This window comes from Bartonella sp. AC535YNZD (assembly GCF_042196625.1).
Classification (GTDB): domain Bacteria; phylum Pseudomonadota; class Alphaproteobacteria; order Rhizobiales; family Rhizobiaceae; genus Bartonella.
On record NZ_JBHIQP010000001.1, the window covers coordinates 1 to 57,671 of the forward strand.

Here is a 57,671-nt window from a genome sequence, read left to right on the forward strand (position 1 = left end):
TAAAACCTCAAAATTTATAGTGTCATCAAATATTATGCTTATCTCTAGATAAATACTGTGCATCTGTAAAAAAATATCCACCCTCATTTTAATAAATAAGGGTGGATATTTTGTTCTGTTTTCGTTGTTCGTATTATTTTATTTTCAGAGTAATTGCACCACCTATTCCCCAATGACCACCAGCACTCGTGGCAGAGAGATTAGAGCGGATTTTCCCGTTTTCAGATGTATAACCAGCACCAAGAGCAAATGCGGATTGTCCACGCCATGCGCCGCTACCAAATGAGACACTCAAAGATCCTGGCTCGTCGAAGTAACGTAGGTTGGATACTGCTAGACCAACGGCAGCTGCTTGCCTTGCCTCTTTGCGTACGCTCTTAATATCATAACTTAAAATATTAAACTTCATATCTGTATATTGGTTAGCCCGATCAACAGCACTATCAATAGCATCAATCCTGATATTATTTATCCGTTGATCTGTGTAGTGCTTCGATTCATCGAGAACAATTTTCATCTGTTCTTGGGTATAGTCATGGAGCTGACCGCCATTAACAGCTTCTTTCGAACCTTGTTCAATGCGACCATTGGCAACATTATCAATCATAACAGGTTCACTTTCATTCCCACCTTGTAGAGTGATCTTATTGGCCTTTTTACCATCAGCATCTTTATCATAGTTAACTGCCCCATCAGCAAGATTATTAACCGTGTTCTCAATATTATCAACTCTGTCTTCAATATTGAAAACCGTTTCACCAATATTCGTAACCGTAGTGGAAATATTGTCGACTCTGTTTTCAATATGTTTAATATCTTTTTCAACGCCAGTGATACGTTCGTTGGTCTCCCAAAGCTGTCCACCATTGACTGCATCTTTTGAACCTTCTGCAATTTTACCATCTGCTACATTGATAATCTTACTTGGTTGACCATCATGGCTAGCGTCATAAGCTTTTTTCTGCTCATTCCAATTTAAACCATTGGACGAGACATTGTTTTCAACATTTTGAATGCGGTCGTTTATCTTAGACATACTCTCACTTACGCCGTCAAAAGCACTGACAACGTCATGATAATCCTTCTTTTCACTAGAGCTCCCGTCAACCTTGAATTGTGCTATCTTGAAAGTAGGAGCAGTCCATTCTCCATTATTATAGCCAGCGCCACCACCAAAATACGCAGCCAATTGGTTGCTCATAAGATAAAGTTGCGAACCATTTACTGCATCGGTTGAATCTTCAGTAATATCTCCATTGGCAAGAAATTTAATTTTGCTATTGGCTTTTCCCTCTCCATGCTGTGCCACAAATGCCTGCTCATCATTACTCCACAATAGAGAATCTTTAGAAACACCCTCTATTTTCTGAGTAAATTCATTGGCTACATGTGTTAAGCGGCTATTCACATTGTTGATATTGTCATCAAGCCCTATCAAAGCGTCACCAACATTATTATGGTCTTTAGATACTGCTACGCCATCTTCAGAAATGCGCGATAAATGATAGAGCGGACCGAATAAAATACCGTCGCTAAATTCTGCATTCCCACCCAAAATGTTTGCTACATCTCGAGATATTTTTTCAATCTGCCTACCATTGATCGCATCATGCGAATCTTCAGCAATTTTTCCATCTTTAACATTATGGAGGGAAACTGGTGCTGTAGTCTTATCACCACCCAAAGTTATGCTATTATAATTAACGGTATCGTTTTCTTTATCATAAAGAACTGCAGCAGCACTTGTAAGCTTAATATCATTAGAAATCTTCTCTATACTTTTATCAAGCTGAGCTTTGTTAACAGCTTCATTACCATTCACAGCTGTCTTTACGCCAGAAATTATCCTATCGTTGCCTGCATTATTTGCAACATTAATTTCTGTACCCCCCGTTGTCACACCAACGGTAATAGTACCTGCATCTCCTTCCTGCTTAACAAGGCTGTTTTTTGTCGCATTCGTAATCTGATTTTGGATATTCGTGATAGAAGTATCAACAGCATTAAAAGCAGAACCAACATCATTATGAGAATTACCCTGAATTGTGTAAGTTGGTGCTTTACCATTAGATACATCTGCACCACCACCAAAATATTGTGATATATTTTGACTTACACCTGCAACGTCGCGATTAACCTGCTCCAACTGAGCAAAATTCACTGCATCATCAGGTTCTTCCCCAGCTGCCACTCCTGTAATCTGCTTATTGCCAGCATCAATGCCATCCACAGTTATTTTAGCCCCATCAGCAAACAAAATGCCATCATCACTGATAGAGCTTCTCCCAGCGGTAACTCGTTCCACTGTAATATTATTAGCTAGATCAAATGTTACATTATTGTTTTCCTCACCTTTTGTAATCTTAAGATTGTCACTTGCAGCCGACAAATCTACAGTATCTTGTACACCAACAGCTTTAGCATTTTTACCCCCAACAGATAGTGTCCAACCTTGGTCTACGTATTTTTGCAATGATTTTAACTGTGCAACATTAACGGCATCAGTGTCGCCACTACCAGCTGCCACTCCTACAATCTGGCGCGTTTTTTCTGATTTAGCATCACCAACACTTACTGCACCTAGTGTACTCGCCCATATCATGTCGTCAGAATCTGAAGGGCCTTTAGTTAAAGAATTATAACCGATAGCGCCCGCAGCAACATCAGCCACAGACTCGCTCCCAAGAGCAACGCCTAAATTTATCGTCGTTTTTGAATAAGCACCAAAAGCTATAGATTCCTCACTGTCCGCCTTAGCACGATGTCCAATAGCAATTGATTCTTCGCCCGTCGCTATTGTACGGCCCTCAGTAGGAATCGGCTTACTACCACTTCTACCTTCACCACCTATTGCGATACTTTTTTTACCTACAGCGTACGCCAAATGACCTACAGCAACAGTAAAGCTATTATCCACCTGCGCGCCATAACCAACAGCAACCGAATCTGGAGCGTTTACTATTATCTTGGCACCAAGAGCAACAATATCACTCTTTCCATGGAGTTTTTCAGCCTTTGTTATATCATTACCAAATATGACATTAGTACCCTCTACGTCACGTTGCAGTCCGGTATCACGCTGCATTCTAGTCATAGAGTCATTACGCAAAGGATTCAATGCATCAATAATCGCTGTATTCTCACCATTCTGTACACTGATAATCGATTTTTTATATTGCCAGCCTGCATCTAATGTCCTTTCAGATGAATTTTTACCATCTGCCCTCAAAACATTCACAATAGGATCATCATTACTTATAGCAGAAAGGGTTTTGGTTAAAAAATTTACATAGTTATCGGAAGCGTTAACTTTTGGCATCATTGCTACATTCAATGCTGTTAAATAATTTTCCTTATCACCATCATAGTAATCATACGCAGAGATAATGCTTTGCGGATAAACCACGGCAGCATTCTTCACATTTTCAAGAGATGCTTTTGTTAAATCGAAATTTGCTGAAAAAACAGGAGCAGCATTCGATAAAAACAAGGCAACCGCAGTTCCCAACGAAGCTACTTTAAACAATGATGATCGACGATGTGAGCGAGAAAAACTCAAATCACGCAGATTTTGTGTAGTATATAATTTTTTCATAATACCCCCCTTCATAATAATAGATTAAAAACACAAAAAAGGTATGATCTAGAGCTCTAAAGCTTTCCTATTTCCCTTGCGTGTTCCTACTTTTACAGCGTGTTTTAGGACATCAATAAAATTAAGACGTAAGCTTTTGTTTCTGCAGCGACTTTAAAGAGTAATTAGGGGTAGGTTCATGAAAGTCAATTTAAGGAAGGTAAAAAAATACTTAATATTAGAATAGCTTTCGTTTTTTCTATCAAAGGTTGTGTATCGTTTTTTAGCTTTGATCTCTTTGAAAGAGATATAATTTTTGTGCCTATTGATCATCCGCTTAGGCATCAGTTTATTTTTCGTGAATAAGATTTTTTTATTTCATTAGAGGATTTATGAAAGCTTTTTACTAAAATGCACCATTTATATTCTTACTAATGGTAATGTATCTCGTTGCTGTATCCTGTTTTACAAAAATACTCACTGCTACTTGTTCTTTTATTCCCTTCAGTTGTGAAAAATTCACTGCATCAGTATTGCTAGTTCCTTCTACAACATTTTTTACTTGCCGCATTAATATTACCGGTGGTTATTTGCAGGCCATCAGTAATTACTAAGCCTGTTGCATCGACTTTTGTTTTCTCTCCTAATGTTATGCTTTTCAATGATATATCATTAGCCAAACCAAATATGAGCTTATTTTCATCGTCCTCATCTCTTTTAACCGTGAAGTTACTTCCTCCAGATGAAAAATTTATTGTACTATCTAGCACCCATATCTTTAGCTTCCTCACCAGAAATAGACAGTTTCCAACCTTTTTTCTTACGACTTCTTCTAAATCCTGCAATTGTCTAAGGTTCATTGCATCGGCAGGTTTGCTACCAGCTGCTACACCTATAATTTTTCGCGTTATGTTCTTACTAGGAACACCAATACTTATTGCAACTTTCATACTTTTCCATTGAGATTCAGTGTTTTTAGCCGGTCCTTGCAGAAGAGACGTATACCCAAAAACGCCATCAGCCCTACCGGACACAGAGTTGTCTCCAATAGCCCCCATCAACCGTCACTTTAGAATAGGAATCTAAAGCGATACTTCCAACCCCATTTGCTTTTGAATAGAAACCCATAGAAATAGCTTCTTGAGCAAATGCATATACACGGGTGACCAAGTGAAATCGAACCATATTCTAAAGTTTTAGAAAAAGTTCCCACTACTGTTGAATAATCACTCTTCGCAAGTTGTATAATCATTTTCCCCGTATTCGCTCTTCTTATTATATTCACCACCTATTGCGATCTGCTTTTCTCTAAAGCGTGAGCCATATTGCATACAGCAACGCTCCATTCTTTTTCCGTTTGCGCTCCACTATCTAAAGCAATACTTATGTTTGGAGTACGTTGCATATCTGTAGATCGTTTCATTATAAAGCATACGTTTAAAACTATACGAAAAAAAAGCTAAAACTGTCTCATTTTATAAAGGGTATATTCGTATTTACATTGCGTGAAGCATTTTAACAAATAAAAATAATAGCAATCAATTTTTTGAATCTTTACCACTAAGGTCTTTTATTCTCAACAAAAGTTGTCATAGGCTTTTTATATTCGGATTTTATATAATTACGGGTGTTTTATACATTTAGAATAGCTTTAGAGAGCTCTGGAAAAAAGTAAAAAAATTGCCCTTTTCTTAAATAAGAAAAAGGCAAATCAATTTTATGGATTTAGTCGTTTATTAGTTGAGTATCACATTAACTCCTGCACTTATACCCCAGTGACCTCCAGAAGTGGTAATTGACAAGTTGGAACCAATATAACCGTTCTCTGAAGTATAACCTGTACCAAAAGCAAAAGCAGATTGACTACGCCATAAACCACTACCAAATGCGATAGTTAATTTTCCAGGGATATCACTATAGCGTAAACTAGATACCGCTAAACCAACAGCTGCTGCCTGTCTTGCCTCTTTTCGAACATCCTCAACAACATAACTTAATGTCGAAACCTTCATATCCGTATATGAATTAGCCCCACTAACGCCATCTTTTACAAGATGAGAAATTTGCTCATCCGTATACTTATTGGCACTTTCAAGCACAAAATCCATCTTATCTTTTAATTGACCGCCATTAACCGCTTCTTTCGAATCTTTTTTAATCTTTCCATCGGCTACATTGTCTATTAATACTGGAGAACTGTCATCTACACCAACTAATGTAACTTTATTGGTCTTTTTGCCCGTTTTTTTATCTTTATCATATTGTACAGATCCCTCCGTAACTTTATTTTCAATATCCTTGACCTGATCTGTAATCATCTGCTGAGTTTCCCAAAGCTGTCCTCCATTCACTGCTTCTTTTGAATCTCTGTCTACCTTACCATTCGCTACATTGATAATCTTACTTGGACTCTTAACACCCTGAGAATCAACATGAGATGCATCATAGCTTCCTTTTTCTTTATTCCAATTCAGACTATTCGAAGAGGTATCCTTTTCAACTTCTTTTATACGATCGTTGATATTGCTCATGCTGTCATTAACAACATCAAATGCTTCAGAGACACTATTACGCTCCTCTTTATCACCTTTCGTACCATCCTTATTAAAGACCTGAACGTAGAATTTTGGTCCTTGCCAGTTTCCTTCCTTATCATAACCAGATCCTCCACCAAAATATGAGGCAAATGTCTGTTGAAGAGTATAAATCTGACCACCATTAATCGCATCCGTAGAATCTTCTGATATCTTTCCTTTCGCAAGGAACGTGATCTTGCTGTTTTTCTTTTTACCTTCTTCTTCATGCTGTGCTACAAACGCACCTGCATCATCACTCCACAACAACGCATTTTGCTCAATGTTGTCTGAAATCTCATTATGAAGATTCTTGAAAACCTTATTTACACCGGAAAACGCGGCTGCAATGCTATCATAATCTTCCTCTACAAAGCTTCCATCTTCTTGAAAAGTCATTATCTTGAAACCTGGAAGAACCCAGCCATCACCATCATACTTAGCATCACCACCAAAATACTTTGCTAGCGACTGATTCAGATCATAAATCTGCCCGCCATTAACCGCATCACTCGAGCCTGATACTATAGAGCCAGCAGCAAGTGATGTGATCTTGCTTGCTTTTCTGTCATCACCTTCCCCATGCAGAGCGACAAAAGCTTTTTCACCATCGCTCCAAGATAAAGAATCTTGTGCAACTCCCTCTGAGATCTCCTTAATGCGAGCGTTAACATTTTTGATATTCTCATCAAGCCCTTTAAAAGCAGAACCAACATCGCTATGCGGTTTATCTGTTACAACACCTTTTTCATCAATATTCGATAATTTATACTCTGGTACTTTAAAGTTTTTTCCATCAAAGGATACATTTCCACCTAAAATTTTTGATAAATTCTCAGTGATTGTATGAATCTGACTACCATTAACAGCATCTGTCGAACTTGTGCTAAGATCACCAGATGTAACACCCGTTACCTTTTTATTTCCAGCATCAATACCACCGGTGGTTATTTTCGGACCATCAGTAATTACTAAGCCTGTGGCATCGAAGGTATTTTTACCTATCTTTACGCTCTCCAGTGCAATATCCTTAGCTAAATCAAATTTTATATTATTGTCATTTCCGCCCTTTGTAATATTTAGGTTGCTACTTCCAGCAGAAAAATCTACTCCGCTATTCATGAGAACAGTGGTAGCATTTTTATCTCCAACAGAGAGTTTCCAACCGTTTTGTCTTACAACTTTTTCTAAGTCCTGCAACTGTCTAAGGTTCACTGCATCGGTAATATTAGAACCAGCAGCTACGCCTGTAATTTGTCTGGTTATACCCTTACTATAATCACCAACACTAACTGAGCCCCGCGTACTTTTCCATTGCGCCTCGATGTTTGTTGCAGGCCCCTGTAACAAAGAAGTGTAGCCAAACTCACCAGCAGCCCTATCGGATATAGAATCGCTTCCTAGAGCAACACCTCCCGCAACCGTCACATTAGATCTAGCGCCTATAGCAACTCCCTGCGGCGCCCGCTCCTTTGCGTATGCATTGTATCCCATAGCAATCGCTTCATTTGCATAACTATGTGCTTTACTACCGAAGGCTATTGAAAAATCACCAAATGAAACTGTTCTCTCTTTTTCATCAGAACTATCGGTTAGAGAAGAGCCGATTGCAATGCTATTTTTAGTATTTCTACTACTACCAGCTAAAGCAGTTAAGCCGATAGCAATCCCTTGGTCAGCCTTCGTCTGCGCTACCTGCCCGAAAACAATAGCATCATGCGCTTCTCCCTGAGCTCGTTCACCATAAACAAGAGGATTACCCAAATCCTGCTTGCTAGTTATCTGATCTCCCTTTACAACTCTTGGAGTTAAATCTGCTCTTGTTATTTTTTTACTTCCAGCATTCATATCAATTGAACGTATCGAATCGCTGGCTTCTGGCAAAACATTCACTATAGGACTATAATCACTTACACCAGTAAGAGTTTTAGTTAAAAAATTTGCATAGTCTTCAGAATTATTCAAACCAGCAACAGAGAGAATGCTTTGTAGATAAGACACGCCGGCACTTTTTACACCTTCAAGAAACGTGTTTCTAAAATCAGGATTTGCTGAAAAAACAGGTGTAACATTCGATAAGAATGTAGCCGCTGTAGCCAACGAAAGAACTTTAACAAAAGAAAAACGAGAAAATTTTAAATCGCTCCCTGCTAATTTTGTATATAATTTTTTCATAGTGAACTCCCCAATGAAAGAAATAACTATAAACACAAAAAAGACACATTTAAACGCTATACAGTCTTTTAAAGTTGTTTTTTCTAAACGTATTCAAAAAATTTAGTACCTGACTGAAAAGATAAAGAAGTTGTTTTTTAAGATTAATACGTTTTGCTCTTTTACATTTTCTAAGAAAGTAAATTTTTGGTGACTGGTTTTTTAACCTTTAAACTTATTGGTTGTTTTTTGCAAGGGGTAGAGTAATTTAGCGTATTGTTTTATAACTTCTTCCAGTAAAGTTGGAATACATTTGAATGTATAATTTTATCTTAGTAGAAAACTTTTTAATAGATTTGTAGAGAGCAAAAGTTTTTTATCTGTAGAGTGCTACAGATTTTTTAGATTTAAAAATTAAAAAAGAAAATAATGAACTTATAATTTATGAAAGAACTCATTATCTTATTTTGAAATAAGAAGTTCATTTTGTTGAAAGTGTATAGGTTTTTTTCTGTTTTTTAAACCTGTATTTATTATTATAGCGCTTATCAATTTGTATACATGTATTTTTACATACGTAACAACAATTCACCCCTGCCTCATGAGACAGGGGTGAAAAGGAATTTTTATATATTTTGTTTATTATCAATTCAATGTCATATTGAATCCCGCACCTACACCCCAGTGACCTCCAGAAGTTGTTGCGGATATGTTAGAACGGTATTTTCCATTTTCCGAGGTGTAACCTGCACCAAAGGCAAATGCAGACTGACTACGCCATAAACCAGTACCAAATCCAACGCTTAATTTTCCAGGTGTATCATTGTAGCGCAAGTTAGAAACCGCTAGCCCAATAGCCGCTGCTTGTCTAGCCTCTTTTTTCACATTCTCAATGCTGTAGTTTAAAACGTCAAACCTCATATCTGTATATTGTTTAGCCCGATCAACAGCATCATCAATCGCATCAATCTTAATATTATTAACCCGTTGATCTGTATACTGCTTGGATTGATCAAGAATAATCTTCATCTGTTCTTGAGTATAATCATGGAGTTGACCACCATTTACAGCCTCTTTCGAACCTTTTTCAATTTTACCATCAGAGACATTATCAATCAGAACAGGTTCACTGGCATCCCCCCCCGCTAATGTGATTTTATTGGTTTTTTTGCCGTTTTCATCTCTATCATAACGAACAGCATCCTCTTCAATGTTGTCAACTCTATTATTGATGTTATCAACTTTGGCATCAATATTGATAACTGTATCACCAATATCAGCAATCGTATTGGAAATGTTATCAACTCTGTTGGTAAGATGCTGAACATCTTTTTCAACACCAGTGATACGTTCATTGGTTTCCCAAAGTTGTCCACCATTAACCGCATCTTTCGAACCTTTTTCAACTTTACCATCGGCTACATTGATAATCTTACTTGGTTGACCATCATGGTTAGCGTCATAGGCTCCTTTCTCCTTATTCCAGTGTAGAACATCTGAATCAACCTTGTTGATGACATCATTAATACGGTTATTTATGTTTACCATACCGCCATTAACACCACCAATCGCCTCAGCAACATTATGGTGCTCTTTCTCAACAGTTGTACCATCAGCATTGACTTGAACAATCTTAAAAGTAGGATCTGTCCATTTGCCATTCTCATATTTGGCACCGCCACCAAAATAATTAGCAAGCTTGTTGCTCATGAGATAAAGCTGGTTCCCTGTAATGGCATCCGTTGAACCTTCGGCAATCTCACCATCCAAAAGATATTTCAATTTGCTCTTTGTTTTCTGCCCATCTTTTTCATGACGTGCAACAAATGCTTCTTCATCATCATCCCACAGTAAAGCATCTTTAGAGAAATCTTCAATTTTCTGATTAAACTCATTGGATACATTCGTTAAGCGTTGATTCACATCTTGAACATTTTTATCAAGACCTGTTAAAGCATCACCAACATTGTAAAAATTAGCCTTCCCTACTTCACCACCTACAATAGCGGATAAAGTATATTTCAGCCCTTCAAAAGCACCGTTAATAAACTTTGCACCACCGCCAAAAAACTTTGCAATATCTGCTGATATTTTATTAATCTGACTACCATTGATTGCATCGTTGGAATTTTCAGAAATGCTACCATTTTTCACGTTACGAAGAGCAACTGGTCCGTTGTTCTTATCGCCGCCCAAAGTTACACTACCGTAATTAACACTATTATCGTCATTCTTATCATAAAGAACCGCAGTAGCAGTTACTGTCTCAATATCTTTCGTAATATCCTTTATGCTTTTATCCAGTTGGTCTTTGTTAACAGCTTCATCGCCCTTCTCTGCTGCCTTAACACCAGAAATAGAACGCGCTACACCAGCATATCCCGCAATATTGATCTCAGTACCAGCTGTATCCTTACCAATAGTAATAACACCTGATGCACCTCCATCTTGCTTAACAAGACTATTTTTTACCACATCAGAAATCTTATCATCAATCTTATGGATAGAAATATTCACACCCGTAAACGCATCTGTAACATTATCATATGCCGTTCCATCAATAAGGAAAGCTGGTTTTATACCTTCAAGTACATCTGTACTACCACCAAAATATTTCGATGTATTTTGAGCAACTGTTTTGAGATCATTGTTAACAGTAGTAATATTCTTATTCGTAGCAAAAAGCTGTGAACCATTTACTGCTTCTTTTGATGCTTGAGAGATTTCTCCATCTTTTATACCAGAAAGTGTTCTTTCTTGCTTATCTTTATTTACAAGGCTGATTTCAGTACCACCGGTTGCTTTACCCACAGTAATAAGACCATCTTCTCCCTCCTGTTTTACAAGGCTATTTTCTGTTACATTATTAATCTGATTATAGATATCCGTAATAGAATTATCGACACCTTCAAAAGCATCAGCGACATTATGATGCTTTTTCTCAACAATAGTGCCATCCTCATTACGCTGAGAAACTTTGAAAGTAGGATCGCTCCACTCTCCATTCTCATAGCGAGCACCACCGCCAAAATAATTTGCAATCTTATCGCCCATCTTATAAAGTTGAGAACCATTTATTGCATCTGTTGAATCTCCTGAAATATCGCCATTCGCAAGGAACTTAATCTTACTATCTATCTTCTGTCCATCTTTTTCATGAAGTGCAACAAATGCACTCTCAGAACTGCTCCACAATAAAGCATCTTTAGAGAGACCCTGAATTTCCTCAGTAAAATTATTGACTACATGTGTTAAACGACTATTCACATTTTTGACATTCGCATCAAGCCCTGTCAAAGCATCACCAACATTTTCAAAGGTTTTCTGTTCTACGCTACCATCTGCAGAAACGGTAGATAGATTATATCTAGGGCCTACAAAAGCACCATCCTGAAATGCTGCATCCCCACCAAAGAATTTTGCAACATCTCCAGATATCTTTGTGACCTGACTACCATTTATCGCTTCTGTTGAATCTTCTGAAATCTTTCCATTTTTCACACCTGCAATGGTTCGCTCTCCCTCAGTACCTGTAATATCAATTTTCGTACCGCCTTTTTCTTTACCAATGGTAATAAGCTTCTGATCTTCTTTCCATTTAACAAGACTGCTTTCTGTTACATTATTAATCTGACTATAAATATCTGTGATAGAAGTATCAACAGCAGCGAAAGCATCCGTTACATTGTCGTGTTTTGTCTTCTGAACAGTAAATGTTGGTTTGATACCATTAAGTATATCTGTCTCCTCACCACCAAAAAAATCCACTATATTAGTAATATAACTAAACAGTTGATGGCCATTTATTGCTTCTGTTGAATCGGAACTGACTTTTCCAACTGCAACGCCAGAAATAATTCGATCTCTGCCTTCAGAGTTCGCAATATTGATTTCGATACCTTCTTTTTCAGCACCAATGGTAATATTTTTTTTACTTTTACTCCATTTAACAAGACTATTGCCTTCTATCTCAAACTTCATTTTATATAATTGTGAAAGATTAACAGCATCATGCTCATTGCTACCATCTGCGACTCCTGTAATTTTTGTATTGGCGGCATGAATACCACCCTTGGTCATGTTTGGACCATCCTTGATCATGAAACCGGCATTACTCATTCTGCTATCCCCTGTTTCTACACGACCAACTTTAATATATTCGCTTAAATCAAACTTTACTTTATTGTTATCACCTCTGGTAATTTTTATATTTGTGTTCTCACTCTCATTATTATCATCGTCTTTATGCTTAACTGCAACAAACTTTACTGTACTTCCTGCTTCAACATCTGTAGCTTCTCCGTCTTCAACAGAAAGCTTCCAACCCGTTTTAATTCCCGCTGTAACATCTTTCAGCTGCTTAAAATTCACAGCATCAGTATCATCAGTTCCGTTAGCAACTTTTGTGATTTTTTTATTGTAAGCATCAATACCATCAACAGTTATGCTTGGTCCTCCATCAACAAACTTGAAGCCATCGTTGCTCATAATGCTGTTGCCTGTCGTAACACTCGTGAGCTTAATCTGATCATTCAAAGAAAATGTGACTTTGTTATTATCTTTTACAATTTTGATATTTTTGCTTCCATCATCACTCGCACCCGCAACAAGATCTACTGTACTCCCAGCTTTAACATCTGTAGCATTGCTACCATCAACAGAAAGTTTCCAGCCATTTTCTGCAAGTGTTTTTACATCTTTCAGCTGTTTATAATTCACCGCATCTGTATCTTTTTCCCCCTTAGTTACTCCTGTAATTTTTTTATCACCAGCATTAATACCATTTAAAGTTATGCTTGGTCCATTACCATCAATAAACGTAAAGCCATCGTTGTTCATAATGCTGTTGCCTGTCGTAACACTCGTCAACTTAAGAGTATCACTCAAAGAAAATGTAACTTTATTACTGTCTTTTGCAATTTTTATATTTTTGCTTCCGTCCTCACCCACAGCCGCAACAAGATCTACTGTACTCCCAGCTTTAACATCTGTAGAATTGTTCCCATCAACAGAAAGTTTCCAGCCTCCTGCCTCTGATATCATTCCTTCTATTTTTTTAAGCTGTGAAAAATTGACAGCATCGGTATCTTCTTCCCCTGCCGCTACCCCTTTAATCGTTTTATTACCAGCATGAATGCCTTGAACAGTTATGCTCGGTCCATTACCCTCAGTAAAACCAAAGCCAACAGCACTCATAACGCTTTCTCCTGCTGTGACAGTCATTACCTGAATATCATCAGCTAGATCAAACGTGACATTGTGATCACTATCTTTTTCGATCTTGATATTTTTTGTGCCGTCATTGTCAGCTGACTGAAAATTTACTGTACCATTTGGACCAATAGCCGTAGCATCTCCACCGTTAACAGCAAGCTGCCAACTTGTTTTGGTTGCCTCTTGTACAGCTTTCAGCTGTTTATAATTTACAGCATCAGTATCTTTTTCCCCATCTGCTACGTTTGTGATCTTTTGCTTGGCTGCATCAATACCATTCGCAGTTATGCTTGGTCCTCCATTAACAAACTTAAAGCCCTCATCACTCATAGTACTGTTGCCTGTCGTGACAGTCGTTAGCTTAATCTGATCATTTAAAGAAAATGTAACTTTATTGTCGTTATCTTTTTTAATCGTGATATTTTTACTGTTTATCCCCCTAGTCTCACCAGCAATAAGATCTACTGTACTACCAGCTTTAACATCTGTAGAATCGTTACCATCAACAGAAAGTTTCCAGCCTTTTTCTGCAACTGTTTTTACCTCTTTCAGCTGTTTATAATTGACAGCATCGGTGTCTTCTTCACCATCTGCCACATTTGTAATCTGTTTATCGCCAGCATCAATACCATCTAGAATCATTTTTGGCCCATTTTCAATAATAAAGCCATCATCACTCATAGAGCTTTGTCCTGTAGTGACTTTTGTCAATTTAAGAGTATCACTCAAAGTAAATTCAATTTTATGCTTATTATCTACAGTGTTTCTTTCAATCTTTAAGTTATCTTTTCCTACTTTTGTATCTTTCACTGAAAAATCTATTGTACTACCTGGATTCACGTCTGTAGGATTTGCATCATTAGCAGAAAGTTTCCAAGCTCCTGAAACTAAATCTTTCATGGCTTTTAGTTGCGCCACGTTTACCGCATCAGTATCTTCACTTCCAGCTGCAACCCCTGTAATTTGTCGTGTTAGCGTACCATTACCACGTCCACCAACTTCACCAACGCTAAAAGCTCCTGTTGTGCTTTTCCATGCTATACCAGTTTTTGTTGTCCCTTTATCCGTTGCAGGATCATAACCAGCAACATTCTTGTTTCTATCAGAGATAGATCCTCCACCTACAGCAACACCATCCTTAACAAGCACCTGTGAATTTACACCAATGGCAACCGAATCTTCTGTTTCAGCATAAGCTTGCGTACCTATAGCTATCGCATTTTCAGCATTCGCGATTACTTTTCTGTTAGGATTATTTTCTTCAGTTCTGTCAGAGCGCCTGCCCCCTATTGCAATAGCACCTGACCCCAAAGCTTCAGCATCTGTACCTATAGCAATCGCATAATTACTTTCTGCCTTTACCTTTGTACCTAAAGCAACACTATTTGTACCTAATGCAGTTGCAAGCCCTCCAATAGCAACTGAAGATTTCCCCGATGCCTCTGAACCAACACCCATAGCAACACTTGCTATACCTCCTGCAAGTGCGGAAACACCAAAGGCTTGTGCACCCCCTGCCTTTGCTGTCGCGCCTGCACCAAATACGGTTGAATAATTACCCGTTGCAGAAGAGCCACATCCAGTAGCAAAAGAATAAATACCAAAAGCCTCAGGCTTAGCGTCAACAATACCACCAGTCGGTGCCCCCATATAACCACCTAAAATTCTACCATTACGGCTAACCGTGTATCCATCACCCGCCCAAATAAGCTGTTCAGTGGTCGTACCATAAGGTTCACGACCTCCAAAAACTTTCTCACCAACAAATCTGTCATATTGTTGCTCTGCAGTTATTCGTCTATCATCGATAATTGTCTGCTGTTGCTTACCGCCACGACCAATAACATTATCTGCACCACAGAAATCATCATCACCCGCAAAAACAATACTCCCATGACTACCATATGGATACAAGACATCACCACCATTTGTGCTTTGAACCGTTTGTCCTGTTATCGCAAGGTTCGCTGCGAAAACGGGAGAAACACTCGATAAGAGTGTCGCCATTACCGTACTAAGAGAGACAACTTTAATTAAATTTGGTGTGGAACATTTTTTCTTCATAAGAACCTCCTCCAACAGAGTTCAACATCATTACAACGCGCGGAAACACTCATGGCAAAACCCTCAGTTTGCGCACTTCAAAAACCAATAAATCAAGACAAAACCCTCCCCCTACGATACCGCTATTTTTACGGCATCGCCCTAAAATCTTTGCAACAACATCGAATCTAGAAAAGTCCCCAACCCTTTTAGCTAGAGGGATTCAAGCTAAAAAATAAATAAAAACACAAAACTTTGAAAATATACCGTTCTCTCCATTCAAAAATACTGCGATTTATCTCTTAACAAAAATAGTTTCACTAAAGAGCAATTCTATTTTTCAAATAAAGCGCATTAAAAGAATGGCAAGAGTGTAAAAATAATTTTTTATAAATTTATAAAAATACTTCTCAATAAAATAGCTGTTCTTATAAGCACAAATTTATGATTTTTTAACTTATAGCATAATGTAATAATGACAATTATCATGATAACATCACTCTTTGCTGCGAAGTAATCTGTTTCAATATATGATGCACACCTTTGAAAGAGTTTTTTTATATCACTACTCGTCATTTTTTATCTGTATTAGAGCAATGTATTGATTTATAATGATAATTTATTATTATTCAGGTTGAATAAAAGACTCAAAAATTGTGAGATTTTTACATTCCAAACTTGGTTATATAGTAAAAATCAAAAAAGCTCCATTTTTTAAAAGAGCTGTTCGTTCATATCTTATGAAATTTCTAGAGGTGTTTTTTCAGCTTCGATTTTACGTCTTAAATGTAATTTTAAAAGCGGCAAAGTGGCTTCGATTTCTTCTATATCATTGAGGTTTTGAATAAGCTCTTGCAATCTTCCATAAAGCTCTGCTGCTAATTCCGCAACATCTTCAGGAGAAAGTGTTATTTTTGCATCATGATAGGTCGTATAAACTAAATGTCCAAGCTTTTTCATCAGCCCAGCAGGAATCGCCTGCGGTTTAAAACCAGCTGCTTTCGCCTTTGCCATATCTGAAAACATATCACCATTGCCTGTTACTAGCCAATCTAATGAAACACCACAAATTTCTTGATATTTGGAGAGCGCAGAAGCTGTAGGCTCACTTATACCAGTTTCATAAGTTCCTATAGAGCCAGCAGTGATACCAAGATGTTCAGCAAACTGCTTACGCTCTGTAAAACCAAGAGCGTGACGCACTTCACGAAAACGTTTTGCCAACTCAGTTTTAGGTTTTGCTTCCGGACGAGCCAAAAAAACACTCCAAAACCAATATAATTGTTGACTAAATAATTATATTTATCGTTACTGCCCCTTAAGAAGAGCAGTTATCACATACATAACCCCACAAAAACGGATGTTACAGTATCCATTTAAGCAGGAGCGAAAATTATGACAATTACAAAAAATGCAATCGCCGTGGTATTTTTCTGAGCTGCGCCCCTGTAATATAACCTTGGAAAAACTCAAGCCTATCAGAGGCTATTTTCCAGAGTCAAAAACATTTGGACACAGGCCAATGAAAAAACTAAATGCGCCAATGCCAACTCTATCAGTTTGCATGCCAAGCCAATTCTTGCCAACTGCTTTCTCAAAAGTTGCAGTCATATTCTTTCAAAAGCAAAAAGCCTAATACGATTCTCTTCATTTCATGCTGTGCAATATACCACTGAAATTTTATTACAAAAATATGCTAATGCATTTCCCATAGGTTTTATAAGGTAAAAAGTTTATCAATGTCTAAAAATCAATATAAAATAGGCAAAATAATTGGTATTCTACAAAAAATGAGATTATCACTCGTTATTAAAAAGTTAGACGTTTACAAACCCTGTTTGCTTATTTTATATATTAATGGCACTGATTTAGCTGTAACTGGCAATAGAGATTTCAGGTTTTTTGGTTTATCGTCAGAATACTCTTCCTCTACGCATATTAAAAGCCTTTTGGCAATGTATTTTAAATGCTATAAATTCTATAGTAAACACATTGCCATCCATATTTACAATTGGGCGCTTCAAAATCTTGGAGTAATAAAATCTTTAATAGGCTTTGATTTAAAAGCGCGTATTTTGCAGAAAATTGACAAAACCATGAGGTTCGTATACATGGCAATTTTAAGTGATGATAGTGGGGTGATACTTAAAAAAGCTGCATGGAAACCCGCAACGTTGAGGAATTAAGCATGACCTCTTTATGCGATAAAGAATTATCTGATACACTGGTTGGTCTTTATGACGACTATCAACGCGGTTTCGACATTGGAGAAGAGCTTAAACTGTGCGTGGATTTAGCATTATCTCTTGAATTGGAACTCAGTATTCACCGTTTAAGTGAAACAGATGCTGTTTTAAAAAAAGAGATTGTGCAAACCTTGCATCGTCGTAGAAACACCCATTCCAATGAAGATGAAATTGATACAATTTTTCATATGGATTTTGAAAAACAAAAATAATGCAATACTCTCCTCGTATGATAAGATATTACCTCATCGCTTTACTTTCTGCTACGCTTAGACAAAAAACTTTCAAGAAGATTTAAAGTGTTACGTTTTCGTCTTCTTAACAGCACTGAGGTGAATTAAAGAAACGCATCAATTCTTTTGGATCATTATCAAAAAGTGAAGGGTATTCTCTAGCATACATCAATTTATGCTTTATTTATTAAGCACCAACTTTCCATTTGCTCACCACCCCTTTAAAAACAAAATGTGAAATGTGCTGCAGCGTAAATATTTATAAAATAGCGTATTTTACCACACTTAAAGCCAATTTATTGTTTTTCATGTTTATAAAACAGTACAATGAGAATTCCAACAAACGCAACAATGCTTTGAAAAAAATATATCGATTGAGGTGATATGCTACTGTTATCGCTTGCCATAATGAGATAGAATCCGAGGATCAAGCATCCAGAGATACCATTAAAACTTGCCTGCAATCTTCCTTGGTATTCAGGATCACAAGAGAGTTGTGATAAAGAAATCGAAAGAGCCCAACTCGAAAGTCCAAATCCAATCATAAAGTAAACAGGAAAAACAACAAAATTGTGTGTATTAACAGATAAAATAGCGAGGCCAATAGCCATAAAAGCTAATAAAATGGCTAATGTTTTCCTTATCGATAAAACTTTACAAAGAAGTGGTGAAAAAAACGCACCTGTCAATACGCCCATAGAATAAAGCACCTCAAATATTGCAAAGGTCCTGTTATCAGCATGTAAAACCTCTTGTATATAAGGAACGAGAATAACAGGAATGGTCATCAAAAGAGTCATAATAATCATCTGGCTTATATAAGGTACAAAAAGAGCCGGATTCTGTTTAAAATAATGAAGGGATGCTGTATAATTTTCCCACCAATTTTGCTGGTTTTGTTTTTTAGATCTTCGGTTTTTAGGTACCTTCATTACAAAATTAAATAAACCAGCAATGATAAAGAATATACCACCTATTAGAAGAGTTCCTTTTGTTCCTGCATAGGATAGTATAAATCCACTTAAGCCCATACCTACGATAGTGCCAAGTTCATAAACCATATCGATGGTTGCATTTGCATTGATGAGCTGTTCCTTCAGCACAATACTTTGAATTAGAGAAATAGCTGATGGCATATAAAAAGGGATAAAAATACCCAAAAGAGCAGATAAGACCATCAATTCAATTTTTATACCAAAATGCCAAAGCATTACCCAGCTTACGATTACCAAACCTCTCACAAGATTTGAAATAATAATCTGCGTTTTACGGTTATATTTATCTGCCAATATGCCAAAAATAGGCGCAAAAATAATGCCAGGCGTCCAAAGAAAAAGCATCATCAACGCTACACCACGGATTGAGCCCGTCTGATTGTAAGCGAGCCACGACAATGTAATATAATTTAGTCCACTTCCAAATGTAGCAAATAAGCCACTCAAAGTAAAATAGAGAAAAGTTCTATTTTCAAATAAAGCAATGCGTTCCTTCAAATTTGAAGTGAACATAAATTATCCTCTAAAATGAATCCCAGTCGATATGCATGATACATCCTGTTTAAAAACAGGCATTCTTACAATTTTCATTTTAGATCATTAAATTTAAGAAAGCAAAATTTCTTTTTTGAGGCTTTTACAATCTTTGTGCTGTTGTATGATTAATTCTTCTATGAAAACAGAACATTTATGGACAAAAACAAATTTAATATTTTATGTGCGTTTTATTCAGAAGCTACACCTTTATACATATGTGAAACAATTTTACGGTATGGAAGCTGCACTCACATCATTGCCCTTATTATTCCGTGCATTAAAATATGCTCGAGTATACTCCTCCATGTCGTTCTTCTATCATCACACTTTGGCTCTAAAAGAATAAACACACTATTATCCTCACGATAAATATTGATAACTTTTCTATTCCTCTTCTCTAAATCTTTTAAAACAAGCCCATTACAGTTAGCTTTCCAAATAAATTTTTTCAATAAAAGAGAGTTTTTCTTCGTATTTTAAGTTTAAACCATCCCTTTTCTGCAACCGTTCCAGTATAGTAATGGGCGGTAAATGAAGATAAAATGTAATATGAGGTCTTAGAATAGATTGATTTAATTTAAAGGCACTTTCAACAGAAAGCTCTCGAGCATAAAAATAAGCAAGACTAGAATAAACATATCGATCCTAATTAATAAATTTTACGATGACGTTAAGGAAGGTTCAATAATTTCAAGCGTATGTTTGCGTCTATCTGTCGCTGATAAGAGTGCTAAAAGCAACGGATCAATTGCTTTTCCATTATCTAAGTAATCTCTAATTTCTGGATTATTTCTATACCAATAACTGGGTTGAAAAGTTTGTATTATATGTTTTTCTGTTGAGTAATGGCGAGAAATTTCTTTGAAGACCACATGGAATTATAAACTTTTTTATCAAAATACATTTTGTCTATATACTTTCCATAAGTTAAATTGTTTTATGTCTGAAATCTCTTAATGTTTAATAAGGTGTTTTTTTTACTCGTCTCTAAACAGAAAAACACAATACTCCCGCATTTTGTATAACTTATTAACTTTATGATAAATGGCGGTATATCGACTTAGTTTTAAGATAAGGTTATATTTTAGACAACTTAAAATGAGATTAAGTATTTGTAAAAAATATATTTTTTGATCACACTCCATAACCTGCCATTTTTTAACGAATTCTAGTAGAGTTTCCGAGGATTACTCCTATAGCGTCGTGTAAGTGTAGAGAAATGAGTTCGATCTCAGTATTTATTGTCCCTAAGAGCTGGTAGTAGATTCCGCTACATAGGAATCTAATGAAATCAACTCTATCTTTTCTCAAACCACTTCCCTCGCTATAAGCATTTGATATCCGATTCCGTTAAAAAGCAGCAGAGCAATTCTTGGAAAACATCGCTGAGATATTGAAATATGCCTAGCAAAAGCTTTTGAATCAAATGTTTCGCTATATTCATAAACTGAAACTAAGAATATTATAATAAGCCCTCAAACAACGACGACGCCAAAATCAGCCGTAATAAAGCCTCCTAAAACTGAACCAATAATACCTTCTCTCTATAAAAAGACTACTATGTAAAGGTTTTAATACAATACCTTAGCGCTAATGCCATAAATGTTTCTGATAGATAACGAAGTTTATTGTCACAACAACATCTAACAACGGTCAATAGAAAAACCTCAACCTTGAGTATAAACAAAATCAACTTGAAAGTGCAAAATATATCTCTAGGACATAGTCCCTTATTGGCAAGCCCCCTGCCAAGAAACACAGTAAAAATACCAGCCTCCATCCTACTCATTCTCCTGAAAATAAGCTATCTCTACCATAAACATCAGCGTTCAATTTTTCCTACCGAAAAAACTTGACATGCACAGCAATACATGTACACGTTTATAGCTTTTGAACATGTATGCTGATTTATAATACTGTGTGTTTTGAAGAGATTCTGAAATGGGGGGGATAATGTGCACAAACAACTGATGTTTCGGTTTTATGGGCTTGTTGTCCTGCTGTATCTTTCTGATATGGTTTTATTTTTAAGTAATCTTTGGAATGCTTATCGCATAACATCCTCATCGGTTTTCCTAGGCGTAACCATGGCTTTAGGCACCCTTATGCCCTATCTTTTGAAAAAAAGCGGACTTGTGCACATTAAAGCCTCACTGCGGTTGATCGATTTATACAAAAGGCGGATCATTATCTATAGCCTTCTTTTATTGATTGCTCTTTTCCATTACGCTGATTCCCCCTTTGGTTTTATCGCTGTCTCTATCTCTATCGGCTATCTCTCTTTGATTACCTTAAGCACACTCGAGACTTATAATACTAAACTAGCACTTAGTGGTTATATTAGCGCCCAAAAGGCTTCCCGAATTATGCAAACAGTGGTGCAAATTGGCGCTTTTTTGGGAGCAGCACTAAGTGGTTATCTCTTAGAAGCGACCAGCCCTCGAGGGGCAGCGGCTGAAATCGGTTATAATGGTTTGATTGTGACACTTTGTGTGTTTGACATCATTATAAGCCTTATAGCCGGATATATTATATTTTGCGATGAATACAACGCTACAGATACCACAGCACTTGCAACAGGTAAGAAGCCAGCACCTACACCGCAAGCGGATGGACTCTCCCGTGAGCTTAAACTTTTATGCGTCTGCATAGGACTTATTGGCTTTCATATTTGCGCTTATAATACGCTGGCAACCATTCTTTTTCAGAGTGTGAAAAATTTTGGCTCTGAATACTATGGGCTTTGCAGTGCGGTTGCGGGCATGGGCGCTTTTTTGGCTGCTTTTATCAAAATCCCTCGTTTTGAATTTATTCTCCCAGCCCTTATGTTGAGCGTAGCTGATCTTATTTTTAGCACCACACAATCGCCCTATTTAGCTGTGGCCTTTTGCTTTTTTATTGGTTTTTCAATGAATACCATGCGAATTAATGCCCGCAAACATACGATTGAAGCCACCAAAACAGAGGCTCAAGCAGAGCTGGTGGGAAGCTATAGCGGCATGCTTTATACTCTCTCCCAGTCGGCAGGTTATGTTATCCTTGGTCTTCTTACAAGCTCTGCCCTTATGGGTCCTCAAGCAGCTGTTTATCTTCTGCCCCTTATAGGATTGATAATCTTTATTTATGTTCTTTTCCTTTTATCACAGCGGAACAAAGTATGAGAAAACCTATTCTTATTGTCGACCCTTTCTCCACAGGTGCCCTCTATGGCCCTGCTTTGCAAAAATTAGGCTATGCTTGTTATGGTGTTGTCTCTCAAGCAGCATCTTTTTCACACTTTATGCTTTCTTATCAGGGAAAGGGCATGGCAGAAACGAAGCTTCATAGTGTAGATGAGATAAAGAAACGCTTTCCTATCGGCACGATAGAGGCTGTAATAGCGGGTGCCGAAAGAGGTATCTATTGTGCAGAGCAATTGGCGGCTTATTATGGTTGTCTTGGGAATAACCCCTTGACTACCGATTGGCGACGGAAAAAAGCAGCGATGCAAAAACGCCTTTGTGAAAATGGTTTATCTTACATCCGATCAAAGATTCTTACAAAAAACGATTGTACTTTCGATGGTTTTGAAAGCCACAGCGGCTATGTGGTAAAGCCAAATGATTCTGCAGGGAGTGATGGTGTTTTATTTTTCTCTAATCTTGAGGAAGTAGTAATGTGGACCTCTGAAATAGACTGGAAGAAAAAAAATATTTTTGGCGCACCTAACGAGGCCTATTTGCTCCAAGAAAGATTGGAGGGAGAAGAATACATCGTCGATGCCGTTGTAAAGGGAGAGGCTATAAAAATATGTAGTTTGTCACGATATAAAAAAGGTATTCATAATGGAAGTACTTTTGTTTATGAAACACTTGATGTGCTTGATTCTCAAGATCCCTCTTATGCCCCTCTTATCTCTTATGCAAAACAATGCATTCGCGCGCTGGGGATTGAATATGGACCTGCGCATATGGAAATCATGCAAACAGCTCGTGGTCCAGTGATGATCGAAGTAGGAGCCCGCCTCCACGGAGGAATTGCACCCACCTTGTTCGCGCATTGCTATGAAGATGAGTTTACTTGAAAGCTCCGTTAACCTTATTGCAGGCGTGTTTTCGCAAACACCAAGTCGCTTTAAGAAAAAAGGGCGTATTATCTTCCTTATCAACGAGATCGACGGTCATATTATAAAAGATGTTAACGTATGGCGGCAAAAGCTTTATTCCTGGGAAAATGTGGTTCATTTTATGCTCTTTTTTAAAGAAAACGAGCCCCTCCCCCTAACCATCGATTTAAATACCTGCCCAGCTATTATAGCAATTTGGGGACACAGTGATGATGAATTATCAGCTTTGGAGAGGATCATTCGTAGCAATTTCTATAAAATACAGCAATGGGGAGGAAAACATGGATTCAGAAGCGCAAATAATTGAAAATATAGACAAATATTAAAAATGGAAGCAAGTCATTTTTAAAGAATTCAATGCAACCATGAATAACACAATTAGGCCTTTTCTGCCTATTTGGTGTAAATGGATACTCAAAAAATATGCTTAGATTTGGGTTCTACAACAAGCTAACCTCAAAAAATATGATGGAAGACCTGATAACTTATTGCGATAATTATAAAAGTTTTGGAAAGAACACATCTTTTATTGCATTCGAGGAGCCAGCCCCATACAAAGTATCGAAGTTTATAGAGAAAAATTCTGATCTATGCTTAAAAATTTGCGAGATTTTGACAACCGAGAATGACCTAAGTATATACAAAAAATATGTACAATCGTCTATGGGAGTTCTGCTTTCATAGCGAACCTATATTCATAGTTTGCAATACCCCGTCTTATATAAACAGAATTAAGTAAGTTCTATATTTATGTTAACTTTCCAGCTTAAGTGTTTTTTCTGATCTTCTCTCTACAGAACAAAATGCTTTCTCGTTATAGGAAAAAAGCTTGAACCTTTTGATATTATCACAAAATCTCCTTTTTTAGGAAAATATGGCGAACCCCAAAATAGAGAATGGACGCAATATTTTCTGCAAAACAACACTATTGAATCCCTACCTTACTCATATCATTTAATGAAACACGATAATGACTAAGTTTTCTAAAATTAAATTAAATAAAAATATTTATGATATATTAAAAATTATGCTGCCAAAACAAGGCTCTATAAAGATACAAAGGGATTTTCCAAAAAAATACGCGATTGACATATTCACAAGGTCGATGAAATTCTCTTGAATTATAGAGGGAGATATATGATTGTTTTTCTAATTGTGACAGCACACAAATTTCGTGATTTATTTTGCCCATTAGAAAATATTGGTTAGTTGAGTAAGTTTTAAAATACATAGCATTCCGTATAATGTAGTGTGTATGTATAAAACTTCTCAGGATGATCGTGTTAATAGCAATGTTTAAGGGGGCTTTTTTTGGAAAGATTTTACAGCAATTACGAGTATCTCTAGAATGAAAAGCGCTGATTTTTAGAACAGAGAGAAACATTGATTATAACAGTTTATTAGGCTAAACGCAGAATATTTATCCTAATGATTGATGGTTAATTGTAACGGAATAGTTTTTTGATAATCATAAAGAAAAAGGTATAGAGCGTGTTTCTTTTAGTTAAGGAAGAGTATTGCTCATTTTTCTTTCTAAAAGTAAGCAAATTCAAAGATAATTTTTTGTTCTTGTAGTGGTGAGAAAATAATTGTTGAATTCAGTGAAGGGAAGATTCCTATAGATTGTTACAAAGTTTAATAAAAGTTGGAATACTTAAAAATTCTCAGTTCCTATAATGATTTAAGAATACCAGATTAGGATACGGAGAATTCAAGAGCTCAAAACTTTGTGATAATATTGGTTTAGAATTACATCTTGTTCATTCAGACGAGATGAGCTCGTTATTATATGTCACAGAAACATAGAGGTGGAGAATTTTAAAAAAGCTTATTCAGAATCTGACTTAAAGGTTATTGGAACTTTAACAGTAAGATTGGTTTTGTCTCATGTTGCTCAAAAATTAGCAACCAATCTTGTTGTGACTAGACTAAATTTGGAAGATCTGCTCACTGAACATTTTTATAATATTATGAAATGATAAAATATTAATATTTCTTCTTGTACCGTACATGAAGCCGGTGCTATTTGTATTTATTATCCGTTGCACCATTGTCCGAAATATATTTTAAGTGGTTGTCACTTGAAATATGCCTTGGAAAATTATTTGGCAAGAGAGCGTACCTATATGTATTGGAAAGTAATTTCCTATTATTTGTCTCAATCTATGCGTACAACGTTACCAAGTATAGAATTCATGCTGACAGATGACTTGCGAAAAATAAGTGTCTATAACGCATTTAGACTAAAATTTTACGAAAAACTGGAATTTAGTCCCGAACCATATTCGATAATGGAGAAAATCGTAAAATGGCTTGAGTCTCTATTTAAGAGGGAAGAGGCTATTGCGTAATTCTGTTTTTCTTATGATTGTGATTGGTTGTTTGACGAGTTTTTGTGCTAGTGGTGTATTATCTATTGGCCTTTCTTTGTTACAATTCCAAGATACAACGGGAAAAGCGTCTGCTACTTTAAATGTCGTTAATTTAATCGCAATTGGAATTGCTGGTTTATGTTTGGGAAATGTGTTGGCGCACTATCAAGGCTTTATAATTGGGTTTTATAGTCAAATTATTTGCGCTTGTTTATTGTCTTTCTTATTATTTATGAACAATCCGGTACTTATTTTATTTGTATTTTTTTTACTTTCTCTCTTGATGGGGGCTGATAATCCAAATAACAATAGTGCCTTGAATCTGCTGGTTCCAGCTCCCAAACAAAAAGCTGGAATTTTTGCATTTTATACTAGTTGCTGTCAGTTTTTTGTTATTATATCCCCGTTGCTTATATATTTTATAATTGCGCATTTGGGGCACAAAATAGCCATAGCCTTTATTGTATTTATCTATCTTTTGAATGCCAGCTTATGGTTTCGTATAAAGTCTATACAACACCTAAACAGAGTAAAAGAGCTATTAAAAAAGCCATCTCAAAAGGCTTATGGAGTTGGTTTTAGATGCCTTTGGCGGATTTCTGCGTTGCGGTTTTTAACGATTAATCGTATTTTGAATAATTCTCTCTATACGGGGCCTATTGTTTTATTGCCACTTGCTCTTGCTTCTATAACATCAGATAACATAAAATTTACAGCTATTCAAAATTCTATTTTTGCTTTGTCAGCACTGGGTTTTGTGATCAATGGTCTTATCTCATCTTATTATTTACGGAAATTTCCATCTTTAATTCGTTTTTTTGTATGGGGGGCACCGGCTTTTGCCGTGATCGCAATCTCTTTTGTTTTATATTTAAATTTTACTCAATATTCCCTTTATATTATGGGGTTTTTATTAGGTATTGGGCAATTTTATTTTAGGGTATCGGGAATAACAATTGGACAAGCTATCACACCTAGTGAAAATTTAGCCGAGGTTATTTTGGCAGGCGATGCCAGTGTGCGCATTATAACAGCTTTATTCTCTATTGTGCTTTTATATGCAGGAAAATTTTTTTCATTTTCTATATTATACGTCCTGTGTGTATTTATAGGCTTTTGCGCCCCTTTATTTATTTTGCACGGACTATCTATTTACATACAAAGCTTAGAGATAAAAGAAAGTGCCGCATGAATGATGTTCAATTATTATATTACGTCAGCCTTTTTTTGATTATCGTATAGATAAAAATTTTGTACAAATATTCATGACATTAATTTTAAATGAGCACATTGCGTGAAAAAAGCTGAGGTATTCGTTATCTCTCATGTGGATAAAACGCATTTAGCCCGTTAATCAACAAAATTGCAAATAGCACTATGATCACCATTAATTCTAAAAGCTCTACCAGAAGTTAGTGATAATGGCAAAAATCCTTTAATGATATTTGAAGAGATCGTTTATGCTAGATCAGGTTATCTAAAGATCGAGAGAAGAGGAGCTTAGAAATTATAAAATTGATGAAAATTCAATAGTAATTTCTAAGTGTACATAACGACAGGCATAGATCGGCGCGAACTAGTCAATTTCAAACAATAAAAAATCCTGCAAATGCTGAGCTTTTTAAACTATGTCATATCAAGCATATGAAAGTTCGTTTTAAATTAATGGCGGAGAGAGAGGGATTCGAACCCTCGATATGGTTTCCCATATACACGCGTTCCAGGCGTGCGCCTTCAACCACTCGGCCACCTCTCCAGAAGTTTGCACTATACCCAGAAAGAAATAACGTGCAAGTCTAAACTATACATTCAAAACCCAAAAAACAAATTCATTTATTAAAATAAGAGCTTTTATCTGTTGAATAACAAGCACATCTCTTCTTTTTAAGAAAAAACTTTTTTCGTGGATAGGTTTGTAGAATACAATAATGGGAATAAAAAGATTGTCACCAGTTATAAACTTTCATGCTCATTTACGCACTTTCTGCTTCACAAAAAAATACTTCTCTTAAAATTGGCATACAGTCCATGGTTTTACGCAACCAAATAATTAAATATTTCTCGCTTCACAGCATTGATTACCCTAATAATAAATAGAATAATAACGATATGAACTTCTTATATCCCTAATATTAAAATTGTTTATTCAGATAATAAATTTCATTTCAATAAAATCATTCTCGACCTCCTTCTTGCCTCCAAGGATGAAAATCCTTAATCACTATAACTTTGATTACAAACAACTCTCTCTTGAAATGAGATCTACCAGCTAATCACTTTTATGTTTCAGACAATATATAACATATTGATTTATAATGATTAACCATCGTTTACACATCATAAAAACCTCGAATATCGTAATTTTTTCTCACCATAACCCCTTTCATATTGAATTAATTAAAATCACTTGCTTAATAGGAAGGGATGGTATGTGGGGGGAGAACATTTTAAGAGAGGATAAGTGGCTCTTATGCATTTTCTTAAATAGCACGAATTTTTGCAACATTGAGAGCTGTAAAATAGTGTGACGGTATCAGTTTTCTCTTTCATAGGATCCATAATAAGCCCTACTCTAAATCCTCTACTCAATTTCACACTTCTATATTTAGTTGATACTAAAGAAAATAAAATTCAGACAAAAAACTTTGCATTTTTAATTTAATATGTATGAATATATCTTATTTTCTAAAATGAAAAAATAGTCTCGTTTTGATCAAATACAAAATCATAAAAATGCAAACCTGTTTTCATTTTTACCATATACTTTTAAATTCAGCTTTACAGTTTTCAAAATATCTAAAGTAATCTCAATTATTTAAAAGAGGTTACGTATTACTTCATACTTTTAATTATCGCATTCTTTAAGCGTGATATGGTCTCATCACAAAACAGAATACTCTAAAAATACTATTTTCTTTCTCATCCACACGTTTGTTAAAAAACATCTCTTAAAGCTTGTCACATCTAACTCATACGGTGTCTATGAATGGTATAAAATCTATTGGATAGCATCATCTTTCCTTAAATAAAAAGGAAAAGCCAAGTAACATCACGCTATTTATCGCCTAATGTTACAATATCTATTGCTATTTGAGAGAATGCATAAAAGGAATTTATTCTTTCTTAGAGTGTTTTTATCTATACATTACTCCTCTTTGTAATGTATAAAAGAATAATTTTTATTAATTTAATATAGAGAAATTTAAAACGAGAAAACCCTACAATATTCAGGGTTCTCATTATGTAAAACGATAAATTACCATTATAAATTAATATGCTGCCTATAATCGTCCTAAAGGATAATGTTTTACAGCACTAAAAATCTGATTAGTCTGCAAAATGAGCTCGTTCTTTCCCCTTAATGTTTTTTATCACCTTATATCCTTGCTTAGAGCACGTACAGCTCGTGCAGTTTCACATTGTAATGCTTTTTGTGCTAAAATTTTCATATCTTCAAAACTATGAGTCTGTAAATACGCCTTTACTGGAGAAATATCGCAAGATATCATAGAAAGCTCATTAATTCCCAATCCAGTCAAAATCATTGCACCAAAAGGATCTCCAGCCATACCACCACATACACTAACCCAACACTTATTTTGTGCAGCTCCCTGAATAGTCTGATAAATCATACGCAAAACTGCTGGATCAAGGCTATCAGCTTCAGACACAAGGTACGGATTTTGCCGATCAACAGCCATTGTATACTGTGTTAGGTCATTGGTTCCAATTGAAAAAAAATCAACATGGGCGCTCAATACATCTGCCATAATGGCCGCTGCTGGAACTTCGATCATAATACCAAGTTTTAATTTTGGTGCATCAATATCGTTGCGGATTTCCTCTGCAATCTTTTTTAGAGCAACAATCTCTGAAACAGACATGACCATCGGAAACACAATCCATAGATCTCCACCCTCTTTTGCTGCTCGATATAAAGCACGTAATTGAGGCACCAAAAGATCACGTCGACGTAACAAAAGCCGCGTTCCTCGAACACCTAAAAAAGGATTGTCCTCTTTAGATAAATGTAAATGCGTAACCTGTTTATCTCCACCAATATCAAGTGCACGAATAATTAATGGCTTATCTCCTACAGCTGTAATCATCGCCCGATATATATTAAATTGTAGCTCTTCATCCGGAATATATGGATTCTCTAAAAACAAAAATTCCGTGCGCATAAGTCCAACACCTTCAGCCCCCAAATCAAGCGCAACAGGAACCTGATTTGCGTAGTTGACATTAGCCATGATACGAATTCTTTGACCATCTGTCGTTTGCGCTGGTAATCTACACGTACTTATTTCACTGACACGTTTTTGCGCAACAGTATCAATATGCCTTTGAGCATCTTCAACGTCTTCAAGCGTAGGATCAAGGTAAATAAACCCGTTATCGCCATCAATAATAGCCTGAATATCAGACTGAATTGCTAAAATATCATCACCTGCAGCAACAACCATTGGAATACCAAGAGTACGCGCCAAAATAGCTGTATGAGATAACGGACCTCCCCATGCTGTTGCTAATCCTTTTACCCTTGTACAATCAAGTTGTGCTACATCAGAAGGAGAAAGGTCATTTGTAACCAGAATTACACCATGTGGAATATCATTTAAAAAGAACGATCTATAGGATGGATTGATTTCACCTAAAACACGTCGACCAACATCAACTAAATTAACAGCACGTGCTGCTAACAAAGGATTATCCACCTTAAAAAACATATCTGAAAATTGATGAACCGCTCTATCCCAAGACCAAGCGACACCATGACCTTCCGCTATAAAACGACAAGCTTGAGCTATTAAATTTTCATCTTCAAGCAAAACCATTTGCGCAGAAAAAATCGCAGCAGAATCTGCTCCCATACGCACTGTAATATCAGAAATCACAGATGCCATTTTATGTTTTGTTTTTGTAAGAGCATTTTCAAGACATGCTGCACCAGCTGCAAAATCAATTGGCTGATCTATTATGGAAATATCATTTTGCTTTAAAACAAAAATCTTACCAAATGCTAATCCTGAACTCGCTCCAACACCAGAAATGCCTTTTTGCATAGAGCGTGGATACCAACCATGAAAAGCCTTTGTTTGAGATTCCATTGCTCTCATCAGACATTTTTCGCTAATACTCACTTTTTTTGCAATAGCAATGGCATCATTGAGAAGTTGTGCTCCTTCTGCAGCATCTGTAGAAAAAATCAGAACATCACCGTTTTTTGCTCCTAATTGCAATAAACCAACTAAATTTTTCATTTCAACGGTATATTGACCATGGCGAACTCTGATAGAGCTTTGAGCCTTTTTCGCAAAATCAACCCAAAGAGAAGCTGGTCGTGCATGAAGACCACTTGGATAATCTAAAATCCATTCCTGACACACCGAAAGGTCACCAATAAAAGTTTTTTCTATCTTCATATTTTTGTCAAACAAAGTTGTAACAATTTGCTGTTTGTCCATAGTTGTTGCAAGTACTTCAAGCTGTTTTTTATCAAATAAAAGAGACGTCAATTTTTTACAAATTTCTCTATAGCGATCTGGACACGCTGCAATGGCAATAACCAAATATGCTTTCTTGCCATCCTGCCACTCAACACCAGCAGGAACCTGTATAACAGCAACAGCATCCTTGATAATTAAATCACGATTTTCAGCCATACCATGAGGAATGGCTATACCATTTCCAAGCCAAGTATTGGTTGTTTCTTCACGTGCCAGCATACTTGCCAGATAACATTTATCAACGGCACCAACCTGCACAAGCAATTCAGCAGCAGCATAAATTGCATCATTTTTATGATCAAAAGCAGCTGCAAGTTTTACAGATCTTATAGACAAGATTTCACCATCAGTAAAATCTACATTCATTGCTTCTGCTTTCTCATATCTCATCATGAATTCAAATTGCCTCACATTTGAACACCAATATCTCTGATAAATTCCTTTTCAAAGCTGCATTTCCCAAAATACAAGCTATAAATACCACCACAGCTTTATTTATATTTTACGGAATATAGCTAAGTGAGGTGCTTAAATACCTCAATGTAACCGATAAAACAATTGGATATTATTATCTAGCCAAGTGCTTAAAATCATCATAAGCAAGTCTGCCTCTTACTCTTTTACTTTACAAAGACAAAAAAACCGTTTTTTACAGCACCAATCACCTGAAAAACTATGCTTTCAAAACGTTCTCATTATCCTAAGTTATTCAACATAACTTTCCATTATTCTCCCTACAAGAAAGCATCCTTCCCAATCATCCGTAACTTCAGCTAATATTTTAATTGATTCCTCAAAGTTTATTTAACCTATTATCCCTCTTTATAAATTCATTACATAATTACAAATTGCTCCATGCAATTTATCATCTTTAAAATTCCGTACTGCCCATCTTATGATATCAAACTCTCGATATATAATATTTATATATTTTAAGCTACACCTTTACTTCAATCAATATCGCAAATACACAATGCCCTCTGTCGCACATTTGCAAAGTACGACACCCTCAAGCACCATCACCAACTACTAAAATCAAGAAAAACTCTACAAATAAGATAAATAAAGTAAAAAATGAAAAGCAGTTATTGCCTTAACCCTAGCTTTTATGCTTGTTTATTTTCAACAATACACAATAATAGTGAAATCAGAAAAAATATTCTTGAAGGGCGCTGATTGCACGTTAGTTATTTTTATATCTTTAAACACCGTCCTCCTTAAAAATATAATTTCACTCTCGATTTACCGAAAATTCCTTAATACACGTCACTTTCAAAGTAGTTTTGACTGCCTTCTTATGGATTTTTTTATCCTTATGTCTTTTTAAATGAATAGCCCCACCTATCCACACTACCACCTAAAAACAGTATGACAACTCATCAATACCACAATGCCGATAAAAAGACCCATCTTTATCAAAATGATTACATAAAGAATGCTCTCATTAAATTTCTCATAATTTTCTGAAAACAAACTGCTTCTCTTATAAGAAATTACTCGACACTTCTTTATACATAAAAAGAAAATCTCTCCTCACTATTATTATACAGAAACTTATCAACAAATTCTATCATAATATCAATATGTTCAGAACTAAATACTAACATAACAACGCACAAACTTTTTCCCTCATTGAGAAAAGTAATTTCCCCAATTCTACCTTTTATCTTCTACATTTATTATAGTACCAACGCAAAAAGGGAAAGATGAGATTCATCTTTCCCTTTTAATACTTATAAAACCACAACTACAATTCAATGAAATCCTGTTTATGGCTAGAGAGTGTTACAGATTACTCTGCTGCCTCCACCATAGGAATGACTGAAACATAGGAACGATTACCCGCTTTGCGTTGAAAAGAAACCTTTCCATTTGATAATGCAAAAAGCGTATGGTCTTTTCCAATGCCGACATTGTTTCCAGGATGCCAACGTGTACCACGCTGGCGAATAATAATATTTCCGGCAATAACGGTTTCACCACCAAATTTTTTAACGCCTAGACGTTTCGATTCTGAATCACGACCATTACGCGAGGAACCACCAGCTTTTTTATGTGCCATAGACGCTCTCCTTTAATCTTTCTTACTCTTTGATGCTACAGATACTTTCTTCTGCGACGCAGTCTTTTTTTCAACCGTTTTTTTAGCCGTCTTCTCAACAGAAGCAGAAGCTTTTGTTTCTTTTGGTGTAGTTTCTTCTTTTATAGGTTTCTCAGCAACTTTTTTAGGTTTTGAACCACCCATTAAAATTTCTAAAACACGAAGCCTCGTAAACTCTTGACGATGGCCACGCGTGCGTTTAGAATTTTGACGACGGCGCTTCTTAAATGCGATAACCTTGCGCCCACGTGCCTGTTCTAAAATCTCAGCTGTCACCAATGCATCAGCAACGACAGGGGTACCAATAACCGCATTACCTTCTTGCCCAACCATTAATATGTCATTGAATTCAACTACATCACCCGCATTTCCACTAACTTTTTCAACTTTTACCACTTGATTAGCAACAATGCGGTATTGCTTACCACCAGTTTTAATGACTGCGAACATTTTTTATCCTTCCGTTCACTCCAGCTCTTATTTAATTTCTGCCTTGAAATAAGGGAAAATAGGCTGCTTTTTATCAGTCGTAATAGATCTCAAAGAAGGATAAAACCTTCTTCAACACAAATATGCGCAGATTTCCCCACGCTTATATTTTGTATATATGAAGGAATTTCTATTCTCTGTCAATAAAGTCCCATAAAAAAGAAAAAAAGGTTGTACCAAAAACAATTGAAGGTTATCTACCTCTTATACACTCAAATAATACCGATTTTTGTTTCACTTTATTATGGAGAGATGGCTGAGTGGTTGAAAGTACCGCACTCGAAATGCGGCATAGAGGCAACTCTATCGGGGGTTCAAATCCCTCTCTCTCCGCCACAGTTTATAAAGCGATTGTAGCTTGCCAGCGGGTTTTGTATATTTTGCCACTAGGTTTTGTACCAATTCATTTTTTTTCAAAGAGTTTTAAAGGTGTTCTCAAAGGGTCTTCAAAGACCTCTCAAAGGTCTTTATCGTTTTTGCGAATAAATTCTCATTTTTACAATTTTTGCACTTTTTTGATTTTCTGTTACATAAATCTAATCCAGATAATAAGAGAACGCATAGTAAAATTAAAGAATTATCTCATATTTCTTTCTCATTCTACTTTTGCTTAGTTAGTACAAAAACTACTGTAAAATTATATTTATTTTGCACGTCTTACTTGAATATGTGCTAGCAACCCTAATGTTGAACTATCACGATTATCCGCTTTACTTTCTCCACGAAGAATTGGTAGTAACTCATTTGCTAATTCTTTACCAAGTTCAACACCCCATTGATCAAATGAATTAATATTCATTAAAATCCCTTCAACAAAAGTACGATGTTCATAAAGCGCAATAAGACGACCGAGTGCAAAAGGTGTTAATAAATCCTGAACCAGCGTAATGCTGGGACGGTTTCCTTTAAAACTTCTATGAAGAGCTAAATAACCTGCTTCACGTTCATCAACTCCATTTTTTATCAAGATATGCTGAGCATCTTCAATACTACGCCCCTTCATCAAGGCTTTTGACTGTGCTAAACAGTTTGCTAGCAACATCTCATACATAGAATGTAAATTTTTCTCATGCCCTTTTATAAATAAAATAAATTCTACAGGAATAACATCTGTTCCTTGATGCAGAAGCTGAAAAAAAGCATGTTGACTATTTGTGCCTGAATCACCCCAAACAATTGGACCACTTGAAAAACTTAATGGTTTTCCATCCAGCGAGACTTGCTTACCATTTGATTCCATATCAAGCTGTTGTAAATAAGCTGGAAAATGTATTAAACGCTGCGCATAGGGAATAATAGAGCGTGATGAATAACCACAAATAACACGATGCCAAAACCCTAAAAGAGCAAAACGAATAGGAATATTTTTATGCAAAGGCATGGTTTTAAAATGTTGGTCCATTTGCAAAGCACCATTGAGAAATTGGCGAAAATTTCGACCACCTATTGCAAACATCACAACAAGCCCAATGGCTGACCAAATTGAATAACGCCCTCCAACCCAATTCCAAAATTTAAAAACTCTTGTCGAATCTATGCCAAATTCTGCCACTTTATCAAGCGCACTCGAAACAGCAACAAAATGCGTGCAAATGGCTTCTTCTCCTAAATGTGAACAAATCCACTGACGTGCAACTTGAGCATTTACCATTGTTTCAGCCGTTGTAAAAGTTTTAGAAGCAATGACAAACAGCGTTGTTGCTGGATTCAAAATAGAGAGAGTATCAGAAATATGAGCACTGTCAGCGTTAGAAACAAAATGACAACGTGGACCATCATGATAAGGTTTTAAAGCATATGTAACCATTGCAGGACCAAGATCAGATCCACCAATACCAATGTTTACAATATCACTTATTCTCTCTCCATTGCTTCCCTGATAGCTTCCATCACGTACCTTTTCAGAAAATCTTTCCATGTCTTCAAGAACATCTTGAATATCGCGAATAAGATCATGGCCATCCAACATGAAAATTTCGTCAGCAGGTAAACGTAATGCAATATGAAGAACCGAGCGTTTTTCAGTTGTATTAATCGCTTGACCAGAAAACATTGCATCACGCCGTCCTAACACATCTGCTGCAACAGCTAAATCATCTAAAAGTTGCAATGTTTTAAATGTTACCCCACATTTTGAAAAATCGAAAAGAAGATCATCAAGTCTGAGAGAAAAATGGGAAAAACGCTGTTCATCTGCTAAAAAATGTCGACGAATATCATAGACCCCATCCTTTGCGGCATGGCTCCTTAAAGCATTTAATGCGGCTTCAAAAGCCTTTTCATTTCGAATCGAAAAGCTATCTCCCATAAGCTTATCCTATACAGTTATTGACAATGAAATCTATGCCCAAACAATAACAAAGCAGAAAGCATCTCCTTTATTGCTCCCTATCTTTACTGTTCACATAAAAACTAAGGAATATAAAAGTAAAAAATAAGATTTGAAGATGATATTTTTACAAGAATAAACTTTTAAATCTTTTCCACTCGATACATCATTTAACTTTATTGAGTTCTTTTGTTAATAATATAGCTTCTTCTGCTTTTGGTCTTATAAAACGCCCTAAAAAAAGATAAACAACCGGTGTAACATAAAGCGTAAAAATAGTTGCTAAGCCTAAACCACCAACGATAACCCAACCTAAAGCTATACGCGCCTCTGCGCCAGCACCTTTGGCTAAAACCAAAGGAATACCTCCTAAAATGGCACAAATCATTGTCATGCAAACTGGACGAAGGCGAATGTTTGCTGCTTCTTCTACGGCTTCACGCACGCTTCTTCCCTGATCACGTAATTGATCTGCAAATTCAACAATAAGAATACCATTTTTCGCCATAACGCCAATTAACAAAATTAATCCAATTTGGCTGTAAATATTAAGACTCACACCACTCAATAGCATAGCAATTACAGCACAACCAATCCCTAATGGGACAGTGGCCATGATAATAAATCCTGAAATAAAGCTTTCAAACTGAGCAGCCAAAATCAATAAAATAATCAAAAAGGCAATGCCAAAAACAATCATAAAACCGGAGGATGTTTCATTAAGCGTTTCAGCTTCCCCTAAGGGAACTACATAGGTTCCTTTCGATAACAAAGGAGATGCAATTTTCTGTACCGTTTGGTAAGCTTCCCCTAAAGCAATACCTGGAGCAAGATTTGCACTTAAAATAACAGCACTCATGCGTTTTTCCCGTTTTAATTGGGGCGAGATAGCTTTTTCATGTAAACGTGCAATAACCGATAAAGGAACATATCGATTGTCTTTGGTCTTTAAAAAAATGTTTTCTAAATCACTAGGACTCTTCATAGAATTTTTACGCGACATCAATTTAACATCGTAAGAATGATCATCCACGTTAATGGAACCAATCTTTTTACCATCCAACATTGCTTGTAATGTATCGCCCAAATTGGTGATATCAATCCCTAAATCGGAGGCTTTTTTTCGATTGATTTCAATGAAAAATTGCGGTTGTGTTGCATCAACAGTAAGACGTGGGCGAATAAAACGCGGATCATCTTGTAAAGTACTCACCAGCTTATCAGCAATGGGTTGTAATGTTGCATAATCATTGCCAAGAATTGCAAATTGTAATCCTTGCCCAGTTCCTCTCACACCCAAAGAATTTCCTTGCGCAGCAAACACAAAAACTGCGGGAAACTGTTTAACCTTTTCATTAATATCTTTCACGATTTCTTGCTGACTCCGTAAACGTTTATCCCAAGACGAAAGCAATAAAATCAAAAAAGCAGTATTGGGTGAACCACCAGCACCCGCAATAGAGTAACTGTTAGCAATCTCCCCTGCATCACGTAATGGCTGTAGACTTGCTTCAATTTGCTCTACTTGCTCGTTCAAATATTGTGTTGAAATACCTTGTGGTCCATTAATAACCAAAAAGATCACAGCTCTGTCTTCTGCTGGCGTTAATTCCTGTTGTAATTTCGTATAGCCTCCAACACAAAGACCCGCAAAAATAAGTGAAGCAAAAACAACAGCCCAAGGCTTTTCTAAACACTTATGCAAACTGTAAGTATATGCCTTATGAAAAAAAGTACCTAATTTATATAAAAAAGCAAAATGATGGGACTCTTCCTCTTTCTCCTCAATATGTTCTTTGAGAAAACGCGAAGCCAACATGGGACAAAGCGTTAAGGCAACAACTGAAGAAAGCAAAATAGAAATTGCCAAAACAAAACCAAATTCTCTAAAAAGACCTCCAACTTGCCCAGGAAGAAAGGAAATAGGAACAAACACAGCCACTAAAGTCAATGTTGTTGCTAAAACAGCAAAAAATACTTCACGTGTTCCTATCACCGCCGCAGCCCTAGACCCTAAACCCATGTTGCGCCACCGAACAATATTCTCAAGAACAACAATAGCATCATCCACAACAAGCCCTGTTGCTAAAACAAGTCCTAAAAATGTGAGAATATTTAATGAAAATCCTACAAGATAAATAGCTGCAATGGTACCAATCAAAGCGACAGGAAGAGATACAGCAGGTATCAGCGTTACACGAATGTCTCTGAGAAAAAGAAAAATGACCAAGATAACACTCAAAATAGCAATAACCAACGCAACTTCAACCTCATGAAGAGCGCTTTTAATAAAAACTGCATCGTCATTAATAACGTCTATATGTACAGAAGAAGGAACAATACTTTTGAGATTATCAACAACGGTTCTCACTCCTTCAGAAATATTAAGAGTGTTGGATTGTGCTTTACGCACAATTCCTAATCCAATACCTGTCTTTCCATTGATACGGAGAATAACCTTTTCTATATCCGGCGATAAAGTGACATGCGCAACATCACCAAGATGTACATGAGGTTTTAAAACAACTTGTTCAAAAGATTCTGGTGTTGTTAAACGTGCAGTAGCACGCACAACTAAATTTTGCGTAGAATTGCGTAATGATCCTACTGGCACATCCGTTGTCATATCAGCAAGAACACGAGAAACATCTGCTACGGTTAATCCATAACTTGCAAGTTTTGCTTGATCTATATCAATCTGAAAAATCTTTGTGCGAGCGCTATCAACCTGTACATCACCAACACCATCAACAGCGGAAATTGCATCAACAATCTGATCGTCTACAATCGTGGTTAAATCATCAACACTCATTGTTGGTGACGTCACAACCAAATACATCATGGCAGCAGCATTGGAATCTGCTTTAATAATCAAAGGCGAATCCGCATCTTTCGGTAAAGTATACGTAATGCGAGACAGGGCATCACGAATATCAGATGCTGCAACATTCAAATCAACACCAACATTAAAATTAATCTGCACACGGGAGCGCCCAAAAGAAGACGTTGAAGAAATCGTCTTAACACCTGAAACACGAGAAACAGCATCTTCTATAATTTTTGTAACTTCACGATCAATTGTTTCTGCCGACGCACCAGAAAACACCGTCACAATCGTTGTTACGGGAGTATCAACATCAGGTAATTCTCTTACATCAACATTTAACCATGCTGCAAATCCTGCAATGATGATCATAGCATTTAAAACAAAAGTAAAAACCGGTCTGCGAATAAATAAGGTAATGAGACCACCTTGCTCGACCTGTGACATCGGCTGTTTTGTGCTCAATTCTTGGCTCATTGTATATCCGTTCCGTAAACTGCTGGTAATTGCTGTTGATGAGACTTTGGATCATCAATCGTTACTTTACTTCCTGGATAAAGCATTTGTACTCCTTGAATGACAACTTGATCACCATTTTCTAGGGGTGCTTTTACGAAAACTTGATCTGCTTTATGCTGAATAATTGATACGGGTATAGCCTCTACTTTCCCTTCTCTCACACGCCAAACGAATGACCCTTTACTGTTCCATTGAACCGCAAGAGGATTAACGACAGGGAAAGAACCACTATGAAATTGCAAGGCAACAGAAAAAGACATACCAGACATAAGCGTATCTTTTTCATTATTAATTTCAACCTGAGCATGAAGTGTGCGACTTTCTGGATCAACGATATTATCAATCGCATAAATATGACCAACAAAAGATTTGTCTGGCTGCGCAGTTAATGTTGCCGTTACCTCATCTCCTTTATGGATGCGCGACACATATCGTTCAGGAGCCCATATGTCGACCAAAATACGTTCTCTATTCTCAATACGGCCTATTACAGTATTAAGGGTCACGTTATTCCCCGCATCAACAGGCAAAATACCAACAACCCCAGGAATCGGTGCACGAATTGTTCGCCGATCGAGATCTAATTCAGCATTACGCAAAACTAAATTTGCATTATCCAACTCTAAGCGTGCTGTAATTTCTTGAACTTCTGTTGCTGTATTGCTAGCACGTAATTTAAGAATGCGCGAAAGCGTTAACGCATTATTATCACGTTGTACTTTTGCTTTTGCAGCCGCTATTTCCTCTTTTTTAGAATCAAGCTTTGCAATCACATCACCTACTTGTACTTTTGTACCAGCTGACACAAAAAGCTTATCAATAACACCTGGAGATAAAGGGGTGAGCTCGACTTCTGCAAGTGCTTGTCCACTCCCTAGAACGTTAAGTTGTTCATAAAAATCTTGATTTTTTACAAGATCAACGACAACCTTTACCGGTGGTTTTCTCATTTTTCCATTTGAATCTTTATACGATACTCTTGTTTTATCCACCATAGAAATGGGTTGGTCTGCACTCTTTTTTCCAACCCAATAAGTAACCGTTAAAACAACGATTAAAAACACTAATGGAAAGATCTTTTTTAATAACGCCATACATCCGCCCTTGCTGTGTCATGTTCATCTGAAATAGTTTTCAACAGTAATATCGGCGTTTTACACAAAAACCCAACAGCGGGTGTATATATCTTACCCCACCGCAAAAAACACATCTCATCTCTGCTTGACTATCTTTCATAGATTAAAACGTCAAGTTAACTATCGTTCATATTGCTTTGTATGGTCATGACAAAAAAATGTTCATATCAAAACCAACTGAAGCCATAATATATTATATCCTTTTTTAAAATATATCATAAAAAAAAGAGATTTTTTTTATGACGACTCAAGTTTCACTTGCATTTCTTTAATGAAACGATTAGGAACCCTTTGTCTTAGACAATGTAAAAAATTGAAATGTATGCACCCGTAGCTCAGCTGGATAGAGCACCAGACTACGAATCTGGGGGTCAGGAGTTCGAATCTCTTCGGGTGCGCCATCTATCAATATCTTACTTATAAAGTCAGACTTTTTAAATTCTTTATTTTGTGATCTATTATTTTGTATTTTGTTATTTCATTCTGTTGTGGGGCGTTTCTTTAGCCATTTTGCTAGAATAAAATGTTATGAGTCCTTCAATTCAGCTCTAAGGTGCTTTTATTAGCTTATAATCGTAGCGATTACATGAGTAGCGTATGTTGTTGTTTTCTTTTTTCAATCTATGCGCTTGTTTTTGGTCTCTTCCGGATTATACTCTCTACTCAGTTAGGTAATTTTTACGTGCTTATTTCTAATTGTTCCATAACTGAATGTTTCTAGATATTTTATTCCTAGCAGTCCCATCTTAAGAGGGATTTCAGATGTGCCGCCATAAACTCCGGTTTACCACCATGTGAAGCTTTTTCAGTGTGTTGTTGGAAAGAATAAATAAACTACTTCTCGAACATACTACTATGAAACACTTATGGTATCCATTAATATCATCAGCATTTGTTGCAAACCAAAGCTTCTTTTCGCAATATTTTTAATTGAATTAAACGTATTTTTACTGCTTAAAAGCAAAAAGATTCTTTTTCCTAAAAAACAATAAAACTCTTCTTGTGCTTCTTTAGCATTATCTCTTGCATGGCATATCATCGATTTCTATGATATCTTAATATTTTTCTGTTCTCTATGAATTTTTCTAATTAATCCATGGGTACAGATTTCAAACATTAATAAAAGCTGAATTTAAAGAATTTTTCCATGCCTAAAACTGATATTGAAATTGCTCGCACTGCTAAAAAGCAACATATTATTGAAATTGCACAAAAAATTGGTATCTCACATGAAAATCTCATTCCCTATGGCCATGATAAAGCTAAAATTTCTTCTGAATACATAAAATCGCTTAATAAAAATCCAGATGGTAAACTTATCCTTGTCACAGCTATCAATCCCACACCTGCCGGAGAAGGCAAAACAACAACAACAGTTGGACTAAGTGATGCTCTTAATCTTATTGGTAAAAAAACAATAGCTACCTTGAGAGAACCATCTTTAGGTCCCTGTTTTGGTGTAAAAGGCGGTGCTGCTGGTGGTGGTTATGCGCAAGTCATTCCAATGGATGACCTTAATTTACATTTTACCGGTGATTTTCATGCTATTACAGCTGCTCATAATCTTCTTGCCGCAATGATAGATAATCATCTTTATTGGGGAAATACTCTAAACATTGATCCACGTCGCATTGTTTGGAAACGCGTTCTTGATATGAATGATCGTGCATTGCGCGATATTGTCATTTCATTGGGGGGCATAACAAATGGTTTTCCACGCCAAACAGGTTTTGATATTACTGTTGCATCAGAAATTATGGCGCTTCTTTGTCTCTCTGAAAATTTAGAAAACCTTACACAAAGACTCAAGAAAATTATTGTTGCTTATCGTTATGATAAAACGCCCATCACCGTTGCTGATCTTAATGCAGAAGGTGCAATGGCAGTTCTTCTAAAAGATGCTATACAACCCAATCTCGTACAGACAATTGAAAATAACCCTGTTCTCGTTCATGGAGGACCTTTTGCTAATATTGCTCATGGCTGCAACTCAGTTATAGCAACAAAAACTGCTTTAAAACTCGCTGATTATGTTGTCACAGAAGCAGGATTTGGAGCCGATCTTGGAGCAGAAAAGTTTTTCGACATCAAATGTCGGCAAGCAGGTATTGTACCAAATGCTACCGTGATCGTCGCAACTATTCGTGCATTAAAAATGAATGGTGGTGTGGATAAAAATAACCTGACAGAAGAAAATATCACCGCTTTAGAAAAAGGAGCAGCTAATCTTTTACGACACATAAAAAATATGAAGCACTACGGTATTCCTTGTGTTGTGGCTATCAATCATTTTGACAGCGATCGCGATGCCGAAATAAAAACATTACAGAAAATAGTTGCAACAACTGGACACAAAGCTATTATCTGTAAGCATTGGGAACAAGGTGGGAAAGGCGCTATAGAACTTGCACAAGAACTCGTTACCTTGATTGAAGAAAAAAAATCTCATTTTAAGATTCTCTATCAAGATGATATTCCCCTCGTTCAAAAAATTAATTGTATTATAACAAAGCTATACGGTGGGCGTGGCGCCATTATCTCAGCCCCTATTCTCAAACAACTTGAATCTTGGGAAAAAGAAGGTTTTGGCGCCTACCCTATTTGTATGGCAAAAACACCTTATTCTTTTTCTGCTGATCCCAAGCAATATGGTGCGCCTGTTGATTTTGAAATTCCCGTACGAGAAGTTCGTCTCTGTGCGGGAGCCGGCTTTATCGTTGTCATTTGCGGAGATGTTATGACCATGCCTGGACTACCCCATTATCCCACGGCTGAAAAAATTCATCTTGATGAAAATGATCAAATACAAGGACTTTCATGAGTTTATAATCATGAACTCTATCATTCATTATAAAAAGCATTTTATTACAAAAAAAATAGAATTTTTAAAAGCGATATAGACAAATGTCTTATTTATATGATATAAGTGCTTGTTCTTTTGGATATGCCTTTAAAAGGACGTAGGTTTTTCTATTATTTGTGACACTGAAAAAAGCAGGATAAATAGTGCAAGTACTCGTTCGTGATAATAATGTTGATCAAGCGCTCCGCGCGTTGAAGAAAAAGATGCAGCGTGAAGGTATCTTCCGTGAAATGAAAATGCGTAGTTATTATGAGAAGCCATCTGAGAGGCGTGCTCGTGAAAAAGCTGAGGCTATTCGTCGTACACGTAAGCTTGCTCGTAAGCGTGCACAAAGAGAAGGTTTTGTTAGTAACGGACGAACTGTTGCAGTGAAGTAATATGCTTTTGTGTATGCGTTATCAAAATGGCATGAATTGTAGTGTAAATAGGTTATCAGAAATTTTGTACTTATAGAATATTGTAAATGAGTTTTTCTCATAAGGCGTGTGTTATAGTATTTAGAATTATCTGAGCATAATGGGTGTTTTGGGTCTATAAATGTAGTGATTTTTACTCCACTCTTCGGCATTTCAAGCACTGCATAACAAGCTGCAGTTCGGTTCTTTAAATCGACTTATTGCTGTACAAAATTAAGGAGAGAGTACTGGATATTTTGTAATGGCATTTTGCTATAGTTTTTCATCTCTCAAATAGCTCTTTCTTATGTACCGCTCACGTGCTGGTTTTCTTTTTTTCTATTAAAATATTCTGCATCTTTCGAAAATTCTAGATTATATTGCAAAGCACAAATCACTATTGCAATATGCGATTATGTATGTGTAGAGATATGATATCAAATACATAATCCTCGTTCCCTTCACTTATATAACGAAATGATTCCATAATTTTCGATATCTCTTGATTTTATCCCTTTACAAAGGGAAGAATTTTAACCACTGCATTACAGCTTGGTTTTTCTTGATAAATTTCTTCCCCTCATCAATTATGTTATTCACCTCATAGCGTATCGAGCAAACCTTCCCCTGAATATTTCATTTAATTTTCTTTTTCTCTAACTCAGTATAAAAGAAAATTGACAATAAACAAAGAAACCACTGTGATTTTAATATGTGTGAATATGTGCCTTATCTTATCATTTTTTATGAAAATATTTTTACAATTTAAATAACGATTAAAAATGTATAACATATTGATTTATTATTATAAATAAGCGTTTTTCATATTAAATAATAACTATGAATACCGTAAAGCTCTCATCATACACCCTCTCATATTGAATCAATCAAGATTATCTTCTTGTACATCATAAGCGGGATTCGTATGCAAATAGAATAAAAGCTATTTAAGAAAAAACAAAAAGGCTTCTTATGAACACCATAAATAATAGGAACTGCATAACATTGAAAGCTGGTAAATAGAACGATGGAGCCAGCTTATCTACCATACGAATAAGCATTATCATGGCATAAAATTATAATGTAGCAAATTTTATAAAGTGGATTATCACGAAAAAGTATCCTGTTAGCCCTTCATATATCAATCTACTCTACAATGCTGCTCATATTTTTACGCTTAACTGTTTTTATTTACCGTATTATTTTGTTCATTCAAAACTCTTTTCAAGCCACACAATAATCCCTTTACTGAACAGCTCTTTGTTCATAATATGCATACATGCACTTTTACTTCGAGAAACAAACTTAGAAAAGAGATGCAATACTTTAGCCCTAATTTCCTGTACACTTTACTGTTTTATCACGCGCACAGCTACATAAAAATCCAATGTTTATTTATATCTACCCCCTCATAAACAAGATAAGCACTAAGAAATACAAACCTTTTGTTTTCCTTATTTTGATATTTTTGTAGCAATTTTTTCATCGTTTAGATCTCTTTAACGAGCAGTGTGTCATACTTTTTATCAGTTTCCAGTCTTATCTTTCAGATTTTAAATTTCCAATATATGATGAAATAAAGGAGTTCGGTGTGCAAAGTTCTCGTTGGTTTCGCGTTTCAATACTCGCATCATGTATCTTAATAGCAACAGTCATTGTATTAGTTTCACCTCATTTGTTGCATGCACAAACATTTAATCAAAATTTAGGGCCCAGTGGTTTACCACTTCCGCGATTTGCTTCGATTAAACCTACCCGTGTTAATGTACGCATCGGACCAGGAAGCAACTATTCTATCATTTTTACCTACCAAAAGAAGGGGTTACCTATTGAAATCATCCAAGAATATGATCAATGGCGCAAAATTCGTGATGCAGAAGGCGATGAGGGGTGGGTGTATCAATCGCTTTTATCGGGAAAGCGAACTGCTATAACTATTCCATGGCAAAAAGATAAAACAAAAAGGCTGATGCTACGAAAAAAACCCACCGACAACGCAGAACTTGTGGCGGAAGTAGAACCTAACGTCATTGGTAATATCCGCCAATGTGATGGACAATGGTGCGAACTAAACATTAATAATACACGCGGATGGCTTCAACAACCCCAGTTATGGGGAATCTATCCTGATGAAAAAGTAAAAGGCTGGTGAATGCTCAAACTCAACAAGTTTAATTTTTATTCCTCATTGAATATCCTCACTGCCTATCACAAGATTGATTTTTTGGTTTCAATCGCACGATTAAATCAACATGTGAAATTTCCATACCTTCTGGTGGCTTAGGCAAATTTCTAATAATGGGAGCTTCTTCCAAATTATAAGGAATATCAAGAATACGATTTTCGCCTTCTATATAAAAATGGTAGTGATCAGAGGTATTGGTATCAAACCAAGTTTTTGAGCCTTCTACGGCAATAATCCGTAATAATCCCGCTTCCGTAAATTGATGAAGTGTATTATAAACCGTTGCTAAAGACACAGGTACACCTGCCCTCACCGCTTCCTCATAGAGCTCTTCAGCAGTAATATGACGATTTCCTTGAGAAAAAATCATATGTGCAAGTTCCAACCGCTGACGTGTTGGACGCAGACCATTTTGACGCAAACGTTTTTCTAACATAGAAATGGAATAATATTGCACAACTTTTCTACACTCTTTTGTGGACTGTTGCTCTTCATTCATATCTAAATTGTCTGCACTCACTGACATATTACAAACTCAAATATATTCCTGCTAAATAAGATCAAAATACAAAAAAATGGGAATAGTATGGTGTAATCTTGTATTCCATTTTTAAATAATTACCTATGTAGAATACATAAAAAAAGGCTTTTGTCATTAAAAATGATATAAAACCATTTCCCTCTCTTTAAAATTTGCTCTAAAAGTAGGTTGGGAAAAGCGCAGAAATTAAAGATATATGCAAATAAATGGAGTAACAATGGCTGAACAAAAGTCTCGCTACACGTATGAAGAGCTTCTAAGCTGCGCTCGCGGCGAAATGTTTGGTAGAGGTAATGCGCAATTGCCAGCACCGCCAATGTTGATGATTCATCGAATCACTCAAATTAGTGAAACTGGAGGTAAATACGATAAAGGAATGGTTCGCGCCGAATTTGACATTACACCAGACATGTGGTTCTTTAATTGTCACTTTATAGGCGATCCCGTTATGCCAGGATGTCTCGGACTGGATGGTATGTGGCAATTAACAGGTTTTTTTCTTGGTTGGCTAAACGAACCAGGAAAAGGGAGAGCGATATCAACAGGTGAAGTAAAGTTATCAGGGATGGTAACTCCACAAACCAAAATTCTTGAATATGAAATAGATTTTAAGCGTATTCGACGTGGAAATTTAGTCTTAGGAATAGCTGATGGGTGGCTAAAAGCAGATGGAGAGACTATTTATAAGGCAAACGATTTACGCGTTGCTTTATTCAAAGAAGATTGAACATTGTTTCCGTCAGAAAAAACTTTTCACTATTCTGTATGGAACGAGGAGGTATGAATGCGTCGAGTTGTTGTAACCGGAATGGGAATTGTCTCCGCAATTGGAAATAATCCTGGAGCTGTTTTAACTAGTTTACGTGAAGCAAAATCCGGAATTTCTTACGCACCTCAATATGCTGAATTAGGCTTTCGTAGCAGAGTTTATGGCAAACCTGATATTAATATAGAAGAACTCGTAGATCGACGTGCTCTCCGTTTTCATGGGCGTGGAACAGCATGGAATCACATCGCTATGGATCAAGCAATTGCTGATGCAGGTCTAGAACCGCATGAAGTATCGAACGAACACACGGGTATTATTATGGGTTCTGGAGGTGCTTCAACACATTCAATCGTAGAAGCTGCTGACATTACACGCCAAAAAGGTCCAAAACGTATTGGACCTTTTGTTGTCCCTAAAGCGATGAGTTCTACAGCATCTGCAACATTAGCAACTTTCTTTAAAATAAAAGGGATCAATTATTCAATCTCTTCAGCTTGTGCTACCTCCAATCATTGTATTGGTAATGCTTACGAAATAATTCAATATGGTAAACAGAAGCGCATCTTTGCTGGTGGCTGCGAAGATTTGGATTGGACACTCTCTGTTTTATTCGATGCCATGGGCGCTATGTCCAGTAGATATAATGACACCCCTCACAAAGCTTCACGCGCTTATGATGTTAATCGTGATGGTTTTGTCATTGCTGGAGGAGCTGGCGTTTTAGTTCTTGAAGATTTAGAACTTGCTAAAGCACGTGGTGCAAAAATCTACGGAGAAATCGTTGGATACGGTGCAACATCCGATGGACATGATATGGTTGCCCCATCAGGAGAGGGAGCAGAACGATGCATGCGCATGGCCCTTGCAACAGTCAATAATAAAATTGATTATATCAATCCCCATGCGACAGCAACTCCTGTTGGTGACCCTCCTGAGATAAAAGCTATCCGTCGTGTCTTTGGAGCTGGTGATCAATGCCCCCCTATTTCCGCTACCAAATCTCTAACAGGACATTCCCTGGGAGCAGCAGGTGTTCACGAAGCAATCTATACATTGTTAATGATGAATCATAATTTTATTTGTGAAAGTGCCCATATTGAAGAACTTGATCCAGCTTTTGCTGATATGCCTATCGTTCGTGAACGACGTGATCATCAACAACTGAATACCGTATTGTCAAATACTTTTGGCTTTGGCGGTACCAATGCAACGCTTGTTTTCCAACGTTATGTATAAACAAAAGTTCTTAGTAATTGAAAAAAGTACGGTCTTACGGAGAATAATATGAAAGGTTTGATGGAGGGCAAACGCGGCCTTATTATGGGAATTGCGAATGACCATTCAATTGCTTGGGGCATTGCCTGTCAGCTCGCACAAGCAGGAGCTGAATTAGCGTTGACTTATCAAGGAAATGCTTTTGGAAAACGTGTTCATCCCCTAGCAGATAAACTTGGCTGCAAATTAGTGCTAGAGTGTGACGTTGAGAAAAGTGAAAATATTGATTACGTCTTTGAGCAACTTGAAAAAGAATGGAAAACAATTGATTTTATTGTCCATGCCATTGGTTTTTCAGATAAAAATCAGCTAAAAGGGCGTTACGTTGATGTCACAACACGTGAAAACTTTCAACGCACGATGGTTATTTCAGCTTATTCCTTTACTGAAATTGCCCAGCGCGCGGGTAAACTTATGCCCAATGGAGGAACACTTTTAACTCTTACCTATGGTGCTTCACAGCAAGTTGTGCCTAATTATAACATCATGGGTGTTGCTAAAGCAGCTTTAGAAGCTATGGTGCGTTATTTAGCAGCGGACTTTGGTCCTCAAAATATCCGCGTCAATGCAATTTCCGCTGGTCCTGTTAGAACCTTAGCAGGTAATGGTATTGCAGCTGCACGGGCAATATTTTCACATCAACGCCGTAATGCCCCATTACGTCGTACCGTGAATATTCATGAAATTGGAAAATCTGCTCTTTATCTACTCTCTGACTTATCATCAGGTGTTACAGGTGAAATCCATTATGTTGATTCAGGCTATAACATCATGTCTATGCCAATACTTGAAGAACTAAAAAAAAGTGACGATTCCCAAGAAGGATAATTTTTATTTCATTGCACTAAAAAATAAAATCAATCATGTACATAGTGCTTTAGTCGGGTATTGAGTACGTTCTCAACTATATAAAGTGTATTGACTTATAATAATATGACGTAAGGCATATGTGCAAATGTTTGTAAGAATAAGTGAACACAAAACCAGATGTACTATGCCTTGTTTCGCAAAATATTTTATAAAAGCCGGAATATTTCTTCAATCCATGGTTGATAAAGTGTGTATTTTATGACGTTATTTACCTTACTAAAGCATACGCTTTTGCCATTGTTTATAAATCAATATCCAACCCTCATGCCACCCCAGTTTGAAACAGAGATTAGAGAATTATTAAAACCCTTAGTTTCAGCTTTTGTATAGCAAATTGAAAAAAATATTCCTACCGTTTGATTTATTCTTGAAACGCAAATACAATCTAATTTAGGAAGAATATGAAGGCGTAAAGAAATCAATCATTAATCTTACTATTATTCTTTAATGAGGCTTTACGATTTTAAAAGCATCTATATCAATGTTTTTTTAATAATGGAGGTTACGCTTTACCTCACACCTTTATTTTTCTCATTCTTTAATGAAAGCATTTCTCTAATGTATCAGTTAAAATAGAACGCCTAAAAATACTATAGCTGTTGCTCTTTCATGCATTTTTTTTAAAGATATCTCTCAATGCACGCCATTCCATTTCACAATGGTACCTGTAAAACATATAAAAATCCCTGTGAAGTACATAAAATCCTTTTTTCACCACCATTTTAATGTTTATACAGATGACAAACTGACACTGTCATTTTACTTGCCATGTTCTAATGTTGAAACAACCCTTGACACTTGAGATGATTCATTAGAAGTATTTTTAATAATTTTTATCCACATACTAACCCGCTTGTGACAAGCAAACACATATTTTTAATTAACTCAATACAAAAATAAAATGAATTATTCATATAAATCAATTTTTTATCTTTATAATCACATTATTTTTCAGCTTAAATGACAGCCACAAACAAGTACAATAATATTTTTTTCAATCTTAGACTTTCAAAGTTATAATTCCAAAAATCATTTTTTGCATATAAAAAACAAAATTGACATGTGAGAGAATAAAAGGCTTAAATATCTCTACTGAACAGCTTCAAGTGCCAAGAGCTGTCTCAACATTGGGAGGTGTAATGATGCTCGTCTTCCTCCTTCATAAACGTAAAGATGGGGATGCGCACAATAGCTTTATCGTTACACTATTCACGGTCACCGTCGCAAATTGGACTTGGGAATTTTAAGAGAGGTCTCTTTAAAACAAGCACGTGAGTATGCAACAGCAATCGTGTTTTTTTGGCGTTCTATTTTACCTGATACATCAGAGAAATGCTTTCATTAGAAAATGAGAAAATAAAGGTGTGAGATAATCTCCATTATTTAAAAGATATTGCTTTAAGATAGCATAAAACTGAATTTAAAAATGATTTTAGAAATGGGAACTGATTTTCAGCTTTAAAATTTCATCTTCTTCCCAAATTAGATTGTCTTCTTGTTTTAAAAAATTACAAAAACAGAGATTCACAATATCCCTTCCCCAATATTCTTAGCTTATACGTTACATAAATAAGATGCTTCTACCTAATGAGTCTTGTATTATTCTGTTTGCAAATATCATTGTGAGATGAATTTAAGAGACAATAAAAGTATCTTGTTCATTACATTACATAAACATGTGTAAGTGGAAACGATAATTTATCTTAAAAGAGATAGCTCTTAGATAAAAGCAAAAACTTTTATATTTCAGCCATGTTTCATAAAGAATCGAATGATATGAATCTATAATTTGCTGGAATATGACTGCCTTATACAACCATTAATACAATCTATTTTATATGTCTATCATAGCATGTTTCTATTTTTTACGATTGGAATTATTAATAAACAGGATATCATTGTATTTCGTCCTTGAGGGCGCGGCCTAGTAATGTGTTTGCCGCTTCAGTTATGTTTTTACCACAATAGAGAATTTGATAAATTTGTTCTACAATGGGCATTTCTACCCCAATACGCTGCGCCAACGTATGTACTTCCTTGGTATTTAAGTATCCTTCCACAACCTGACCAATTTGTTTTTCTGCTTCTTTTATATCTATTCCTTTACCAAGAAGTATTCCAAAACGGCGATTACGCGACTGATTATCAGTACATGTCAAAACCAGATCACCTAAGCCTGTCATTCCCATAAATGTGGCAAGCTCAGCACCCATAGCCCCCCCTAAACGACTGATTTCAGCTAGTCCTCGTGTGATAAGAGCTATTCGTGCATTTGCCCCAAAACCTATGCCATCTGATATTCCTGCACCAATAGCAATAACATTTTTGACTGCCCCCCCTAATTGAACACCAATCATATCTGAACTTTTATAAACTCTAAAACTTTTGTCACAATGAAAAAGTTGCTGCAATTCTTTACCAAACTCAACATCAGAAGCTGCTATCGTCATTGCAGTAGGCCAACCAATAGCTAGTTCTTGAGCAAAAGTTGGTCCAGAAAAAACAGCTAAAGGAATTTTTTCACCTAAAATCTCACGAGCAACCTCTTGTAAGAAACGTCCAGTCCCATGTTCTAAACCTTTTGTAGCCCAAATAACGCGTGAATGCTGATCTAAATAAGGCTGAATATTATACAAGACTTGATGAAATACATGGCTTGGAACAGCGATTAATATATTGTGACTTGCCGTTATTGCAATTTCAAGGGAAGCTTCAAGTAATAAATTTTCAGGAAATTGAATATCGGGTAAATATACTTGATTACAACGTTGTTCCTGTAATTCTTTGATATGTTGAGGACTATATCCCCAAAGTAAAACATTATGACCATTACGGGCAAGAGCTATCGCTAATGCAGTACCAAAAGAACCAGCACCTATAACTGTCATTGCAACGGTTTTCATTAAATTTTCTAATTATTCTCTAAATTTTTGATTTCAATTGCATATTATTATTACAAATAATTTTAATGCTATCTTTAATATAAATTCTTTAAATCTAAAAATATTACTGCTTCATAGCTTTTTTATCTCACACAATATAAAAACTTGTTGCGCACATTCTCTTTCTTTGTAGTAAAATTTTACAAACATCACTTTTTGTATATTCTACAGATAGCTATTTGTCTCAAAAATTAAAGATTGACTAAATACCCCACAGACTTTCTCTTTTAAATTAAAAGTATATTCAAAATAATAATACTCATTCCACTGATATCTTGTACTTATCTCCTGCTTTATATCCTACGAATTTCTTCTACGGAGCTGATACATGCCGCATCAGCTCCGTAGATATTTCTAACAACTACTCCACAGGAAACTGCTGCGTATTTTGATCTTGCCCCATGGGCATTTCTGAACCAGGTGCTTGATCTACAGGAGTTTGCGTACTTAGACCCTGCCCCATGGGCATTTCTGAACCAGGTGCTTGATCTACAGGAGTTTGCGTACTTAGACCCTGCCCCATGGGCATTTCTGAACCAGGTGCTTGATCTACAGGAGTTTGCGTACTTAGACCCTGCCCCATGGGCATTTCTGAACCAGGTGCTTGATCTACAGGAGTTTGCGTACCTAGACCCTGCCCCGTGGGCATTTCTGAACCAGGTGCTTGATCTACAGGAGTTTGCGTACTTAGACCCTGCCCCATGGGCATTTCTGAACCAGGTGCTTGATCTACAGGAGTTTGCGTACTTAGACCCTGCCCCATGGGCATTTCTGAACCAGGTGCTTGATCTACAGGAGTTTGCGTACTTAGACCCTGCCCCATGGGCATTTCTGAACCAGGTGCTTGATCTACAGGAGTTTGCGTACTTACACCTTGCTCCATCGAAACCTCTGAGCCCTGTATCTTTTCTGGCTGTTTTCTTACGGATATATCTTTGTTTGATAACGGCTCAGATACTGAAGAACCATCTCTACTTGATATTTCCGGTTCAATAACACGTCCTGAGCCACCCATCATATTATAATTCAAATGAGAAATAGCCCACCATGTACCCCCAATAATAATAAAAACACAAATAGCAGCAAACCATAACGCATTTAAATTCCACTTGGCATCTGGACCAGAACTCAAGTGTAAAAAGAAAACAATTTGTACTACAATCTGAATAATCGCCATCCCAATAAGATATGCAACTTTTGTACTGACTGCCCAACTTTCCATCATTCCATACATCACAGGAATAAAAGAACCCAAGGTGAAAAATACAGCCAGAATAAAACCGACCAAATAGGAACCAGTACTGGGACCATGTGTTTCATTTTGCATGCTCATCACAACGCTCCTAATAGATAAACCATGGTGAAAACACCAACCCATACAATATCAAGTAAATGCCAAAAAATGGAAAGGCACGCTAAACGTGTTTTATTATCCTGATCCAAACCATTACGACGAAGATGACAAAACATCACGACCATCCAAAGAAGACCAACACTCACGTGAAGACCATGGGTGCCAACCAAAGCAAAAAATGCTGACCAATAAGCAGAAAGTATCTCCCGTCCAAAAAGCTGTAAACCTGTTGCAGGATCAATACCCGCATAAGCATTTGGATCGAAATAAAAAACCTCACTCAAAAGTTCATGAAATTCGTAAAGTTCCATACCAATGAAGCAACACCCCAATACAAAGGTAATAGCCATCCATAAACGCACACCACTGATGTTATTTTTATGTGCTTGTACCATTGCAAAGCCATAAGTGACGGATGAAAACAACAAGAAAGCAGTCTCAACCAAAACAAACTTTAAATCTATAAACTCACTGCCCGCTTTACCACCACCATAAGAAGCAGAAAAAACAGCAAAACTTGAAAACAGTGTCGAAAACAGGATTAAGTCTGAAAGAATATAGACCCAAAAACCAAACGTCATTACCGAGCTACTATCGTGGTGAAGTTCATCTATAGTACTCGCGTTATTCATTGTTACAGCACTCATACTGTCACTCCTTGTTCTTTAAGAACAGCCGTAAAGGCATCTTCAGTTTTTTGCACTTCTTCAGCTGGAATATAGTAACCATGATGATCACCTGTTAATGAATGACACACAAGCGTTGCAATAAAACCAATCAGTCCAACAGCAGCAAGCCACCAAATATGCCAAACAAGTGCAAAACCAACAACTAATAAGAAGAATCCCGCAATAATTCCAGCCGATGTATTCGACGGCATATGAATTTTTGTGAATCCACTTGTCGGACGTTGATAACCACTTTTCTTCATATTCCAATAAGCATCATCAGACTGTATCTTTGGAAGGAGGGCAAAATTGTAGGCAGGAGGCGGTGAAGAGGTAAACCATTCAAGTGTACGTGCATCACCCCAAGAATCATTCAACGTTACCGGTAGGTGACCTTTATGCTTAATACCGTACCAAATCGCCAAAACAACCTGTAACACAAAACAAAGAATACCAAGCAAGATAATAAAAGCACCTAGAGCAGCAATAATAAACATCGGCTGCCAACTAGGTTCCATGTAATGCTGGAGACGACGTGTTGCACCCATTAAACCAAGCGCATAAACAGGGAAAAACGCAAGGTAAAAACCAATAAACCAACACCAGAAAGATGCAATACCTAGTATGCGATTTGGTTTATAACCAAAAGCTTTTGGAAACCAAAAAGCAAGCCCTGCTAAATAAGCGAAAACCACACCTCCAATAATTGTATGATGGAAATGCGCTATCAAAAAGAGCGAATTATGAAACTGCCAATCTGCAGGAACAATAGATAATAAAACACCAGTTAACCCACCACCAACAAACGTAAAGATCATTCCCATGCACCAAAGCATTGGAGGCTCAAAGCGAATCCGACCTTTATACATCGTGAGCAGCCAATTAAAGACTTTTACACCTGTTGGAACTGCGATGATCATCGTAGCAATACTAAAGAAGGTATTTACAGCTTCACCACCACCCATTGTAAAGAAATGATGTCCCCAAACAAGAAGCGAAAGAATCAAAATAACCACCATGGCCCATATCATGGAAGTATAACCAAAGAGGCGTTTTGAAGAAAAAGTTGAGACAACTTCAGACACAATGCCAAAAGCAGGAACAACCAAAACATACACTTCAGGGTGACCAAAAACCCAAACATAATTAATCCACACCATTGGATTTCCACCACCAACGTTAGTAAAGAAATTCATGTTCAAATAACGATCACATGCCAAGAGCGCAAAAGCAACAGTTAAGACAGGATAAATAACTACAATAAGAACATTGCTGACAAAAGCGCTCCAACAAAAAATAGGCATTTTCATCATTGTCATTCCAGGAGCACGCATTTTAATCATCGTTGCAATAAAATTCACTGATCCCATTGTTGTTGCAATACCAGAAAGCTGAAGAGACCATAAATAATAATCTACCCCTGTATCTGGACTCGTTTGTAATTCTGTAAAAGGTGGATACATCAACCAACCACCACGACCAAAATTACCAACACCTAGGGATATATTAATCAAAATCGCCCCAGCTGCCGTAATCCAAAAACCCAGATTATTTGCAAAGGGAAAAGCAACATCACGCGCACCAATTTGAAGCGGTATAAGATAATTAAAAAGACCAAATAAAATAGGCGTAGCCATGAAAAAAATCATGATCGTACCATGCGCCGAAAAAATTTGATCAAAATGCTCAGGAGGTAAATAACCTGCTGTTTCACTCCCAAGAGCTAAAGCTTGATGCGTTCGCATCATAAGTGCATCCGCAAAACCGCGAACAAGCATAATAATTCCAAGAACTATATACATTATGCCTATGCGCTTATGGTCAACAGTTGTAATCCAATTTCGCCATAAAATTCCCCACCACCCAAGCGCTGTCAGAGCAACGACAGCAATTAAACCAACCAAAACAATCGCAATACATGTATACAAAACGATCGGTTCATGTGCAAGCGCATGAAAAGCACCTGCCGTAGGATCTGTAAGTCTTCCAAACATTTCTCAACCCATTTCAAATGAAATTTAAGTTTAAAAGAAACCTTATATTAAAAATATTAAAAGGGCTCTTTCTCTATTGACCCTTTAAATAACATCAGGATCAAATACTGAACACAGTGCACCCCATAGCGTCTGAGCAGCAGCACGTTTCATTAAATCTTCATTACACACCGTATTTTCATCGACACATCGATTAACAACACGATAGTAAAGCCGCTTCTCAACAGGTGCAAAATAACGAACTTCAGCATCTTTTTCCTTCGCAGCAATATCACCCATACGAGGCGCAATAGAAAGTTGACGATAAGATGTACGATCAAGTACTCGACCATTAGCCCGAGCTTTTACAATCCAATCCTCAAAATCCCGCGAAGACACAGAATGCCACTTAAACCGCATACCCGAAAAACCATCACCACTGTAATTTGCTGAGGTCCCTTTGAATACCCCTTGTTCTTCAGCGACCAAATGCAACTTAGCATTCATCTGCGGCATAGCGTAAAGAACCGTACCCAATTTGGGAACCCAAAAGGCATTGACAGAATTCTCTGACGTCAATTGCAATAAAACTTGACGTCCTTCAGGCGCGTAAATTTCATTAATCGATGCAACACCATATTCAGGATAAATAAAAAGCCACTTCCAATCAAGAGCTACAGCATCAATCTGCAATGGCTTTCCTTCACCCACCACCTCTACTGGAAGGGGATTTGTAGGCTCAAGCTTATAGGTATAATAAGTTGTTAATGAACCTAAAACCATTATGATTACAATGGGAATACTCCACATCAACGCTTCAATTTTATTTGAATGCGCCCAATCAGGAGAATAGTCCGCTTTCACATTCGATGCACGATATTT

At 36.6% G+C, this 57,671-nt stretch carries 35 protein-coding genes, 3 tRNA genes and 2 pseudogenes (1 of these 40 running past the window's edge); 17 read left to right on the top strand and 23 right to left on the bottom strand.

Annotated features, from left to right (window positions below; translation table 11 throughout):
• Positions 1–133 precede the first annotated feature (133 nt).
• The 7 genes and pseudogenes from ACFIM8_RS00005 to ACFIM8_RS00035 all read right to left on the bottom strand — a co-directional run bounded on the left by ACFIM8_RS00005 (position 134) and on the right by ACFIM8_RS00035 (position 16,815).
• Positions 134–3,595: a Vomp family autotransporter gene (locus tag ACFIM8_RS00005; RefSeq protein ID WP_375614303.1), complete on the bottom strand. Its 3,462-nt coding sequence runs from the start codon at positions 3,593–3,595 to the stop codon at positions 134–136.
• Positions 3,596–3,980: 385 nt separating this feature from the next.
• The gene (locus ACFIM8_RS00010) at positions 3,981–4,145 is read right to left on the bottom strand and encodes a hypothetical protein (RefSeq protein WP_375606217.1); all 165 of its coding nucleotides are present in this window, start codon (positions 4,143–4,145) and stop codon (positions 3,981–3,983) included.
• The gene (locus ACFIM8_RS00015; protein ID WP_375606216.1) at positions 4,111–4,632 is read right to left on the bottom strand and encodes a hypothetical protein; all 522 of its coding nucleotides are present in this window, start codon (positions 4,630–4,632) and stop codon (positions 4,111–4,113) included. Before ACFIM8_RS00015 ends, ACFIM8_RS00010 begins: the two co-directional genes overlap by 35 nt.
• Positions 4,633–5,310: 678 nt before the next feature.
• A complete protein-coding gene (locus ACFIM8_RS00020) occupies positions 5,311–6,546 on the bottom strand; it encodes a YadA-like family protein (protein WP_375614372.1) in 1,236 nt (411 codons plus the stop codon).
• 45 nt (positions 6,547–6,591) lie between these two features.
• A pseudogene (locus ACFIM8_RS00025) lies at positions 6,592–8,322 on the bottom strand (hypothetical protein); the annotation flags it as partial.
• Positions 8,323–8,946: 624 nt separating this feature from the next.
• Positions 8,947–15,579 carry a Vomp family autotransporter gene (locus tag ACFIM8_RS00030; protein WP_375614304.1) on the bottom strand — a complete coding sequence of 2,211 codons (6,633 nt, stop codon included), beginning with the start codon at positions 15,577–15,579 and terminating at the stop codon, positions 8,947–8,949.
• A gap of 717 nt (positions 15,580–16,296) precedes the next feature.
• Positions 16,297–16,815 (bottom strand): helix-turn-helix domain-containing protein, encoded by a 519-nt coding sequence (locus tag ACFIM8_RS00035; RefSeq protein WP_375614305.1) that lies wholly within the window; start codon positions 16,813–16,815, stop codon positions 16,297–16,299.
• A 482-nt stretch (positions 16,816–17,297) separates the two neighbouring features.
• Between ACFIM8_RS00035 and ACFIM8_RS00040 the strand changes: the two genes are divergently transcribed.
• A complete protein-coding gene (locus tag ACFIM8_RS00040) occupies positions 17,298–17,744 on the top strand; it encodes a hypothetical protein (protein ID WP_375606212.1) in 447 nt (148 codons plus the stop codon).
• A gap of 2 nt (positions 17,745–17,746) precedes the next feature.
• Positions 17,747–18,016 (top strand): hypothetical protein, encoded by a 270-nt coding sequence (locus tag ACFIM8_RS00045; RefSeq protein ID WP_012754562.1) that lies wholly within the window; start codon positions 17,747–17,749, stop codon positions 18,014–18,016.
• Between the two features lie 317 nt (positions 18,017–18,333).
• Here ACFIM8_RS00045 and ACFIM8_RS00050 read toward each other — a convergent pair whose 3' ends face one another.
• The 3 genes and pseudogenes from ACFIM8_RS00050 to ACFIM8_RS00060 all read right to left on the bottom strand — a co-directional run bounded on the left by ACFIM8_RS00050 (position 18,334) and on the right by ACFIM8_RS00060 (position 20,441).
• Positions 18,334–19,545, bottom strand: a complete 1,212-nt coding sequence (locus ACFIM8_RS00050; protein ID WP_375606211.1) for an MFS transporter — start codon at positions 19,543–19,545, stop codon at positions 18,334–18,336.
• A 450-nt stretch (positions 19,546–19,995) separates the two neighbouring features.
• Positions 19,996–20,202, bottom strand: a pseudogene (locus tag ACFIM8_RS00055) (hypothetical protein); the annotation flags it as partial.
• Between the two features lie 26 nt (positions 20,203–20,228).
• Positions 20,229–20,441 (bottom strand): hypothetical protein, encoded by a 213-nt coding sequence (locus tag ACFIM8_RS00060; protein WP_375606210.1) that lies wholly within the window; start codon positions 20,439–20,441, stop codon positions 20,229–20,231.
• Positions 20,442–21,539: 1,098 nt separating this feature from the next.
• Between ACFIM8_RS00060 and ACFIM8_RS00065 the strand changes: the two genes are divergently transcribed.
• The 7 genes from ACFIM8_RS00065 (at position 21,540) to ACFIM8_RS00095 (ending at position 27,238) form a co-directional block, all read left to right on the top strand.
• A complete protein-coding gene (locus ACFIM8_RS00065; protein WP_375606231.1) occupies positions 21,540–22,730 on the top strand; it encodes a hypothetical protein in 1,191 nt (396 codons plus the stop codon).
• Positions 22,727–23,632 (top strand): ATP-grasp domain-containing protein, encoded by a 906-nt coding sequence (locus tag ACFIM8_RS00070; protein WP_375614306.1) that lies wholly within the window; start codon positions 22,727–22,729, stop codon positions 23,630–23,632. The genes ACFIM8_RS00065 and ACFIM8_RS00070 overlap by 4 nt, the downstream gene beginning before the upstream one ends.
• Positions 23,613–23,981 carry a hypothetical protein gene (locus tag ACFIM8_RS00075; RefSeq protein WP_375614307.1) on the top strand — a complete coding sequence of 123 codons (369 nt, stop codon included), beginning with the start codon at positions 23,613–23,615 and terminating at the stop codon, positions 23,979–23,981. Before ACFIM8_RS00070 ends, ACFIM8_RS00075 begins: the two co-directional genes overlap by 20 nt.
• 116 nt (positions 23,982–24,097) lie before the next feature.
• Positions 24,098–24,358 (top strand): hypothetical protein, encoded by a 261-nt coding sequence (locus ACFIM8_RS00080; RefSeq protein ID WP_375606208.1) that lies wholly within the window; start codon positions 24,098–24,100, stop codon positions 24,356–24,358.
• Complete coding sequence (locus tag ACFIM8_RS00085) at positions 24,324–24,413, top strand: YqcI/YcgG family protein (protein WP_375606207.1); 90 nt, start codon at positions 24,324–24,326, stop codon at positions 24,411–24,413. Before ACFIM8_RS00080 ends, ACFIM8_RS00085 begins: the two co-directional genes overlap by 35 nt.
• A gap of 107 nt (positions 24,414–24,520) precedes the next feature.
• A complete protein-coding gene (locus tag ACFIM8_RS00090) occupies positions 24,521–24,652 on the top strand; it encodes a hypothetical protein (protein WP_375608756.1) in 132 nt (43 codons plus the stop codon).
• A gap of 1,365 nt (positions 24,653–26,017) precedes the next feature.
• A complete protein-coding gene (locus tag ACFIM8_RS00095) occupies positions 26,018–27,238 on the top strand; it encodes an MFS transporter (RefSeq protein ID WP_375608754.1) in 1,221 nt (406 codons plus the stop codon).
• Positions 27,239–27,712: 474 nt separating this feature from the next.
• On the opposite strand, the gene ACFIM8_RS00100 is transcribed toward ACFIM8_RS00095, so the two are convergent.
• The 4 genes from ACFIM8_RS00100 to rplU form a co-directional block, all read right to left on the bottom strand.
• Positions 27,713–27,802: transfer RNA gene (locus ACFIM8_RS00100), tRNA-Ser, on the bottom strand.
• Between the two features lie 1,615 nt (positions 27,803–29,417).
• Positions 29,418–31,949, bottom strand: coding sequence for a phosphoenolpyruvate--protein phosphotransferase (gene ptsP / locus ACFIM8_RS00105; protein WP_375614308.1), 2,532 nt, complete (start codon positions 31,947–31,949; stop codon positions 29,418–29,420).
• Between the two features lie 1,399 nt (positions 31,950–33,348).
• Positions 33,349–33,618 carry a 50S ribosomal protein L27 gene (gene rpmA, locus ACFIM8_RS00110; protein ID WP_273723965.1) on the bottom strand — a complete coding sequence of 90 codons (270 nt, stop codon included), beginning with the start codon at positions 33,616–33,618 and terminating at the stop codon, positions 33,349–33,351.
• A gap of 12 nt (positions 33,619–33,630) precedes the next feature.
• Positions 33,631–34,107 (bottom strand): 50S ribosomal protein L21, encoded by a 477-nt coding sequence (rplU, locus tag ACFIM8_RS00115; protein ID WP_375606203.1) that lies wholly within the window; start codon positions 34,105–34,107, stop codon positions 33,631–33,633.
• A gap of 285 nt (positions 34,108–34,392) precedes the next feature.
• On the opposite strand from rplU, the gene ACFIM8_RS00120 reads away from it, so the two are divergent.
• A tRNA-Ser gene (locus ACFIM8_RS00120) sits at positions 34,393–34,482 on the top strand.
• 307 nt (positions 34,483–34,789) lie between these two features.
• Here ACFIM8_RS00120 and pgi read toward each other — a convergent pair.
• From pgi to ACFIM8_RS00135, 3 genes are all read right to left on the bottom strand, one after another.
• Complete coding sequence (gene pgi / locus ACFIM8_RS00125; RefSeq protein ID WP_375606202.1) at positions 34,790–36,454, bottom strand: glucose-6-phosphate isomerase; 1,665 nt, start codon at positions 36,452–36,454, stop codon at positions 34,790–34,792.
• A 187-nt stretch (positions 36,455–36,641) separates the two neighbouring features.
• On the bottom strand, positions 36,642–39,776 hold the full coding sequence (locus ACFIM8_RS00130; RefSeq protein WP_375607841.1) for an efflux RND transporter permease subunit: 3,135 nt from the start codon (positions 39,774–39,776) through the stop codon (positions 36,642–36,644).
• Positions 39,773–40,912: an efflux RND transporter periplasmic adaptor subunit gene (locus ACFIM8_RS00135; RefSeq protein WP_375606200.1), complete on the bottom strand. Its 1,140-nt coding sequence runs from the start codon at positions 40,910–40,912 to the stop codon at positions 39,773–39,775. The genes ACFIM8_RS00130 and ACFIM8_RS00135 overlap by 4 nt, the downstream gene beginning before the upstream one ends.
• Positions 40,913–41,278: 366 nt before the next feature.
• Here ACFIM8_RS00135 and ACFIM8_RS00140 point away from each other — a divergent pair.
• The 4 genes from ACFIM8_RS00140 (at position 41,279) to ACFIM8_RS00155 (ending at position 46,364) form a co-directional block, all read left to right on the top strand.
• Positions 41,279–41,355 (top strand) — tRNA-Arg (locus ACFIM8_RS00140).
• A gap of 746 nt (positions 41,356–42,101) precedes the next feature.
• Entirely contained in the window at positions 42,102–43,775 is a 1,674-nt protein-coding gene (locus ACFIM8_RS00145; protein WP_375606199.1) for a formate--tetrahydrofolate ligase, read from the top strand.
• Positions 43,776–43,960: 185 nt separating this feature from the next.
• Entirely contained in the window at positions 43,961–44,194 is a 234-nt protein-coding gene (rpsU, locus tag ACFIM8_RS00150; RefSeq protein WP_273717519.1) for a 30S ribosomal protein S21, read from the top strand.
• Positions 44,195–45,803: 1,609 nt separating this feature from the next.
• Entirely contained in the window at positions 45,804–46,364 is a 561-nt protein-coding gene (locus ACFIM8_RS00155; RefSeq protein ID WP_375614309.1) for an SH3 domain-containing protein, read from the top strand.
• A 46-nt stretch (positions 46,365–46,410) separates the two neighbouring features.
• On the opposite strand, the gene irrA is transcribed toward ACFIM8_RS00155, so the two are convergent.
• On the bottom strand, positions 46,411–46,923 hold the full coding sequence (irrA, locus tag ACFIM8_RS00160; protein ID WP_375606197.1) for an iron response transcriptional regulator IrrA: 513 nt from the start codon (positions 46,921–46,923) through the stop codon (positions 46,411–46,413).
• A gap of 232 nt (positions 46,924–47,155) precedes the next feature.
• Between irrA and fabA the strand changes: the two genes are divergently transcribed.
• Genes fabA through fabI form a run of 3 tightly spaced genes read left to right on the top strand, consistent with a single transcriptional unit; the run spans position 47,156 to position 49,810 of the window.
• Positions 47,156–47,665 (top strand): 3-hydroxyacyl-[acyl-carrier-protein] dehydratase FabA, encoded by a 510-nt coding sequence (gene fabA, locus ACFIM8_RS00165; protein ID WP_375606196.1) that lies wholly within the window; start codon positions 47,156–47,158, stop codon positions 47,663–47,665.
• A gap of 57 nt (positions 47,666–47,722) precedes the next feature.
• Positions 47,723–48,943 (top strand): beta-ketoacyl-ACP synthase I, encoded by a 1,221-nt coding sequence (gene fabB / locus ACFIM8_RS00170; protein WP_375606195.1) that lies wholly within the window; start codon positions 47,723–47,725, stop codon positions 48,941–48,943.
• A gap of 48 nt (positions 48,944–48,991) precedes the next feature.
• A complete protein-coding gene (fabI, locus tag ACFIM8_RS00175) occupies positions 48,992–49,810 on the top strand; it encodes an enoyl-ACP reductase FabI (RefSeq protein ID WP_375606194.1) in 819 nt (272 codons plus the stop codon).
• Positions 49,811–51,747: 1,937 nt separating this feature from the next.
• Here the strand turns inward: fabI and gpsA are convergent.
• The 5 genes from gpsA to cyoA form a co-directional block, all read right to left on the bottom strand.
• On the bottom strand, positions 51,748–52,755 hold the full coding sequence (gene gpsA / locus ACFIM8_RS00180; RefSeq protein WP_375606193.1) for an NAD(P)H-dependent glycerol-3-phosphate dehydrogenase: 1,008 nt from the start codon (positions 52,753–52,755) through the stop codon (positions 51,748–51,750).
• Between the two features lie 400 nt (positions 52,756–53,155).
• Positions 53,156–54,121 (bottom strand): cytochrome o ubiquinol oxidase subunit IV, encoded by a 966-nt coding sequence (gene cyoD / locus ACFIM8_RS00185; protein WP_375614310.1) that lies wholly within the window; start codon positions 54,119–54,121, stop codon positions 53,156–53,158.
• 5 nt (positions 54,122–54,126) lie between these two features.
• Positions 54,127–54,795 carry a cytochrome (ubi)quinol oxidase subunit III gene (locus tag ACFIM8_RS00190; protein WP_375606191.1) on the bottom strand — a complete coding sequence of 223 codons (669 nt, stop codon included), beginning with the start codon at positions 54,793–54,795 and terminating at the stop codon, positions 54,127–54,129.
• A complete protein-coding gene (cyoB, locus tag ACFIM8_RS00195; RefSeq protein ID WP_375607850.1) occupies positions 54,792–56,810 on the bottom strand; it encodes a cytochrome o ubiquinol oxidase subunit I in 2,019 nt (672 codons plus the stop codon). The genes ACFIM8_RS00190 and cyoB overlap by 4 nt, the downstream gene beginning before the upstream one ends.
• An 84-nt stretch (positions 56,811–56,894) precedes the next feature.
• Positions 56,895–57,671, bottom strand: partial view of a ubiquinol oxidase subunit II gene (gene cyoA, locus ACFIM8_RS00200; RefSeq protein ID WP_375606229.1) — the 3' portion only. 195 nt of this gene lie beyond the right edge of the window; 777 of the gene's 972 nt are visible here — the last part of the coding sequence; the start codon falls outside the window, past its right edge; its stop codon occupies positions 56,895–56,897.

Bases quoted from the DNA above. Each gene is read 5' to 3' on its own strand.
- ACFIM8_RS00005 (WP_375614303.1), bottom strand. From the start codon at position 3,595: ATGAAAAAATTATATACTACACAAAATCTGCGTGATTTGAGTTTTTCT.
- ACFIM8_RS00010 (WP_375606217.1), bottom strand. From the start codon at position 4,145: ATGCGGCAAGTAAAAAATGTTGTAGAAGGAACTAGCAATACTGATGCA.
- ACFIM8_RS00015 (WP_375606216.1), bottom strand. From the start codon at position 4,632: ATGGGGGCTATTGGAGACAACTCTGTGTCCGGTAGGGCTGATGGCGTT.
- ACFIM8_RS00020 (WP_375614372.1), bottom strand. From the start codon at position 6,546: ATGACTTTTCAAGAAGATGGAAGCTTTGTAGAGGAAGATTATGATAGC.
- ACFIM8_RS00030 (WP_375614304.1), bottom strand. From the start codon at position 15,579: ATGAAGAAAAAATGTTCCACACCAAATTTAATTAAAGTTGTCTCTCTT.
- ACFIM8_RS00040 (WP_375606212.1), top strand. From the start codon at position 17,298: ATGTCTAAAAATCAATATAAAATAGGCAAAATAATTGGTATTCTACAA.
- ACFIM8_RS00045 (WP_012754562.1), top strand. From the start codon at position 17,747: ATGACCTCTTTATGCGATAAAGAATTATCTGATACACTGGTTGGTCTT.
- ACFIM8_RS00050 (WP_375606211.1), bottom strand. From the start codon at position 19,545: ATGTTCACTTCAAATTTGAAGGAACGCATTGCTTTATTTGAAAATAGA.
- ACFIM8_RS00065 (WP_375606231.1), top strand. From the start codon at position 21,540: ATGTTTCGGTTTTATGGGCTTGTTGTCCTGCTGTATCTTTCTGATATG.
- ACFIM8_RS00070 (WP_375614306.1), top strand. From the start codon at position 22,727: ATGAGAAAACCTATTCTTATTGTCGACCCTTTCTCCACAGGTGCCCTC.
- ACFIM8_RS00075 (WP_375614307.1), top strand. From the start codon at position 23,613: ATGAAGATGAGTTTACTTGAAAGCTCCGTTAACCTTATTGCAGGCGTG.
- ACFIM8_RS00080 (WP_375606208.1), top strand. From the start codon at position 24,098: ATGCTTAGATTTGGGTTCTACAACAAGCTAACCTCAAAAAATATGATG.
- ACFIM8_RS00085 (WP_375606207.1), top strand. From the start codon at position 24,324: ATGTACAATCGTCTATGGGAGTTCTGCTTTCATAGCGAACCTATATTC.
- ptsP (WP_375614308.1), bottom strand. From the start codon at position 31,949: ATGATGAGATATGAGAAAGCAGAAGCAATGAATGTAGATTTTACTGAT.
- rpmA (WP_273723965.1), bottom strand. From the start codon at position 33,618: ATGGCACATAAAAAAGCTGGTGGTTCCTCGCGTAATGGTCGTGATTCA.
- rplU (WP_375606203.1), bottom strand. From the start codon at position 34,107: ATGTTCGCAGTCATTAAAACTGGTGGTAAGCAATACCGCATTGTTGCT.
- pgi (WP_375606202.1), bottom strand. From the start codon at position 36,454: ATGGGAGATAGCTTTTCGATTCGAAATGAAAAGGCTTTTGAAGCCGCA.
- ACFIM8_RS00130 (WP_375607841.1), bottom strand. From the start codon at position 39,776: ATGAGCCAAGAATTGAGCACAAAACAGCCGATGTCACAGGTCGAGCAA.
- ACFIM8_RS00135 (WP_375606200.1), bottom strand. From the start codon at position 40,912: ATGGCGTTATTAAAAAAGATCTTTCCATTAGTGTTTTTAATCGTTGTT.
- ACFIM8_RS00145 (WP_375606199.1), top strand. From the start codon at position 42,102: ATGCCTAAAACTGATATTGAAATTGCTCGCACTGCTAAAAAGCAACAT.
- irrA (WP_375606197.1), bottom strand. From the start codon at position 46,923: ATGTCAGTGAGTGCAGACAATTTAGATATGAATGAAGAGCAACAGTCC.
- fabA (WP_375606196.1), top strand. From the start codon at position 47,156: ATGGCTGAACAAAAGTCTCGCTACACGTATGAAGAGCTTCTAAGCTGC.
- fabB (WP_375606195.1), top strand. From the start codon at position 47,723: ATGCGTCGAGTTGTTGTAACCGGAATGGGAATTGTCTCCGCAATTGGA.
- fabI (WP_375606194.1), top strand. From the start codon at position 48,992: ATGAAAGGTTTGATGGAGGGCAAACGCGGCCTTATTATGGGAATTGCG.
- gpsA (WP_375606193.1), bottom strand. From the start codon at position 52,755: ATGAAAACCGTTGCAATGACAGTTATAGGTGCTGGTTCTTTTGGTACT.
- cyoD (WP_375614310.1), bottom strand. From the start codon at position 54,121: ATGCAAAATGAAACACATGGTCCCAGTACTGGTTCCTATTTGGTCGGT.
- ACFIM8_RS00190 (WP_375606191.1), bottom strand. From the start codon at position 54,795: ATGAGTGCTGTAACAATGAATAACGCGAGTACTATAGATGAACTTCAC.
- cyoB (WP_375607850.1), bottom strand. From the start codon at position 56,810: ATGTTTGGAAGACTTACAGATCCTACGGCAGGTGCTTTTCATGCGCTT.